A 57,671-nucleotide genomic window follows, 5' to 3' on the forward strand; every position below is an offset into this window, starting at 1 on the left:
GCGTCATCCTGAATCCATGAAAGTCATCCTGAATCCATGAAAGTCATCCTGAATCCATGAAAGTCATCCTAAATCCACTTACGTCATCCTGAATTTATTTCAGGATCTCAACCCGGATACTGAAACGAGTTCAGCATGACGGGGAAAACAACCTTACCTGTCGTCGCCCTCAATCCACGTAAGTCAGCTTGAATCCAAAAACATCAGCCTGAATCCACGAGCGTCATCCTGAATTTATTTCAGGATCTGTATTCCACCGTAATATATCATTTATAAACTTGGATTTATTGGTAAGTCTATTATAAAAACAGTGCCTTTATCTTCAATACTCTCGACTTTAATTATTCCGGCGATACCTTCAACAAATTGCTTGGCTTCAAAGACGCCAATGCCCATACCCGCATTACCTTTAGTGGTATCAAAAGGTTTGAATAGTCGATTATTAATAAAGTCTGCCGACATACCGCAGCCATTATCAGAAATTTTAATGCCTATATGGTTTTCTATCTGAGTAAGTTCTACTTTAACCCAGCCATCTTTGCTTGTCGCTTCCTGTGCATTCTGTATTAAGTGATTGAGCACTGAATGAAATGTTTCATTATCAATAGCCATTTCGCAATGGTTGATTTTATCAAAGGTCACCTTAGGTAACTCAATATTTCTCTGCTCTATTACACTGTTAATGATTGCTGAGATATCAACCAACTCACTTTTAGATTGAGCTGCTTGCTTATTACGTAATTGCGAAAGCACTTTAGATAAGCGTTCTGTCGCCGACTCTACCGTTTCAAAAACATCAGCAATAAACTCTGGGTTATCTCGGTGTTTTTCTGCATTAGAGGTAATAAGTGCTAACTGAGCTTGAACATTTTTCAAATCATGCACTAAAAAAGCGGACATTCGGTTAAAGGCATCAAACTGTTTTGATTCTGCTAATTTATCATTAGCTTCATGTAAAGAAACGAAATTTCCTAACTGTTTTGATATGGCGAAAAGTAAGTCTCTGTCTTCCCAATTTAATTGCTTAACTTGGTTTTTTCCCGCTAAAATAAACATCCCATAGAATGCTTTACCAATAAAAATAGGGACTATAATTCTGATACTTTTGGTATCGAACAATGATAAGTCCAGAGATAAGCCAGGATAAACAGTTGGCGTTTTGCGATATTCATCAACATCAATGATCCAACCTTGGCGCTGACAAAAAAGACTGCACTCGACCAGTTGCTGATTAAAGGTATCATCTAGAAGCAATTTTTCAGAATATTGAACACTGAAACGTTGACCTGTTACTTTTTTCAAAATAGCGCCAGCATAAGCATCTACTTTTGACATCATTATTTGAGTTGCCATTTGATAATAGCTTTCAGCATTGGTGGTTTCTATTTTTCCGATCAGGTTTAACCATTCATCGCGGTATTCGTATTTATTAGCAAAAAAGTTTTTTGCTATAAACACTTTTAATTTCCGGCGCAACGACTCGGTAATAAATAAAGCGACTAATACCAAAGCACTTAACATTAGGAAACCGATACTAACAACGCTGCCCCACTCTCCACCTATGTAGTTAATAACATAGCCAGCAAAGGCCATAACCAATAAATAGATACCGGCAATCATCAACATTGAGCTATAAAAAACAACATGTCGAGAAACAAAAATTCTTACCGCACCATTACGAATCCGTCGAGTACTGATCAGTAATAAAGGCACAACAATAAGAGAGATAAAACCACGACTAAACCAAAAATCAAAATCAATACCGTCAACCATAGTGGCTTGTGCATATAAAACAAAGTCAAAAATCGCAACGCTGGCTAATGCAATAACCATCGGCCAAATAGCCCAGCGCACTTGTGAATCAGCACTTCGGTATAACTGTTCTAGTAGCACTAAACTCCATAAATTAAGCACAATAAAAAGTAGGAATAAATACTCATAAGAATAATTCAATAAGACACTCGCCAACCAGCAAGCAACCATGAGTATGGTCCAAATTTTGATATATTGACGAATATGTGAATTGGCAATAATCGCCCGAAAAGAGCGTTGTTCTGTGTTACAAAGCAAGATTAACAACGACCAGCAAGCTACTTTAAAGCCATCTGCAAGCATTGCCCACTGCAAGCTAAAGCCTAACTTTATTTGTAAGGCCGCAACCCCATTAGCAATAACCGTGACTAATACAGAAACTAATACCCAGCGAGCTAGCGTTGTCTTATTTCGTGCAGCAAAAATCAGTAGCGCAAAAACTAAATATGCAATGCCAGCTAATGAATAACCAAATAGACCTAATGAATCCATAATATAAACTTCTTGTTGAGTTTTTGTTTAGTCATTGTTTTGTTTTTTATCTTCAGTAAATACGTCAGTTAATACCGGTACTAATAAAAAGCTCGCGATAGCCGATACACATAAGCCTGAAATAATAACAGTGCCTAAAGGCTGCCATAACGCACCACCAAAAATAGTTAAGGGCAATAGTCCACCAATAGTTGTTAGTGTTGTTAATAATATTGGGGTAAAACGGCTTGCGCTAGCCGTTATAATGGCTTCTTTTAAGTTAGCTGACTCTGCAAGGTTTCGATTGGTGGTATCAATTAATATAATGGCATTGTTGACCACTATTCCAAACAGACTAATTAAACCAATAAATGCCATCATTGAAAATGATTGTCCGGTTAAATATAAACCTATTACCGAGCCTGCCATAGCAAAGGGAATTGAAGTGAAAATTACGATGGGTTGTAAAAATGACTTAAACTGTAAGACCAGCACCGCGAAAATACCAATAGCAGTAACGAGCATGATTTGAGTGAGCCCAGAGAAATTTTCTTGACGAGATTCTTCTTCTCCTCCCAAATTATAACTAACGCCACTTGGCATTTTATACTCATCTAAGTACGCAATAACGTTAGCCGTAAGTTCACTTACCGTATAATTTTTATCTGCATCTGCAGACACTTTTGCCATACGTAATTTTTGATAATGGTAAAACTCAGTGCGACCTTTTTGCAGTTTAGTACTAATAAATTGATTAAGCGGAATAGCTTCACCTAATCGATTAGTAACATTAATATCAGCTAAACCATCAATATCTGGATTTTTACGACGCACAATAATAGGATAATTTTCACCGTTATCATCATTAAATTGTCCTACGGATGTTCCAGAAAGTATCGTCTGTAAAGTAGTATCAAGGGTATTGATATCTATATTGCTTAAACCTGCTTTTTCATAATTGATATCCAGCAGAAGCTCTGTATTAGCAACACCAATTGGGTTATCAATATTTATGATGCCTTTTGTATTTGCCATCATATTGGCAAGATCATTAGCAACCTGCTCTAAGTCAGACAGTGACTCACCCATCAACCTAACGCTTATGGGTAAGTCAGTAACCGGACCTTGGGTAAACTCACTAACCGTAATTTTAGCTTCCTGCCACTGACCAAACTCTTCACGCAGTTCACTAACAAAATTAGAAACTCTTACCGCGTCATATTCAGCCAATACAACAATAACCTGACCATAAGTTGCCACACCACGTTTAGGAATTTGATTGTAATAAATACGTGGGTTGGCACTACCAACATTTAAAGCAACTTTTTCTACTAAATCATTTTTCTCGATGATTTTAGTCATTTTTTGCATGACTTTATCAGTATAAGCTAACGATGAATTAGGCGGTGTTTCAACATCAAGCATGATCATTGGTTTTTCCGCTTTAGGGAAAAGACTCACGCCCACCTTGCCAAATAATGACAACATGCCCACTAAACATAAAACTGCAATAACAATAACAATCCAGCGTAAATTGATAAACCGACTTAACCATTTTGCATAAGTCTGCTCAGCAAATATATTCACATAATGCTGTAAAGTCTTTACTTTAGAGGTGTTTTTCTGAGTATTGGTTGCAAAAAATCGGCTCGCTAACAGTGGCGTTAACGTTAGTGCAATTAACAAAGAGGCGAGTAACACTAATACCACAGTAACAGGCATTGAGCGAACAAAGTCACCGGTACTGCTCGCTAACATTAGCATAGGTAAAAACGCTAACATCGTGGTAACAGTGCCACTGGTTATTGCCCAGCCAACTTTGCTTGTACCAGATGCTGCCGCGTCACTAAGAGGCGTGACTTTTTTCTTTTCGCGATGAATACTCTCGGTAACAACAATGGCATTATCAACTAGCAAACCTAATGCGATGATCAATCCAACAATCGACATTTGTTGTAAGCCGAAGCCAATAAAGTCTAACCAACCTATTGCCACTAAAAACGACAACGGAATCACCGCAATCACCACTAAAGATTCACGTAACCCTAAGAATATTAGTGACATAATGCCAACTAAGACTAGTCCTTGCCAAAGGTTATCAAAAAAACCATTTACTCTTGATTCAACACTATCCGCTTGTTTAAACAACACATCAACATTCATGTTGTCAGGTAAACTTTCGGTGAAACTTGCTATTTCATTATCGATATTTTCAGTTAGCGCAAAAATATTTGTATCGGGTCGTTGCTCTACGGTTAGAAAAATAACCGGTTTATTGTCATAATATGCTAAATAATTAGGCTCTAATCCAGAAAATTCAATTGTCGCAACATCTTTTAAACGCAGTATAAAACTGTCATCAGAGCGAATAACCGTTTCACCTAACTCGGCCAATTGCACAAAATTCCCACTGGCTTTTACATTAAAGCGCCTTGAACTTGCATCAACATAACCCGGGGTAATATTTACCGCACGGCCTTGCAAAATTGCGTTGATATCGGTAACAGATAAACCGTAATGCTTTAACAAGGCTAAATTAACGTCAATAGCAACAATTTGCTGAGGGTATCCCCAAATATTCGCTTTTCGAACGTCGTTAATCGCTTCTAAACGTTTTTCTAACTGTTTGGCGTAAAACTCCATAACTTTATAATCAATCGGCTCACTCCACAGTGCCAGTTGCATAATAGCGACACCAGAGGGTGTTGCTTTTAAAACAAGTAAGTCATGAACACCTTGAGGTAAACTCGGTTTAACCGATGAAACCGCTTGCTTTACTTTGTTAAAAGCAGCTTCGGAGTCTGTGCCATATAAAAAGGTAATTTCAATACGAGCCCCACCATTTTTGACCTGAGATTCAATTTTTTTGATGTTTTCTATATCAGAAAATTCTTCCTCAAGTGGATTTATCACTAAAGTTTCAATATCTGCGGGTGAGGCACCAGGATAAATCACTTCAATTAAAGTGATGGGCATATCAAATTGCGGGTCTTCTGAACGTGGCATTTGAAAGTATGAAACAATACCAACCAGTACTAATAGCACCACTATCGTTAGGGTAAACTGAGCGTTTTTTATGGCGAGTTTAGGTAGTAGCATAAAATTACTTACCTATTGAAATATGTTGCCAACCACTCGTCACTATTTGTAAGGGTTGGTCATCAACCGAAGCAAACAGATAAACAAACTGATTATCTAAACGGTAAATATCATAAGATTGATACTTAAGGTCTTGCTCATTCCTTACAATAACAACGGCCTGACCATTATTATTAACAGTTACCAATGCCGATATCGGTAAGCGATAAACAAAGTTATCACTGGTAAAGTCGATAGTGATTTCAGCAATTTGCCCAGCAACAATACCATTGTTCAAATTAATGTTTGGCAGTAACACTTCTATAATAAACATATTGCCATCGGTATTAGCAATAGCAGGTATTTTACTTACCTCGCCAATAACACCGCCAAGTGCTTGTATAGAAACATTCACTTTTTGACCTAAACGCACTTGGCTGACTTCGTTACCTGTTAAGGCAACTTTTACCACCCAATTTTGTTCTAAAGCGGCTATTTTTAGTACACTACTGCCTGGTGATTGTAGTTCACCTAGTTCAGTATAACGATTTAATACCACACCTGAAAATGGTGCAAAAATTTCTGCTTTTTCAAAATGATAAAAGGCAACTTGATAGTTAGCTCTGCTTGTTTCAACACGAGTTAAGGCCACATCAAGATCTTGTTCTGAGCTTAATTTATTTTCGAGTAGTTTTTTTTGGCGGTTAACTTCGCGCTTTGCTTGTAATAATTGCGCATAAGTAGCATTTTTATTTTGCAGTAATTCACGAGTGTCTAAAGAAGCAATGAGCTGATCTTTTTCAAAGTACTGCCCTTCATCAACGTCTAACTTAGCTAAATATCCACTACTTTTAAATGACAAATTTAACGTTCTTTTAAAATCAAGTTTCCCTGTCCGTTTTATCGTGTCTGCGTAGGGTTCAACAATGATCTGTTCAAAATCGTAACTCTGTGACAATGTAAAAAATGATACGGAAAGTGTTATCCCAATCATCAAAAACTTAATAAAACTATTCCATGATTTCATATTCAATTCTATAACGCGTTAAATTAACTGATTTTATTATAGCCAATACTTTAGGGTTGTTGCGGAATAAAGTACATCTTTTTCCATTATTTATCCTTAGCTTGACTAAGAACGATAAAATTCCCTGCTGTACAGAAAATAAAGACGACAAAGCTAGACAATTTTCACGATTAATTATAGTATTTGCCGCGCTTAACACAGCAAACCACCCGTAGCTCAGCTGGATAGAGTTCACGCCTCCGAAGCGTGAGGTCACAGGTTCAAGTCCTGTCGGGTGGACCACTTTTTTCCTAAAAAAAATTCACGTTAAATAAACAGTTTCATTTTTACAATGACCGCTTATCTATTTTACCTCGTCACTCATTCGCTATAGTAAGCTGCTACTGCGGCTAAAAACGCTTCAATTTTATCTTTAGGAAGCGCATTGATACCAGCGGCAGCCGCACGTCCTCCACCTGTAGCAAACTGACTACAAATATCACCAGCACCTTGTTTATTCGCTAATGGCGCTCTTAAAGAAACCGTATAGGTGTTATCAGTATTTATTGTAAAAATAGCGTGTGCTTTCTTTGGGTTTATATTGGCTAATTCATTGCCAAAAACACCACTTATTCTTCTGGCCCATGTTTCATCAGGTAATTCAAATGCTGTTAATAACGCTGTGTCATAAAATGCTTTGGTGTTAACGGCTTTTAAATGGTCTTGGTTATATAGTTTTTGCAAAATATAATAAGGAGAGTCTAGATCTTTAATCGCATCAAAAGGGCTTGAGTAAGCTAACAGTAATTCATATAACCTTGCCGGATGAAAATGCAAATCGTCAATATGTGAACCATAACCATTGTAGTTAATTAAGGTACCTAACGTTTCTAACTGCTCGCATTCGTTATCGTTTAAACCCGCTAATTTGGCTAACTTAGTCGCTTTAGCAATAAGATTATCCCCAAAAGCGGCACAAATTGCCCAATGATGAAACTTTCCAGCTAAAATCTTATCAACGATTAAAGCCGTACAAGTATTTGCATCTAAATCAATATGCGTTTGTAAATTTACATGTTCCGGAATGTCACCCGCACGGTGATGATCGATATAAGTTACGTTGCCGCCTTCAGCTAATAAGGTATTCAATGCCTCTTTATTTTTTTCCATTGAAATGTCTAAAACACGAATAACACTATCGTCTCTACTATTGCCTTGAGCATTTGTTATTTCAACGACCTGTCGCAGTAAAGCAATATCACGTTTAACGCCGGTAATTTTGACACTTACTGTCGGATTGGCTAATTGCAATTGCAGCAAGGCGATAATACCGTCGGCATCACCATTAAATACGTCATAATTCACAGATAAATCCTTTATTTTTAGTCTTTACAATTATTTTTTTTCGATAAAGCCATTGGTAAAGACTATGATTTTATAATTTGTTTTTTTATTAAAGCGTCTATCACTAAATCTGCACATTGCTCAATAGACAAATGCGCTGTTTCGATATGTATTTCAGCAGTTTCAGGGGCTTCATAAGCCGAACTTATACCAGTAAAATTAGCGATTTCACCCGCTCTGGCTTTTTTATATAAACCTTTAGGATCACGGCTTTCACAAACATCTAAAGGCGTATCAATAAATACCTCTAAAAATAACGCGTCTTTAAGTAAGGCTCTGGCTTGGTCTCTGTCTTTTTGAAAAGGAGAAATAAAGGCCGTTGAAACAAGCAAACCTGCGTCTACAAATAACTTAGCCACTTCACCTATCCTGCGTATATTTTCAATACGGTCTTCGTCAGTGAACCCTAAATCGTTATTTAAGCCGTGGCGAACATTGTCACCATCAAGTAAATAACTGTGGCAGCCACGTTCCAGTAATTTTTGTTCAACTGCGTTGGCAACGGTAGATTTACCCGAACCACTTAAGCCGGTATACCATAGCAACACCGCTTTATGGCCTTTTAATTGAGACTTTTGTTCAGCAGTGACACTCTGTTGATGCCAAACCACATCTGACGATTTTTCTGTGTTATTTTTTTCTATATAAGGGCTTGCTGGGTTACTTTTTTTCATAATTCACATTTATCATTGGACGCTATTAATAGCTAAAAAGGGAAGAAATATAAAATACTACAAATCGCAGTAGTGCAATATATAACGCTAATGGGCACACCTATTTTTATAAAATCTATCAACTGGTATTGCCCGGCACTAAAGACCATTAAATTGGTTTGATACCCGTATGGGCTAATAAAACTAGCACTGGCACCAAAGGCTACTGCCATAATAAAGGGAGTAATATTTACACCATAGCTCAACGCTATACTATAAGCTATTGGGAATATTAGCGCGGCTGCGGCATTATTAGTGACCAACTCGGTTAATAATACCGTTAATAAAAATATAATAATTAAGGCGACGGTCGGCGTTATACTGCCCGACAAAGAAGTAATCGTTTCAAGAGACGTTAGTAATCCACTATTTATTAACGCACTGGCAAGCATTAGCGCCGTAGAAATAATCAGCCAAATTTGTATTGGAAAACGTCTAATCACTTCATCTTTAGACAAGCAATTCGACAATAAGAAAAAAGAAAATAGCACTAACATTCCTTTGAATAAAGAAATAATCCCTAGTGCACTTAATGCTACGGTTAAGAAAAAACTTATAATAACAAAAGGTTCTTTTTTACCGGTAAGTTTTGATTCTGGCTCAACGCCATTGACAACAATAAAGTTTTTATCAACATTATTTCTGGCTTTAAAATCTTGGCCAGTTGCTAACACTAAGTAATCACCCGGACGAATGCTAACATCGCCAAGCTTACCTGTAACAGCTTGCCCGTCTCTTTTCATTGCTACCACAGCAGCATCAAACTTAGCTCTAAAGCCAACGCCTTTTAATGTTTTATTAATGAGTACACTTTCAGAACGAACAAAGACTTCCGTTAAGTTGTCATCAGACAAGCCTTGTTTGTGTGCAAAAACAGTTAAACCATCAAACTGCTTAAGTTGGTTTACTTTAGTAACGTCACCATTAAAAATAAGCTTATCGTTGGCACTAATAACTTGGTCGGGAGAAACAGGCGTAATCGTTTGCCCAGCGCGAATTATTTCAATTAAAAATAAAGAGTCTAAATGCCTTAAAGCGTTTTCTTCTACGGTTTTGCCAATCAATGCCGAGTTAAGTTCTACTTTAGCATCTAATAAATATGAACTTTCTAGCGTTGAATTAATATCTGTTTCGGGGAGATATTTAGATAAAAACCACAGCGCACAGCCACAAGTAATGACGATAAAAACACCTACTGGGAAAAAATCAAAAAATCCTAAGGCAGGTAGATCAGCATTTAAGACTAAACTGTTAACAATTAAGTTAGTAGACGTGCCAATTAAGGTTAGCGTACCGCCAAAAATAGCCGCATAAGACAAGGGTAATAATAATCGACTGGCAGAATGATAAGGGTTATTGCGAATCGGCGCCAGCATGGTAGAGACAACGGCGGTATTATTTAACAAGGCTGAAGAAACAACCGTTAAACTAAAAAGCCTGATCCAGGTTTTGCCATAACTTGAGAATAAAACTTTGCTGGCGAGTATACGCAGTAAGCGGGTTTTTTCTAACGCTAAAGAACACAGTATCAACAAAATAAGCGTTATTAAGCCTTTATTAGACATACTGGCTAACACAGCTTCATTTGAAACTTGTCCGCTAATAATAAGGGCAATAAAAGTAAAGCCAAAAACCTTTCCAGGTTGCTTTTGAAACTTTAATAAACCTATAATTGTACTAATAAAAATTAATAGTACGAACGCTGCATCTATATTCAAATATATAAACCCTGTTAACTTTTAACAGCTAATCTTAAGAAAAATTAGAGACAAATAATAACTAAGAGCAAAGCGGCTGAGTAAAAAACTGAGATATTGCTAGCTGTTTTTTACACGACCTCATTGCCCTTAGTTTACATCTTTTAGTCTCGTTACTTTTTAGCTAAGTTTTTAGCTCCCCAATGAGGAAAGTGCTTACAAACAAACGCATTAAGCTCAAGTTCGTAATCACTGTACTTTTTAGGCTGTCCTTTTTCCAATTGCGTCAGTTGTGAAGCTATCATGCCCGCGCCAACTGTTGCATTGGTCAAACGGTCAATAATAATAAAAGCACCTGTTTGACGGTTCTCTTGATAAGCATCAAACTGCACAGGTTCGTTTAACGTAAAGTTACAACGCCCTATTTCATTCAACGCTAAATGCTGTACGTCTTGCTTTTCCATGGTATTAACATTAACGCTATACTCTATTTTATCAACAGAGCCAAACGTAGCATGAGTGCCTACTTTAATAATGTATTCACGGTCTATTTGTAGTGCCGCTTCATCCATCCACACTACATCTGCACTAAACGTATTAGAAGAAGCGGGTTGCTCATGCGGTCGCACGATCATATCACCACGACTAACATCTATCTCATCTTCAAGCGTCAGCGTTACAGCCATATCGGCATAAGCCGTTTCAAGTTCACCATCAAAAGTTACTATCGACTTAATTTTACTTTGCTTACCTGAAGGTAGTGCAACAATAGTATCACCAACACGAATTTCACCTGAAGCGATCGTACCGGCAAATCCTCTAAAGTCTAAATTAGGACGATTAACGTATTGAACAGGAAAACGAAAAGCACTATTTTTTTCACCGCTAATTTGAACGGTATTCAATAACTTAAGCAAAGGTGAACCCGGGTACCAAGGCATATGCTCACTTTCGTTGACTACGTTATCGCCGCGTAAAGCTGAAATAGGCACAAAGCGAACATCTTCAATGTTTAATGATTTAGCAAATTCACGGTAATCACTTTTAATTTTTTGGTATGTCTTTTGATCATAATCTACTGCATCCATTTTATTAATAGCAATAACCACATGCTTAATACCTAATAATGAACAGATATATGAATGACGTCTTGTTTGTACTTGCACACCGTGACGCGCATCAATTAATATAATGGCTAAGTCACATGTAGAAGCACCCGTTGCCATGTTACGTGTGTACTGCTCATGGCCTGGAGTATCGGCAATAATAAATTTACGTTGCTCGGTAGCAAAGTAACGATACGCAACATCTATCGTAATACCCTGTTCGCGTTCAGACTGTAAACCGTCAACGAGTAACGCTAAATCAAAATCACCATCTGTGGTATTAAACTTTTTAGAATCTTTTTCAATAGCAGCCATCTGATCTTCAAAAATCATTTTGCTATCAAAAAGTAAGCGGCCTATTAATGTCGACTTTCCGTCATCTACACTGCCACAGGTGATGAAACGCAGCATATCTTTGTTTTCATGCTGCTTTAAGTAACCTTCAATATCTGTTGCCAATAATGTTTGTTCAGTGTTCATTAAAAGTACCCTTCCATTTTTTTCTTTTCCATTGAACCGGCTGAATCATTATCAATGACTCGACCTTGTCGCTCAGAAGTGGTTGTTAAAAGCATTTCTTGAATAATTTCAGGCAATGTTGTTGCAGTCGATTCAATAGCGCCGGTAAGTGGGTAACAACCTAGCGTTCTAAAACGTACTGATTTCATTTCAGGCACTTCGCCCTCATTTAGAGGCATGCGTTCATCATCTACCATGATTAACGAGCCATCACGCTTAACAACAGGTCTTTTGGCTGCAAAATAAAGTGGAACCATTTCAATATCTTCTTGATAAATATACTGCCAAATATCAAGCTCGGTCCAATTAGACAATGGGAACACACGAATACTTTCGCCTTGATCAACTTTAGAGTTATAAATATTCCAAAGCTCTGGACGTTGGTTTTTAGGATCCCAACGATGATTTTTATCACGAAATGAATAAACACGTTCTTTAGCACGAGACTTTTCTTCATCACGACGAGCACCACCAAAAGCGGCGTCAAAACCATGCATGTCTAATGCTTGCTTCAAACCTTGTGTTTTCATGATGTCGGTATGTTTTGCACTACCGTGAGTAAACGGACCTACACCCATAGCAAGCCCTTCTGGGTTTTTATGGACGATTAAATCGAAGTCATACTTTTCTGCTAGATTATTACGAAATTCAATCATTTCTTTGAATTTCCAATCCGTATCAACGTGCATTAATGGGAAGGGAATTTTACCCGGATAAAAAGCTTTACGCGCTAAATGCAAAAGAACAGAAGAATCTTTCCCTATTGAATACAACATAACAGGATTATCAAATTCAGCAGCAACTTCACGCATTATTTGAATTGATTCAGCTTCCAGTGCTTTTAAATGTGTTAATTTATTCTTATTCATATATGCCCTATTTTACATTTTTGATGTCAAAATCTTACAAAAAATTATATCAAACCAAAATGAAATAGCGAAATAACTAAATAACTTAGGTTATAACTAGCTTGCAATAAACTAACTATAGATAAACTAAAGCTAACTTAGACAATTAAATTAAAACGACTAAACAAGAGTGAAAGCACGACTATTACAAACGCTATGCTGGTATTATTAAATATGGCTATCTTGCAATGATTATGGCGGTGACGGGGTTATTCGGCAATTAAATATTTAGCTGATTATTCTGATCTATTTCTCTATATTTAGCATTATTATTGAGCATTTCTGGCAAAAAAAAACCGATAGATAAGTCTATCGGTTTTTATTCAGATAATAGTTACTGGGATTAGTTACCGCCAGTACCACCTGTACCGCCAGTACCACCTGTACCGCCAGTAATGTCGTCATCTAGATCAACAGAAGCTGCGATATCATCAGGATTGATTACGTCAGGAATATTTACAATACCGACAGTATTACCTGTATCGCCTGAAATAACTGATGCTAAACCTATAATTGCTTGTGAAATTTTAGCTTGAACAGCATTAATTCTTGCCATTGCCGCTACTGAGTCAGCATCTAATGCTGCACCAGGGTTATTAATAATCGCTTTAGTAACTAGTTTAACAGCAGCGATATAAGTTTTAATTGCATCAGCAAGAGTTTCATCAGTGCCTGGCTCTAAACCTGAAAGCGAACCGTTAATAAGCGTTAACGTTGCTGCTATCATATCATCTGTTGATACATTTGCAGATACAGAAGCATCAACAATTACAACATCAAAAATGTTAGTTTCAGATAAATCTAAACCTAAAGTAGCACCAATCACTCGAGAAGCATCTACTTGAAACGCTTCAAAAACTTCTGGGTCAGAAAGGTCAATATCTGCATCGTCTTCAATTACAGCTAAAATAGTTTCAGTTGCAAGTGTTGTTAATGCATTAACTTCAGCAGAGATTGTACCGCTACCGTCAGAATTGCTCATTGTTGAAAGTTCTAAGCCCACTAATTGTGATGCTGGAACAACTCCACCTCTAACTACGTCACCACAAGCTTCAGCATCACAAATCATTGTAGTATCTTCGTCAGCACTTACGCGTACGAAAAAAGTACCTGTGATTGCTTCACCAGAAGCATCAGTTAATGAAAGTGTGTAATCACCATTTTCATCTGTTTGAGTGTTAGCTAGAGCAGTTTCTACATCTGAGCTATCAAAAACTTCAACTAAAGCGTTAGCTAATACACCTTTGATACCAGAACCTGATACATCTAATGTAGAAGGTGTTGGTGGAACCGGTGGCGCTTGGTTTGGCGCAAGAACAGTACCATCATCTTGGTAACATGCCGATAAAGTCAAAGAAATTGCCGCAGCAACTGTTGTAAGCATAATTTTATTCATTGTTAATCCCTGATTTGAAAGTAAAAAACCTAACATTCCTTGTTATATAGATAAACAACAGAATGATCTTTGTAGTAAATATTAGCATCGACATCACGCCTGATCAACAAAAAGAATAACAATAAAATAAATATTTAACGGCTGATTTGCATTATTAAAATCTTAAGCCTTTATTGCATTTTTATTACGCTGCCAGATGTTCAATAACTTAAATAAATCACCGTGATACAAAAGTAACGTCGCGATATAAGTTGATATAAACTACTAAATAGCCAGTAACTAAATTCAATAGAGCTACTTTATAAATAGTAGCTATTACTGAGTAAATTACTGAGGATAATAAAGATAGTACAGATTAAAATAATAATGTTATTTTTTCTGTTAACAAGCCTAATTGATCAAAAAGTACAAACTGCTGGTGTGCCTTAGCCATTAATTTTTGCGCTTGCTTGTGTTGATAGCCGGCCTCGAAGTACCACAAGCCATTAATGAGATAACAACAAGCGAAATATGCACACACTTTTTCTTTATCAATCGTGGCATTAGTAAATTGCTGATAGTCTTGTATTAGAGCATCTATATCGTTAACACTGAATTCGTTAATCGCAATAAACATGGCGAGATCATATTCGGCTTCAGCTAAACAGCTGCATTCGAAATCGACTAACCAAGTATGCTTTTGCGGATTTTCATTAGTAAACAAAGCGCTTACACGAATGTTTTCATAATTAACATCACCATGACAAAGTACTAAGTGATTATGCTTGGCTTGCGGAGGTGTTATTTCGCTGATTATTTTCTTTAGCGCGACATGCTGAGACTGCGAGAGTTTACTATTGGAAGCTTGGTGGTAAAGCAGTTCTTCAATAGCTAACACCGGATGATTTTCTGGCGGTGTTAACTGATGGGTTTTTACCATTAAGTACATCGCCACCGTAACTTTGTTATTAGCTACACTAACAGTTTGTTGCTTATAAAAACCGCTTAATGAATCACCGGTAATAAACTCGGTAACAAGCCATGCTGCTGAATGATAAATGATAGCCGGTGCTACACCCATGTTTGCTGCTAATAAGTGACTGGCAATCTCGGCTTGTGCTGTTTGTTGATGGCCCGCGAAAGACTTTACAAAAAAATTTTGCTCAATAGTATTTTTGTTAACCGTCACTTTAAAACATTGATGACTTTCACCCCCTGTTAATCGCTCAATTTTACAATCGCGATGAATAAAACAAGGTAAGGCTTTAATCTCTTCAGAGCTGCTGTTACTTTTTTGATTGATTAAAGCCGCCACTCAACTACTCAGTAGCCGAGGCTATATTGCCTGCTGCTTGTTGATGACTCTTTTGATATTTACTATACCAAATTGCATAACCGACCATAGCCATTACTACATATAAGCCAAATAACACAGCGGTAGGTTGTAAGCCTTTTTCTAAATAGAGATAAATGGAAACAAAATCGATGACTATCCAGTACAACCAATTCTCTAAAACCTTTTTAGTGACTAAATAGGTCGCAAACACCGCAAATACCGTAGTTGCAGAATCTAAATAAGGGAAGTGTGTTGGCGTGTAATTGTCCATTAGCCAGCCAACAGCCAAAGAGCAAGCAGTTAGTAAGACCACTACTTTGGTATGAAAGAGTAGCGACCAGCTTTGAATAGCCAATGCTGTGCCTGTATGACTATTATTTGTTGCGTTATTTTGCGACGAAGAAACATGACGCCAGCAATACCAGCCAAAGATGGCCATCGCTAAATAATAAACCTGCAGTAAGGCGTCCATCCATAAATAAACATCATAAAAAATAACGCTATAAATAATGGTACTCACGAGCGCTGCTGGCCAACACCAAATATTTTCTTTTGCCGCTAACACCACATAAAATAATGCTGAAATTACCGCTAATAATTCCCAGAGAGGCAAATGCGCAAAATAATTGACTGTTGCTGATAAAGATTCAACCATTAGCTTTCAGCTTCGACTTCTGAGCGATCACCACCAATAAACTTACACACAAAAACAGCAGCATTTAAGGTTTGATGGACATGTTTTATTTCTGCCATGACATGACGGGTAGCTAAGTCGTAATCACCAAATACTTGTGTACTCATGCCATTAGTCACTACATTTAAGCCCGCTACATTTCGAAGGCGCTTAATGAATGCCCAAATTTCAGTTTTAAACTTTTCTTCAGCTAGAGGATACAAACTAATTTCTATAGATATTTTCATATTATTTCCTAATGGTATGCCACTTTTTCCAGTGAACAAAAAAAACCGTAATCCTGAACACCCCCCGTCATCCTGAACTTGTTTCAGGATCTCATTACTTGAAGCCACGAATACAGATACTGAAATAAATTCAGCATGACGACGTGTTAGTTCAACATGACGGCAAGGCGGCTTTTAACAACGGCTCTGCCAAGCTAAAAAACCCGTAATCCTGAACACCCTCCGTCATCCTGAACTTGTTTCAGGATCTCATTACTTTAAGTCACGAATACAGATACTGAAATAAATTCAGCATGACGACGTGTTAGTTCATCATAACGACATGTTACTTCAACATAACGGCATGGCGGTTTTTAACAACTGCTCTGCCAAGCTAAAAAAACCGTCATCCTGAACTTGTTTCAGGACCTCATTACTTTAAGCCACGAATACAGATACTGAAATAAATTCAGCATGACGACGTGTTAGTTCAGCATAACGGCAAGGCGGCTTTTAACAACGGCTCTGCCAAGCTAAAAAACGTCATCCTGAACTTGTTTCAGGATCTCATTACTTTTAGCAACGAATACAGATACTGAAATAAATTCAGCATGACGACATGTTAGTTCAACATAACGGCGTGTTACTTCAGTATTACGGCATGTTACTTCAACATGGCGGCATATCAATTCAGGATGACCGCGTGTTAGCTGAAGAGCGCTTAGCTTTAAAAGTTATAATCAAACGTTACACCAATTTGTCTTGGTGCGCCAAAGCGTTGATATTTTTTAGCTACCCAATCTAAATCAGGTTCGTTGCCGAAGAAGAAGCCGCGTGTTGCGATTTTTTCATCGGTAATATTTCTAGCCCAAAGTGAAATAGACCAATCAGCGAGTTCATAAGCAACTTTCGCATTCAATAAGTTTGAACTTGACGCTTTTTCGTCATGGCTATCAGAGAAGAAAAATTCATCTTTTCCTGACCAGTTCACATTGAAGACAACGCCATTGTCGCTGCGATACGTAGAGCCAAGGCTGAAGGTATAGCTTGGTGCGTGTGCTAAATCGCGTCCTGAAATGTCAATGTTTGTACCGTACTTGTCAGAATAACCATAAACATCATATGTTGCGTTTAGGTAGCCCACTGTCGAGTCGATCGTTAAATTATTATTAACTTGGTATGTTAACTCAAGTTCCAAACCGTAACTGCTTGAACTGGTGGCATTTGCCGTGTAAATGGTAAATTGCTGTGGCTTATCAGGGTTCTGTTGAGAAGCATTAACTTGTTGATCTTGTCTGTCCATATAGAATAAGGCTAGTCGACTGACTAAGGTATTATTTAGCATATTCGATTGCAGACCTAATTCATAATTGACTAAGACTTCGGTATCAAATTCTTTAAATTGGATTAATTGCTCGGGTAAGTCCATATTAAAACCACCCGCTTTGTAGCCACGCGCGACACGAACATAAGCAGAATGCTCATTGTTAATGATCTTACTTAAGGCGATGTGTCCGCCCCACATGGTTTCAGACGGGTCAAACTCATCGCCAGCACTATCGCTATAATCGGTTGAACGTTTTTCAACGCGCAAACCTACTGATAACTCATGGCCATAGCTAAGAACACTGTCTAACTGGGTAAAAATTGCATAATTATTAGCTGAGTATGTAGAGTCGAGTATTTCGTCTTCCCAACCATTATAAAAAGAGTCAAGGTCGTTATCTTCATTCATTTTGCTAATGTAAGTACCCACTAGCCAAGCAGTTGTATTGTCAAAAATTCTTGAGGCGTCATTTGATGATAATCGAAACTCTTGTGACCAAACATCTCTATCGGCGCGTTTGTCCCACAGGTAACTGTATTCACATGGCGCACCATCACAACTTTTACTTGCCCAATAATCTGCGTTTGCCCAATCACCATCATAAGCGTGCTGATGCTCTGTCGTGGTATAGCTGCTTATCGCTTCGAATTTTGCGAATGACAAACCTTCAAAACTAAATTTTAGTGCCCCGCCATGCGATTTTTGATTATCAACACCTGGGTTGTCCGTGATCGTATTAAAGCCGTTGTTATCTAATGTCCATGGGTCGAAACTATTATCGTTATCCGCAAATATATAAGTAAAATCAACACTTAAATCTTCTGTTGCCGTATATTGCAATTTGAACTTTCCAGAAAACTCGTCAATGCCATTAGTATCATCTCTATTTAGATAAAGATTGTCGCGATAACCGTTTTGTTGATGTTGCTCTAATGATATGCGGTAATTTAAGTCTTCGGTGACAGCACCAGAGCTATAACCGGCAACATTAATTAAGTCGTCATTGCCTAACGTTACTTTAAAACCATGCTCAGGTAATTCTGTTGCGTCTTTTGATTTTATGTAAATTAAACCCGCAAGCGCATTGGCACCAAAACGTGTACCTTGTGGACCTCTTAAGACTTCAACTTGTTGAACATCGTACATAGAAGCTGCCATGCCCAAGCCTGACAAATCGATATCGTCAACAATGAAACCCACTGATGAGTTTGGCGCACCGCGGTATTCAGAGCGTTCACCGACGCCTCTAATTTGTAAATATTTCGGACGAGATGTTCCACCAGAGAAATTTAAGTTGGCGACACCATTAATAACTTCTTCAAAATGTTGAATGCCCTGCTCAGCTATTTTTTGTTGGTCGATGATTGCAATACTAGTAGGAGCTTGCGCTAAAGATTGCTTATTAAAACTGGAAGTGACGGTTATACGCTCAATATCAGTTGATTCATTTGCTTGTGTGACGCTAGCAAAAGTCAATAAAGTCGTTGTTACCGCAATTGAAATAGGAGATTTTATAAAATTCATACTGGGCTCTTTTTGTGGCATGCAAGCAAAAAAGAGCAATAAGGCAAATACACCATAAGTAAGCACTTACACAAAGTGTTTACGATAAATATTCAACATATTAACCATTCCTACGCCGGCATTATCCGTTTCAGGTATTAAGGGTAAAAATTCTCAGCAATACAAAAGCCTATTAACAACAGCTTTTTATTGCACCCCTTGGTTTGTTCGGCATACTAACAATTTTATCATCAAAGTACAGAAAAATTATGGTTATTTAATGTCATGTATTTGCTTAATCTGATGATTTTCAGTAAATTAGCACTATAGTTTTTTTTATTAAATTGCCATGACAAATCATCTAAGCCAAAATCATTTATGTTCAGTAACCTTATTAGGAAATTTAGTTGCTAAGCCTGATATTCGTTATCAAGCAAACCCGGTCGTTGCTGTAGCTGAGTTAGTATTAGCGACCCATAGCCGATGGTTTGACAAAACGAGCCAACAGTTTAAAGAATGGACGAGTTATCATACGGTTAAAGTTATTGGTGATATTGTTGATCGTTCACTTATTCACTCGCAAAAGGGTGATGTTATTTTAGTGCAAGGCTATTTACTTAATAGTAAAAAAGCTAACCGTGAAATATTACACGCCACTTATGCACAAACATTTGCAAAGGGTTACGCCCAATCAATAAACCAAGTGCATATGAGTGGTGAAATAAGCAGCGATATTAATTTAGTACTAACCGAGAATAATAAAGAATTAGTCGCGCTTAACTTAACCGTTAATAATTTAGTGTATTCGCCTATAACACAGCAAACCCAAAATATTTCTATCGAACGTTCGGTACATATCTGGGGAAAACAAGCACATTATATTAAAGATAAGGCCGAGCTAGGCGACCAATTAGTTGTCGACGGAAGATTAAGCTATCTCAATGATAGTAAAAAATCACAATTTATTGATTCACACCAAGTCATTTTATTGAAACATTAAAACGGATTATCTATAATTTTATAAAATTAGGATTGTTGGCAAAATATGGACGTTTTTCATTATATAAAAAAAATAACTACGCAAACACTTCCAGTGTTGCTGGCTTTTTGCTGCCTATTAACGCCCTTAACAACGATTGCTGAAGAAGTTCAACTCGAAGTTTTAGCGCAGCTACCTAGCCTAAGTTCAACCAATAAAATAACCGTTATTGCATTACCTGTTAATAATGAGAATAAGCAACAATACTTAATTGCAGACGCTGCTGGCGAATTGTCTTTACTTAATAATGCCAAGCTCACTTTTTTAGCAAGCTTACCTTTAAATAATCATACTACCGATAAACAAGTTAAATTAACCGCGCTAACGTTACACCCCAGTTTTTCGTTAGCAGATAAAACTGGCTTCCAAAACTTTTTTACTGCACATATTGAGCCCGCTAAAACAAATAATAATGTTGCGCGATTAACGCTGTTAGCCGATCCCGTTGCATTGCCATTTGACGCTGTGATAACACAGTGGCAATACGACAACACAGCGGCAATTAAAATTGATGTGCAGCAACGCAGAGAAGTGCTGAGAATTGCGGTGCCAACTGCCACACATCAAATACAGAAAATTGCCTTTAATCCATATAATAAAGTATGGCACGATGATTATGGCTTAATGCTTGTTGCTTTATCTGACAGTAACGCTAGCTCAGCCAACGCTAGCGAAGGTGCTTTATATTCTGGCGTTGTGTTACGCATTAACCCTGAGAAATTTGGCTTAAGAAATTATAGGGTGCCCAGTAGTAACCCTTTTATGAAAACAAACGACGTTAACAATGAGATCTTTATTTTAGGCGCTCAAAGCATTAGTTCTTTTTCGTGGTCAAAAAAACATTATGGCGCATTACTCGTAGAACATGACTACGATGGCGGTCACCAAGTTGTTGTTGCTGATAAAGGTGCTGACTGGCGAGACTCTTACCAAAATAACCTTGTTTTTCCGCTGAAATCTACTCAAGGAACTGATGGAAATATTTTCCCTTATTATGGGCGAAACCTAGAAGCGTCAGTGGGAAGTGTCTTATATCTTATTAACGATGCAAAAAATTGGCAACTTGCCCAATTGAATACCACGATGGTAAATAGTGAGGCTCAAAGTCGCGCTGCATTACCTATTTTGTCGTTTAGTCGTGATGAGCTTTCTCCAAAAAATAAAGTGTCATTACTCTTTGATCACAACGGCGAACCCTTACTGTTAGATTTAACCAATAAACAATTATTATCGGTAAAGGCTATCCCGTTAAAAAGTGACAATAGTAAGAGTATTCAGTTAGAGAATAAAAGTGATGAACAATTGTTGCCACTCAACAATAGCGCTTATGGCAAACTACTGCTTACCCTGTTTATATTAGTGGTTGCGGTGGTGCTTTATCGAGTACGGCTAAAAACGGTCAATCAAAAAGCAAAATTAAGAGGTATGTTTGCACGCTTTGAACTCGATACTAGCCAAACAACCGTATCGTTTTACAAGCGCCATCAGTCAGAAATAGACAGTCAATTGGCTACTGCCGATATAGTTAAAAGTGAAATTTGGGTAAACGATAACAACGTCAGTATTATTAATGAAGATATTGACCATGGTTACAATGAGCAATGCGAGAACAAACTGCGCTTGTCATTTGATCAAGCGCATCGCCATAAGCTTATTGATGATGAAACTCGACAAGTCCTGCTTTATTTAACCGATAAAAACGCTAAAACATATGTTGTATGCTTATATTTTAGAAAAGGTAACCAGCGTCTAACCAAAGCTAAATATTTTGATATTTTAGAGTCATTAATTGATTGGAGTTGGTTTATTGCCAGCCAGCTGAATCCAGAAGCAACAACGGTACGACCGCTGAAAGTAACCATCGCTAAGAGCGCGATAAAAAAAGTTTTTAAGAAAAAAAAGGCCGAGCCTGAAAGCATTGATGCATCCGTAATAGAAGAACCGCTACCTAGTAAGCAAACCGCAGCGGTATTGCACGACATTGTTGTTCATGACTCCGAATTAATAAGTTCGCTAGACAAGCTTGTTGATTTAAAGCAACAGGGTTTTTTAACCGATGAAGAGTTTAGTTTAGCTAAAGCGAAAATTTTATCAGATATGATTGTTTAATATGGATAGAGATGCTGAGCAAACAAACTAAAACACTTTTTTTAATGACCACATTAATTAGTATTGCCATTCTTTTTAGCGTGTTATTTTCTTTAGATGTATTGAAAAACAACAACCTACAGCCACTACTTGACCAGTTTATTCCTCAAGGGTATCTGGGGGTGTTAATGGTGTTAAGCCTATTGGCATTACTGACCAGTATCGGTTTACCCAGGCAAGTCGCTGCTTTTTCTTGTGGTTACATCTTTGGCATTGTTTATGGGACGTTGCTGGCCACTTTAGCGGCAACACTCGGTTGCATGCTAACGTTATTTATCGCAAAAACCTTTTTTAGACAAAGGGTGCTTGACGCTTACCCCGACAAAGTAATGGTGCTGTCTGCTTTTTTCTCAACGGACACCTTCAGCAAAGCCCTAGTCATTCGTTTGTTACCTGCGGGCTCAAACTTTTTAACCAACATATTGGCAGGCATGGCTAAGGTAAAGTTTATCCCATATGTTACAGGCACTTGTGTTGGCTTTATTCCACAGATGTTGATATTTTCATTACTGGGCGCAGGTATTAAAGTTGGTGAGGAACAGCAAATATTACTGAGTTTATCTTTACTGGTTGTTGCGTTAATTTTTGGCTATTTATTGTATAAAAAAGAAAAAAAACGCAATAAAAAAGGAGCTGTTTAGCTCCTTTTTTATTGTCTTGCTAACGGTCATTTAGTTGAGTGTTAACAAGTACTTCACTAAGTTATTATAGTCAGCTTCAAAGTTGTTTTTGTCTAAACCTGCATTTTCAATTTTGTAGCGGCCATTAACAATAACGGCTGGCACACCTGTTAAACCACCACTTTTTGCGTAGTAGGTTTGCTTTTTCTTCATTTGTTTTACTTGGCTATTTACACCAAAGCTTTTCATTAATTTGTCAAACTTTTCGCCATCAGCGCCATTCAAAACAAAAACATTACGAATATCTTTTTCAGAAGTAAAGACTGCGCGCTGCACATGAATATAATTAAAAAGTGCGCCCATTAGCTTACTTTCCATGTCCATTTGCTCGGCAACAACTACCGCTTTACTTAACGTTTCCTGCATAACTTGAGAAGCGCCGCGTAAAAAATCAACGTGATTGAATTCAAATTTAACTCCTGCTGGTAACTGCTTTTTAACGCTAGTCATGAAAGGTGAAAACTTGAAACAATGTGGACAGTAAAATGAAAAGAATTCACGTACTTCAGGCTTTTTGGTCGCCTGTTCGCTCACGATCGTGTAATGCGTACCTTCTTGATAATTTGCTGCTGATGCCATTAATGGCAATAATAACATCACAAATAAACTCAATAATTTTTTCATTTAACGTTTTTCCTCAAACAATAGCCCTGCGCTATTAATAATTATGCAGGTAATAAACTTAATGGTGGCTGTTGAAGGGCAGACACTTGCTCTTTCAACATTAAAATTTGCTGTTCCCAATACTTATCGGTATTAAACCATGGGAAGTTATGCGGGAACGCTGGGTCTTGCCAGCGCTTACATAACCAAGCCATATAATTAACAACACGCATGGTACGTAATGATTCTATCAAAATAAGTTGCTTGGGTTCAAATGAATAAAACTCTTCGTATCCCGAAAGCATAGTATCAAGTTGTAATAACCGTTGTTGGCGATCACCTGAAAGCATCATCCATAGGTCTTGAATAGCAGGTCCCATGCGACAATCATCTAAATCGACGAAATGTGGACCTTTGTCTGTCCATAAAATATTACCGGCATGACAATCACCGTGTAAACGTATTTCATGGCTGGGTTGATATTGTTGCGCAGCAATATCAACCACTTGTTCTAAAATAGTAAAAAAAGCTTTGCTTAGGTAATGTGGCACAAAACCAGAGTCTTTTATAATATCGGTGGCCTGAAAAAGCATTTCTTGCTTGTTATAGGTCGGGCGATGTTTAAAAGGTTTTGTCGCCGCAACGGCATGAATACGCCCTAAAAATCGTCCCATCCATTCAAGCTGATCTAAATTGTCTACTTCGAAAATACGTCCGCCCCGACAAGGGTAGATAGCAAAATGAAAACCTTGATGAGAAAAAAGCGATTCACCACCAATTTTTAACGGCGCAACTAAAGGTAATTCATGTTTTGCTAACTCAAAAGAAAAGCTATGCTCTTCTCTAAGTTCAGCTTCGGTCCAGCGTTGTGGTCGATAAAACTTGGTGACGTATTTTTTCTTATCTTCGTCGTGAAATTGATAAACACGGTTTTCATAACTATTTAAAGCCAGCAAGCCACTGTCAACAAAGAGGCCAGTACTTTCTAGGCCATCTAAGATCAAGTCGGGTGATAGGGTAGTAAAATCAAATACAGACATTAGCGTTTATTAAAAAACCTGCTTTCATGTTCAAGAGAAACATCATCTTCCTCTGAAACCAACTCAATAACAAATGAAATATCGGTCATGTAACCTTTTAATTCATAGGGGTCTACGGACAGACTCATTGGTAACGTATACACAGCGGCGGCTTTTACCATGACTTCTTGTTCGCCATGCCACTTAGTGTTTTCAATACCCTTAACAGACAAGCGATAAACGTTATCAGTTTGCGATTTATTTAAGATTTTTAAGGTGTACACATTTTCTATATCACCGTTAAATTTTTCTTTGGCCAGTTCATTTCTGTCGCGAATAATGTCCATAGTGACCGGAGCTCGATTAACAATTTCTAAAACTAACAAGCTACACATTACTACCAGAACGATGGCATAACCCACTAATTTTGAACGAATAAAATGAACTTTTTTACCTTGTAACTCATGTTCGGTGGTGTAACGTATTAGCCCTTTCGGGTAATTCATTTTGTCCATAACCCCGTCACATGCGTCAACACATGCACCACAGTTTATACATTCATATTGTAAGCCGTTACGAATATCTATACCGGTTGGACAGACCTGCACACAAAGGTTGCAGTCAATACAGTCACCTAATTCTAATGATTCATGTGCTACTTTACGAGAGCGTGCACCACGGCTTTCACCGCGATTAAAGTCATATGAAACCGTTAAGGTATCTTTATCAAACATCGCTGATTGGAAGCGTGCATAAGGACACATATGTAGACACATAATTTCACGCATCCAGCCAGCATTACCATAAGTACAAAAAGCAAAGAACCAAACAGTCGCTGCTAAAGCAAACGAGGCCTGAAAAGTAAAAAAGTCAATAAACACTTCATCAACCGGTGCAAAATAACCGACAAACGTTAGTGCCGTTAGTATTGAGAAAAATAACCAACAAGTATGTTTTAAGGCTTTACGCCAGAATTTGTCAAAATCAAGTTCGCGGCTGTCCAGTTTTTTACGCTGATTAGCGGTACCTTCAATTTTTTCTTCAAACCAGATAAAAATAAAGGTCCAGACAGTTTGTGGGCATAAATATCCACACCAAACACGCCCTAAAAAGGTGGTAACAAAAAACAGTAAAAAAGCACTAAGAATACAGAGCCAAGCGAGTAAGGTTAAATCTTGTGGCCACAAGGTTAGTCCAAAGAGCGTGAAGCGTTGTTCGGCAATATCAAATAAAATGGCTTGATGATCGTTATATCGCAACCAAGGCAGTACCGCAAAAAGTGCTAAGAAAAAAAAGTTCATCCGCTGCCTAAGTAATTGGAAAATACCACTTACTTTGCGCACATAAATTTGATCACGAGGCTGGTAGGTTTCTACCTGATTGGGTTGATGTATTTTAATGTTTTTAACGGGAATTTGTATCTGCGCTTTTTTGATCTTGTCTTCTGATTTCACGATAAATCCTTGATATACGAGAGCCTCAAGATTATAACGATATTTATCTAAGAATACGTTATAAAACAATTAATATTAGTGAATAAGCCCAAAATTGATTATTCTTATATAATCATTCAATTATATAAAGAATTATGAAAAATTTATTGATCTTAATCGTCGCCGCGGCATTATTTTTACACTTTTATCCACAACCAGAAGTAGACGAGTGGTTTTCAGAACAGAAAAACGTCATTTCTAATGCCTTTTCAGAAGCTACAGATACCAAAGTAAGGTTGAAGGCCGATAAAATTTATACTGACTTAAAGAGTCAGCTTGTCAATTTTAGTCTTGAAGAACAACAATTTTTAAAAGAAATAACCAGCGATAGAAAGTCGGTAAAAGCTTTTTTTACTGATTTTTGTAATGCCAAACAACAATCCCCACATTTGCACCGAGACAACCAAGCGAAAGTTTGTAAAACAATTGCTCAGTATAGTTCTTTATTATAGGTAAATTAAAAAATTAATAACCTATAAAAGATATAAAGCTGTTATCGAGCAGTTCTAAAACTTAGATGCGCGATAACCGTTTAATGCTAAGCAGAAAGACTGGCCAATAGCTTAGAGAATGCTTGTTCAGACTCTTGCTCTAGGTGATGAACACCGCCGTTAATCACCCAGTGGCCATTGACCATAACGTCGTTAATCATATTATGCTGACTTGCAAAAATCATACTGTCTAATAAGTGTTGGTCGTGGTGAGCAAACAAAGCCACTTTTTTGGCATTAAGTACCAGTAAATCCGCTTGTTTACCTATCGCTAACTCACCGGTATTGCTATTTGTACTTTGAGCGCCGCCTAAGGCTGCTTGTTGCCACAAATTACGACCCACTGAAGGTTGATTTTCTGTTGCTAAAATAGCACGTTGTTGCTTAATTAAGCGTTGTGCGTATTCTAACCAGCGTAACTCTTCGATAGGATTCACTGAAATATGGCTGTCAGAGCCAATCGCTAAGGTACCATTTTCTGCTAAAAATTCACTGGTGGGGAAAATACCGTCACCTAGATTTGCTTCAGTGGTTGGGCAAATTCCTGCAATCGCTTTACTGGCAATAATTCCTTGGCGTTCTTGTTCGTTGATATGTGTTGCATGAATCAAACACCATTGCGGGTCTAATGTGACATTATTTAATAACCATTCCACCGGACGTTGACCATAATGCGCTAAACAATCATTGACTTCTTTTTGCTGCTCAGCGATATGAATATGCACTGGCGCTTTATGATCTAAACTACGAACATGTTTTACTGCTTGCTCTAGCGACGTTTTGTCAACCGCTCTTAATGAGTGAGGCGCAATGCCAACATTGGTATTTTGATAATCAGCACTTAAGGCAAAGCAGTCACTGACCAGTTGATTGAATTGTTCTACTGAATTAATAAAGCGCTTTTGGCCGTCATTTGCCGGTAAAGGACCAAAGCCTCTGAAACGATAAAGTACCGGTAATAATGTTAAACCAATTCCCGATTGCTGACTGGCCTTAAAAATGGCTTTTGCCATGGCAGCAAGTTCATCATGGTTTTCACCATTAATTTCATGATGTAAATAATGAAATTCTGCAACACGGGTATAACCCATTTTAAGCATTTCAATATAAAGCTGTCGGGCAATTATTTCGGCATCGTTTACCGTCAGTTGATCGATAAATTTGTACATGATGCTTCGCCATGTCCAAAAACTGTCTTGCCCTTCACTACCTTGTTCACTGAAACCCGCAAAGGCACGTTGAAAAGCATGGGAGTGGCAATTAACCATACCAGGAATAACAACCCCTACTTGCTCAGCGCCGTCAATATGGCCTGATGTTATTGCGGTGATCACTCCATTTTCTATGGTTAATGTTTGCTGCGTGTGCCAACCGCTGCTTAATAAAATACGTTCTGCAAATAACTTCATCGAAAATACCTTTGCTAATTTTTGTTGTAAAACCCAATCTACATTTACTACATTTACTGCGTTTACCTATTCACCACTGACTAATGATTAAGGCTTAATAAAATAGTTATCGCGACTCATTCATACGAGCACACCTACACTAGGCTTTTTGTTGTGAAAACTTAATCAAGGTTTCTACTAACTGTTTAAGCTTAGGAATAACCTCACTTGCCAACGCTTCATTGTATTCTGGACTGGGCTCACTCATGTAAGTACGTTGTGAAAGCTCTAACTGTACCGCATGAATATTTTTTTGCGGTTGACCATACTCTCGAGTAATAAAGCCGCCTTTAAACCGCCCGTTAGTGATCATGCTATAAGGTGAGTAATCAAGTTTTTGTAGTGCAGTGATTAATTCAGGCGCGCAGCTTTTACCATCAGCGGTACCAAAATTAAAATCGGGTAATTGGCCTTCAAAAAATCTCGGCACGGTCGACAAAATAGAATGAGCCTCTAGTAAAACGGCTTTACCAAATTCATTCTGCATGTCAGCTAGAGTGCTTTTTAATGCTTTATGATAAGGCTGCCAATACGTGGTTACTCGATGTAATATTTCATCTTTGTCTGGTGCTTGTCCTTCAAGGTAAAGTGGCGCAAGGTCAAATGAAGTCGTCGGACACAATTCAGTACTGTTGGCACCAGGGTATAAATCAACACCTGCTGGATCTCGATTTAGGTCAATGACATAGCGGCTATATTTGGGCATGATAATATACGCACCAAGCGCTTGAGCAAACGCGTAAAGCTTGTCTTTATGCCAATCAGTATCAGCCACTCTCCTGCCTTGTTCAGTCATTTTATTGGCAATATATTCAGGTAAAGCCTCACCGTTATGCGGCATGCTGATAAGCAATGGAATTCGACCTTTTATTAACGTGTAAGTGTTAGACATCTTCAACCTTTTAATTGTATATACAACTTTAGGGGTAATTTATCATGCTGTTACTGTAGCAAGCAAATTTATTGCGTTGTGATGCTGATCTTTTTAGTTGCTTTACTTGTTGGCCACTAAGGTTTATTTAATAAGCCCCCGGGTAGCAGTAAGTCGTATTACCTAAAAAACATCTGATTTTCATTATATTAAATCAATCACTTATTTATTAAAATTTGCTGGTTTGCAACTTATAGCATAGAGTGTATTTATTAATACTTCACTTCTGCCTTCATAGATAAACTTAAATAAAAATCTAAGTTTTAAACCATGGATGATGACATTATAAGCGATATAAAGAGTATGTTATGGCCCTTGTCTACTTGGCTTAAGCGCACATTATTGTGCAGTATTTTGTTAGTCACTTTTAGTGTCTATGCAGAGCAACTATCCCACAATAAAGCGCCCCTTCGAATAGCTTTACCTGATAGGTCGTCAATCAATGCAGCTTCTGGAGAGAAGTTTCAACTGCTGGTTAACTTTCTTAAAGAGTATTGGCAGATTTGGGCAATAGATAATCAACGTGAAGTATCGTTTAGCTACATGCCAACAGAAAAGGCTTATCAATCGCTTGCTAATAAGAGTATTGATGTGGTCGCCGTTACTCGTTACCAGCAAGATCAAACAGACTTAGTTTTTAGTATTCCCTATGCTAAATTCAAACAAAAAGTGTTTCGTCGCATTCAAAGTAATAAAAGTAATGGTCTGCAAATAGGTATCTACTCTGACGATCAGTCAACTTTAAATTTTCTTAGTCGCCATATTGAACGTTATTATTATCAAGATATTGATAAGCTGCTTGGCGATTATCAAAAATATGATGCCTTATATGCAACAAAACCCTGGTTACTTAATGAAAAGTTAAACGAATATAAGCTCAGTGGTGATTTTCATATTACTGAAGATGAAGCACCAGAAGTTTACTTTCGTTTTGCCGTGAATAAAAACAATAGAAGCTTGATGCATAAAATTAACGATGGCATTCGCTCAGTGAGTCGACAACAAGCCGAGTTATGGAATAGCAAATACATTACCTTAAATGAAGGAAATATCTCGTTAACTTTTGGCGCCTATTTTACAAATTTATCTGTTGCTGAAAAAGATTTTATTATTGACCATAATCAACTTTCCTTTCCTGTGGTGTCTGGAGGTTTTCCGCCCTACATTATTACTAAAAACTTTAATCACATTACCGAGCGCGGCTTCACCATTGATTTATTTACGCTTTCAACTGAGCGAACCGGTATTATCTATAAACCTGTTTATGTAAAAAATATTGAGCAAATTTTTTCGTCTTTAGCACAGCAAAAAATTAATGTACTGCCGTTGGTTGAGCGCAATAAAGACCGAGAGAAAAAGCTTATTTTTTCTGAGCCTTATTTGCAAGCCAGTTATAGTATGGTTTATCGCTATAATGACACGATAATAGATGGTTTAAGTGGCATAGGTGACAAAAAAGTTGCTGTGGTTAATAATTTTAATGCCACCCAATTATTAATAGAAAAACTTCCTTTTGCACACCTTAATTACTTTGACTCGATGAATGCGGCCATTACTTCAGTATCTTTGGGTGAATCTGATGTCTTTATTGGTGGCTCTCTGATTTCTTCTTATTTGGTTAAAGAAAATCAACTCTCAAATCTCACTAGCCAACCATTAATAAACTTTAATGATAATGCTCAGTTTTTTTTCGCGAGTAACCCCGGTAACGATATTATTATTAGCTTACTTAATCGCACCATTAAAAGTCTTTCTGCCACAGATTACGAAAGACTTTATGCAAAATGGAGTCAAACGGCTTTCCATGAAAATAATGCCGATAAACAAATTGCTAATGCTTATCGAAATGTTAGTTATTTGTTTGTCGCTATTATGCTTTTTGGGCTGATTATTTTTTGGATTTATTATCGACAGCTTAGGGTCAGAAAGCTTGCCCAACTAAAAATTGAACATGCATTATCAATTGCTGAGTCTGCAAAAATAGAAGCTGAAAAATCAGCTCAAGCGAAAATAACTTTTCTTGCGCGGATGAGTCATGAAATTAGAACGCCGATGAACGGTGTATTAGGTATGGCAGAAGCCCTTGCTTTCACACCTTTAAATAAAGAGCAGAATGATTTACTTGAAACATTACAAGGCTCGGCAACCAACTTACTCGCTTTGCTCAATGATGTGCTCGACTTTTCAAAGATGGACGCCGGCAAACTGACTTTAGAGTCGGTGCCAGTGAATTTTAATTTACTTTGTAAAAATATTATTAGTGGCTTCAATCACATTGAACACCACAAACCATTAGAAATTAACTTACACATAGACAATAAAATAAGCCACTGCTATTTAACCGACCCAACACGCTTCACACAAGTGCTTAATAATTTGCTTAGTAACGCGATTAAGTTCACCGATAAAGGGCAAATCGATTTAATTGTTACGGTGGCTAGCAGTGAGGTTATCAATAAAAATACCTACGACACACTTTATTTTGAAGTAAAAGACACCGGCATGGGCATAGCGGCGGAAAAACAAACGTTCTTATTTACTCCCTTCATTCAAGCCGATGACGACATTACGCGAAAATATGGTGGTACGGGTTTAGGGTTAAGTATTTGCCAAGAAATAATATCAGCGATGGGTAGCGAAATTAAGATTGATTCAACGCTAAACCAAGGGAGTTCTTTCCATTTTAGCTTAAAGCTAAAACAGTCAACTTTAGAAAGTTCCACCGATAACCGTCGCAGTAATACGCGTTTAATTAATGCCGCTGACGATAACCGTTTTCAAGATCTACGTATTCTTATTGCCGAAGATAACCTAGTAAACGTTAAAGTGCTCTGTGCGCAACTTGCGCGTCTAAATATTAAAGCCGATATTGCTTACGACGGCCAAGAAGCTTTAGATTTACATGAAAAACAGGCTTATGACATTATTATATCTGATTGTCATATGCCAAATGTTGATGGTTTTGAACTCGCTCAAACGTTAACAGCAAGCGAGCAAAGCCGACCGCTTTGGTTAATTGCTGTAACCGCCGATGCTTTGAGTGGCGCGGCAGAAAGGTGTATTACTGCAGGTTTCAATGACTATATGGCTAAACCTTGCCCACAGGAAGAAATAACCAACAAGCTCAACAATGCTTATCGACAGTTATTAAAGAAGCAGCAGAAAAACGACTTAACTAAACAAAATTTCAGCCTTTTTGATTTAGACATGCTGCTGAAAAATAATGAGCACGACATCGAACTGAGTAAAAATGTTGGTCGACTTTTTATCGCTTCATGGCAAAAAGAAAAAAAGCAGTGGCTCAGCGCCACCGAGAATTTTGATCATAAATATATACAAGCACTTGCTCACAAGCTAAAAGGCAGTACACGGTATTTTTCCCACCCTGAAATAGCTAAAACGCTCAATGAGGTTAGCCAGCAAGCCAGGGCTGAAAATAGTAAAGATATAAAAGCATCTGCTAGCCACCTTTATTTACAACTAGATATAATGACCGAAGAAATTAAACGTTGGCTATTGTTATAAGTCATGTGATTCTTTCATCATCAATCTAGATTAATTTTTTTATTATCAATCGCTTTAATCAATCATTGTGAATTGTTTTTATCACTTTATTAAATCAAGTTATTCACCCATACTAGTACCACTTAATCGATTCAAATCAATCAAAGCGAGTGACTATGTTTACCAATAAAGAAACACAGCAAGTTCCAAACACTACTTTTCCTATTATTACTGCCGATGGTTGGGCAAGTCGAAACAGTGATGAAATTTTTGCTAATAAAACCGTCATTGTATTTTCATTACCAGGCGCATTTACACCGACTTGTTCATCTTCACATTTACCAAGATACAATGAACTAGCGAAAAAATTTAACGCTAATGGTGTTGATGAAATTGTTTGTATTTCTGTTAACGATACCTTTGTAATGAATGCTTGGGCACAAGACAAAGACGCAGCCAACATTAGTTTCATTCCTGATGGCAATGGTGACTTTACTCAAGCGATGGGTTTATTAGTTGATAAAAAAGAAATTGGTTTTGGTAAGCGTAGCTGGCGCTATTCAATGCTAGTAAAAAATGGCGTTATAGAAAAAATGTTCATTGAACCTGATTTACCTGGCGACCCATTTGAAGTATCTGACGCCGATACCATGCTCAATTACATTAATCCTGAAGCGGTGCAGTCTCAAGAAATTACAATTTTTAGTAAGCCGGATTGTCCATTTTGTAAAAAGGCTAAAGCATTATTAACAAGCCAAGGTTTAAAGTTTGAAGAATTGATCGTTGGTAGCGACGTAAATACTTCAATGTTCCGTGCTATTACTAACTCAGATACCGTACCACAAGTATTTATTGATGGTAAAAACATTGGTGGTAGTGAAGATTTAGCTGCTTACTTTGGTTAAACTTTATTATTAGCCAGCACTCAACACTTATTGTTGGCGATACAATAAAAAAAGCTAGATAACTCACGTTATCTAGCTTTTTTTTACACTTGCTCGTTAGACTTTAAACTTACCCACTATATCATTTAAGCCGGTGAATTCTTGTTGTAAACTGTCACAAGCTTGCTGCGTTTGCTGTAAATTTTGTACGCCTTGCTGATTTAAATCCATCAAATTTAATATATCTTCATCAATTGATCTGATCACATTAACTTGTTGTTGAGTAGCTTCAGTTACTGCATGATTTTCATTATCAACCTGTTGTAACATATGAATAATTAATTGCATTTTTTCGTCGGCTACTTTGGCTTTTTGCACACTACTGGTACTATTTTTTTGACTTTCGTCCATAGAAATAACCACCGCGTCAGTGCCTGTTTCTAAGTTATCAATCATGGTTTCGATTTCCAGTGCCGCTTCTTGAGTGCGTTGTGCTAACTGTCTAACTTCATCAGCTACCACAGCAAAACCTCGACCCTGTTCCCCTGCTCGTGCCGCTTCAATAGCCGCATTTAACGCGAGTAAATTAGTTTGTGAACTAACCCCTTTAATAACATCTAAAATGCTGACTATATTTTTAGTTTCACTGCTTAATTTTTCGATTTCGCCGCTTGACTGCGTCATTATTTTCGACAAATGTTCAATTGACTGAATATTTTCATTGAGTGCCACCAGCCCTTCATTTGACTGTGCTTGCATGCCTGATGTTAAGTTAGAAGCCGTTAGTGCGTTAGTCGAAATTTCTTGTGAAGAGTTATTTAACTCGGTTACCGCTGTCGATACACTTTCACCACGATTAAGCTGTTGATCGGCCATATCAATACCGACTTGTGAACTTTGTCGAACTTGGCCAATCTGCTGTTGTAAATTCGCCGCTGACTCTTTAACTCGTCGCATCGAATGATGCATAGTTTCTATAAAATCATTAAAGTTTTCTGATAGTTCACCAAACTCATCGTGGCTCTCAACCGATAAACGTTGGGTTAAATCACCGTCGCCACGAGAAATACCTTTTATGGCAAGGTTTAAGGTATGAATAGGTTTCATTAAATAGCTAAACAATAAATGCATAAGAATAATTGTTGCAAGTAAGCTAGCTATAACCACAATAATGGCAATGTTTCTCGAGTTCACCATGGGTTGGTAAGCTTTTTCGCTGTCAAGTACGACACCTACATACCAATTAACCGAGTCTATGCCTTTAATGGGGATAAATGAAACTATGGTGTTATTATTAATCTCATTTAAGTCACTCGAAAATGGCGGTGTTTGACCTAATAATTCACTCACATCTTTATCGACATATTTCACATCAGGATGACTGAGAATCTTCCCTTTTGAAGTCATTAAATAGGCATAGCCTAAATCAAGAAAATCAATTTCATTCAGAATCGATGAAATCTCATCTAGAAAAATATCACCTCCAGCTGCACCAACAAATTGTCCATTTTTCAAAATAGGCGCTACAGCAGTCAATACTTTTTGATCCGTCGTGGCATCTATATAAGTTTCAGTAAAAGAAGACTTACGTCCTTCTTTTGCAAGTAAATACCAAGGGCGCTGACGAATATCAAAACCTTCTGGGAGTTGTATCGTTAAATCATCAAGAATAAATTCGCCGGTACTGGCTAGTCCAACAAAGGTATTTTTCATCTTCCCGGCTTTTACTGCTTGCTGAACCGCATGAAAAATTTCTTCATGACTATTAATGTCAGTAATATTAAGCGCCACTGCATCGATTATTTGTAGACGATTCGTTAACCAGTTCGCAATATTTCCAGAAACCGAACGGCCTATTTCATCGATGGCATTGTTAAGATTTTTTTGGGTGTGATCTTTTAAGAATATATAATTAATTGATGTAGATACCGACAAGGCTATTAGTAATAATACCGTAGTCACCATAATAATTTTATGGGAAAATTTTAATTTAATCACTGATGATCTCTCTTACTTTATTAGCTAACTTCATGGCATTACCATAGCACTGGAAATATCTAGATCCAACTTCCCGTTGCATTTAATCTTTTGAAAGCAACTTCAAAATTAATCTGATAAAATAACGCTATATTTTTATTGATAGTATCGCTAATTACTCTTATGGACAATCAACCTTTCAACCCATTACACGGCATTACCTTAAAAGCACTTGTTACAGAACTTGTTGAATATTTTGGTTACCCTGCGCTTAGTCAAAAAATAAAAATTAAATGCTTCACTGAGGATCCTAGTATCAATTCAACCTTAAAATTTTTACGTAAAACGCCATGGGCACGTGAAAAAGTTGAAGCACTTTTTATCAAGAATTATCATAAAGTGCATCAAGCAAATGATGAAAAAAAATAGCGGTCAATAATCTCGCAAGCCACTCATACTCAATAAAAATTTTAGCTTATAGCGCAATAAACTAATTGCTTGATTAAAAACCTGTCACACTGACTCCATATTCATTATTTTTTGGAGTCAGGTATGAAACCCATTAATCACTATATTTTAACTTGGCAATGCCCTGATACTTCAGGAGTATTAGCAAAAGTTTCTCAGAGCCTTTATCAACACGGCGCTTTTATTACTGAAACCTCACAGTACAGCGACCCGTATACCTCTATTTTTTTCTCGCGTATCGCATTTGATGACAGAAACTTAACCGTTTCAATTGCACAATTCCGTCAAGCCATAGCCGAATTAGCCCAACCGCTTGCGATGAACTTTCAATTAAGAGAACGTGATGATTTTCCAAATGTCGTTATCGCGGTATCTAAAGATGACCATTGCTTGGTGTCGTTATTAACTAAAGTTAAAGCCGGTGTTTTACCTATTAATGTTGCTGCTGTGGTTTCAAACCATCTGGACTGCCAAGCTTTAGTTGATTGGCATAAAATTCCTTTTCATCACTTACCTATTTCTTCTTCGACAAAAGCGCAACAAGAAAGTGAACTACAAGCCTTATTAATAAATTACAAAACAGACTTATTAGTGCTTGCGCGTTATATGCAAATTTTGTCTGATGATTTTTGTCAACAATGGCAAGGTCGAGCGATTAATATTCATCATTCTTTTTTACCCAGCTTTAAAGGCGCAAAACCTTACCATCAAGCCCACCAACGTGGTGTGAAAGTGATTGGCGCAACCGCCCACTATATTACTAGTGACTTAGATGAAGGACCTATTATTGTGCAAGAAGTAAAAGCCATTAACCATAGCCTGACGATAGAGCAGATGGTTCATAGTGGTCACGACATTGAAGCAACAGCATTGTCTCATGCGGTTAGAATGCATGCCGAGCAACGTGTCTGTTTGAATCAGGGCAAAACAGTTATTTTACTTTAGCGGTTAATTTATAAGGTAAACGTAACGAGTAAAGCACCCAATACGCTGGGTGCTTTACTGTTTTCATTCACTATTTCTGCTACATTAAGCCATAACCTTTTGTCTTAATTAGTTGTCTTTTCCGATGATCCACTACCAAATAACGCCTCAAAATCTAAACAGTCATTTATTTTTGGTTACGCTTTCTTTTGCCACACAAGTGGATAAGACTTACCATTTATCGCTACCCGCTTGGTTACCGGGTAGCTATATGATCCGTGACTTCGCAAAAAATATTACGGAAATTAGCGCTTATAACAGCGATCAAAAAGCAGCTCAAAATACTGAGACAATTGCGCTGAATAAAACCGATAAACAAACTTGGCAATTTACCGCAACAAGTGTCACTACCTCAATATGTTATCAAGTATTCGCTTTTGATTTATCGGTACGCACCGCTTACTTAGACAGTGAACGTGGCTTTTTTAATGGCAGTTCAACTTTTTTACAAGTGCAAGAATTGCCAGATGAACGCTGTCAGTTAACTATTGCATTACCACAAGAATTAACGACTAAATCGTCGCCACAGTTAAATAGTTGGCGAGTTGCCACGGGTTTAACACGCGCTACAGGCACTGATAAATATCAATTAGGTCATTATATTGCTAAAAACTATCAAGAACTTATCGATTGTCCTGTTGCCATTGGTCACTTTGATGCTTTTGAATTTGTTGTCGAAGGTGTTACCCATCACTTAGTCTTTACTAGCCAACATTTTGGTGATCGGGAGCGCCTAAAAAGAGATATAGCTAAGCTTTGCCAGCATCATATTAACTTATTTGGTGAGGTCCCTTTTAAAGAGTACTGGTTTATTACCCATTTGTTAGGCAGCGGTTTTGGTGGGCTTGAACATAAAAACTCGACAATTTTACAAGCCAGTCGCTTTGATTTACCCAACCCTAATAGACCTGATGAAACGTCTGAAAATTATCAAACTTTTCTCAGCTTATGTTCACATGAATACTTTCACGCTTGGAATGTATGCCGCATTAAACCGAAAGAATTTATTCCCTACAATTTACAGCACGAAGTTCACACGAGACAATTGTGGGCCTATGAAGGCATCACGTCTTATTATGATGATTTTTCATTGTTTCGCAGTGGATTGATCAGTTTTGAAGACTATTTACTGCAATTATCTAAGACAGCTACCCGAGTATACCGGGGTAAAGGGGAATTAAAACAAAGTGTCAGCGACTCCAGCTTTGATACTTGGACCAAGTTTTATCAACAAGGACCAGATGGCGTAAATAATATTGTTAGTTATTATACTAAGGGCGCTTTAATTGCACTCTGGCTAGATTTAACGATTAGAGAAAAGTCAGCAGGTGTCTACAGCTTAGACACATTAATGCGTGAATTATGGATACATTTTGGTAGAACAAATATTGGTACCTGTGAGGAAGACTTTATAAACATTGCCAATATTCTCTGTAATGACGATATTACAGTGGCTTTTCAAGCCTTACTTAACAATGCTCAACGTATTGAATTAGCCCCGTTACTTAAGCAAGTAGGTATTGCCTTTACTGCTCAAAAGTTCAAGAAGTTTAATAGCTTAGAGACTACTGACAATAACGCTTATTCTCCTTATATCGGTGCACAATATAGCGCGCTACCTTCAGGCGTGAAGATTACTCAGGTTATTGAAAACTCTCCTGCAGCTGAAGCCGGCTTGGCAGTTAACGATATTTTACTTGCCGTAAATAATATCAAAGTGACTGAAATATCGTTGCAGCAACTGGCTGATCATTTACCAGAAAATACTGAGCTAACCTGCCACTATTTTCGTGATGATCAGTTAATGACCGGTCACATTGTTTTTATTGATTCACCACTGGCGGCCATCGCTATTACAGAAGTGGACAGCACGCTTAGCAAAAAATGGCGCTGTAAAAATTAACTGTAAATTTTTTGCCACAAAAAAGTAAAACGCTAGTGTAATTAAAAACCCACAAACTAGTAACAAAAGTTACTTTGTGCAAAAATAACCTTATTGCTTTCAAAACTAGAATATTAAGGGTTTAAAATGATCAAAATGAAACGAATTCACCACGTCGCTTATCGTTGTACTGATGCAAAAGTTACTGTTGATTGGTACAAAGAACATTTGAACATGGAGCTAACGGTAGCCATTGCTGAAAATGAGGTACCGTCGACTAAGGCACCAGACCCTTATATGCACATATTTTTAGACGCGGGCATGGGTAATGTTTTAGCCTTTTTTGAAATTCCTAATTCTCCAACCATGGGCCGAGATGAAAACACACCAACATGGGTACAGCACATCGCATTAGAAGTTGAAGATGTTGATGCACTTGTCGCCGCAAAAGAAGAGTTACAAAGTAAAGGTGTTGATGTATTAGGCCCAGTTCATCATGGTGTATTTAAATCAATTTATTTCTTTGACCCGAGTGGTCATCGCTTAGAATTAGCAGCGAATACCGGTACAGTTGAACAAATGAAAGAATTAAAAAGGGTTGCTCCTTTAATGATTGAAGAGTGGGCTGTTACTAAAGTTGCACCAAAACACGCGGCTTGGTTACACGAATAAAACTATTTTGCCCCTCGTTAATGGTCAAACAATATCCAATAAATAAAACTAAGCTATTATTTCTATTTAGCTTAGTTTATTGCGCACATGGTATAACCTAAAAATCACAACAAATTTCTATCATTAACTGAACGAAATAGGACATTAGTACATAAAACGAAGAGTTTCGTATATAAAGCGAGCGTAACAATGTACTCTATTTGTGATTATTTATGTAAGACATTAACCATAGAGAAAACATATTTTTACCATTCATTAACTTTTGAACAAATAAATAGACTTTAAAAACAATAAGTTAACCTTTCACACTCAATGAATTGTAAATAAATGTATATTTATAACTTGCGACATTTATAAACTAAGGTAAAGTATTGTCCAGCTACTTTGTAGCCAAATAACAAAATGGATTGAATTGCACGGAAAGCCTTAACCTTCTCTTATGAGAGGTTACTTTTAAAGAATACGGATGATTAAGTTAATATCAGGATGATTGTTAATATTTAGGTCAATAGACCGATAAGGACAACCCAATAAAGTGTCAGGATGACCGATAAAAAATGAACCGAGTATTTAACGCAACATAAAAAATAATAATACGTTAAAGCTTATAAACGGAATTGCTAATAGGTTAGGATAACCACTTAAAGTTTGATGAAAACGATGACTTGTTCATCGTTTTTTTATGTCTGAAAATTAATCATGAAAAACACTATCGCTGTTTCCTACAATATAACGTAAAATAGAACCATTGAATTTAAAAACGAAATTATTTTATGTCTCGTACCAAAAAATCTAGAAAACAAGGCAATGGTCCTATCGGCGCAGTAAAAGATGATAAGAAAAAAGCCCTAGTTCCTGTTGATAGAAAACCAAAGAAGAAAACAGGAAAGCAAGCCGGCAACCGACAAAAAGAAGCTTTTGATGCAGGTAAAGAATCTCACTTACCTACAGAAAAGAAAGATCCGCGCATTGGTAGTAAAAAACCAATAGATCTTGGCGGACCGGTAACAGCGGCGGTGCAACCTTTTAAAGCCAAAAACAAAGTAAAAGCAGATAACTCTCCAATTGCTGCTATTCGTGTTGTTGAAGCTGATACCTCATTGCAACAAGAACTCTTCGCTATTGAAGAAGATAGCCGCTTGCAAAGTATCCTTGCCCAGCAAGATGAAGATATTTCGCTAAGTAACGAAGATGTTGATTATTTCAATGAAAAAATGGAACGTCATCAACAGCTACGTGAGATACTCGGCATAGAAGATGAAGATGACGACGACGAATCACCTGAAACGGCTAGCAAAGCAAAATCAGGTGATGATCTTTGGGATAAATTTGACAACAGCGACCTGTCAAAATTCGAATAAGGCTTTATCATGTTTTCAACTCCTTGGATTTATATAGTAGTTGGCGGAGTAATTATTATTGCTGCGCTTGCTTTTTATGCGGTGAATTTATTAAGCCAGCTAAAAGCGCAAACAGCTAAAATAAAACAGGCAGAGCAAGATAAAAAAATTGCCTTAGCAAAGCACGATAGTAAGATCCTTAGTAGTGTTGTGATTATTGCCCACGCAATGAAAGAAGAGCAATGTGATATCGCTGAGGGTTGTTGGCGATTGAGTGTATTGCTCGATTCTTTAAAGTTGAGCAGTGGTTTGTCAGCAGAGTTTCCTGCAGTCTTTGAACTTTATGATAAAATTAAACATATGCCTATTCTTGATGCAAGAAAGAAACTTGCCAAAAATGAGCGTATGAAACTTGATTTTGAACGTATGAAAGCGGAGAGCGATTTATCCGCACAGATAAATATTGACGTTATCTCTTTGCATCAATATGCCCAAGAACGTATGAGTGCCCTAGCAAGTTAATTTTTTACCAAGTTAACTTTTTACTAAGTTAATAACGCTTTGTTGCGCTCGATCAATATTGTTAATGTTTGCATTGTTAAACTGTTGCTTAGCATATACCCGTTACCATTCAATCTATATTTTGATTGATAACGCGTATATAAGTAATGGCTAACTCGGTAACCAACCATGCAAGCAAATCAATTTTTTGACCCTAAATTACTGTCTAAATATAATACCAGTGGACCTAGATATACCTCTTATCCAACGGCTTTAGAATTTCATGATGAATTTTCTGAACAAGATTTCATCCAAGCAGTGAAAGATTCACCCAACCGTGAATTGTCCTTGTATGTACATATTCCCTTTTGCCATAGCCTTTGCTACTACTGTGGCTGTAATAAAGTAATTACCCGCCACCGTGACAAGGCCGATACCTACTTAGAGTTTTTAGCGGAAGAAATTAGTTCACGAGCTGAATTTTTTACTGACTACACCGTTAAACAACTCCATTGGGGTGGCGGCACACCCAGCTTTTTAACCCATATCCAAATCACAAAATTAGTCTCTTTATTAAAAGAAAAATTCACTTTTGCTGAACATGTAGAAATGAGTATAGAAATTGATCCGCGTGAAATTGAAATGAACCTTGCCGAACACCTCTTTGATTTAGGTTTTAATCGTCTAAGTATTGGCGTACAAGACATTGACAAAAAAGTACAAGAAACAATTAATCGTGTGCAATCAACCGAATTTATTAGCGACTTTATTGCCCATGCAAAGGCAGTGGGCTTCAAATCAATTAATATCGACTTGATCTATGGTTTGCCTCACCAAACTATAGAAACCTTTACAAAAACGCTTAACAAAGCTCATGAGATGGATGTCGACCGTATTTCATTGTTTAGCTATGCACATATTCCAAACCGATTTGCTGCCCAACGTAAATTACGTGACGAATGGTTACCCAGCGTGCAAGAAAAATTTGCCTTAATGAAACTTGCCATCGAAAAGCTTTGTGGATTTGGCTACGATTTCATTGGTATGGATCACTTTGCTAAACCTAATGACGAACTTTCTATTGCACAAAAAGAGGGTTCCCTGCACCGTAATTTCCAAGGATATACTACAAAGGGTGGTTGTGACTTGTTAGGATTAGGTGTTTCTTCTATTAGTAATATCGGTACTTCTTTCAGTCAAAATATTAAAGAATTGCAAGCCTATTATAAAGCGATAGATACTAGAAAAAATGCACAAGTGAAAGGGGTTAGCTTATCAACAGATGACGTGATCCGTGGCGAAGTTATTCGTGAATTAATGTGTAATTTATATATTGATAAACATCAGATCAGTAAAAAGTACGATATCGATTTTGCAGAATATTTTGCTGAAGATTTACCGCTACTGAAAACATTTATCAGTGATGGTTTGGTTGAAAATACTGCTGATTTTATTAAAGTAGATCAGAAGGCACGCTTGTTGATTCGTAATATTTGTATGAGTTTTGATGCTTACATGAAACAACACGTTAACCAACAGCGCTTCTCGCGGGTAATTTAAGCGGAACTCTCACCTTTATAAATAATAAATAACTATAAAGGTGAGAAATTTAATCAATTTTTCCTAAACTAAACTTGTGGTCAGCACTTGAAAAAATTAATTCAACGCCTTTTTCTGTAACCTCTTCTTGTGCTAAATCGGCCCATTGGTAATAAACATTACGGTGAACTTTTGCCAATAAATTACGACGCACTAATACATATAATTCGCCGTTAGCATTCATCGTTAACGGATGAGTTTCATCAAGCACGAACTCGTCATCTACATTGGTACTAACCGTCATTATTGATTTGTTATCATCTTGCCAAGCCCATTGCGTTAATACAAAAGGGGCGTCTTCAACGATAATCTTAACTTTTTCAGCGGGTGTCACTAAAAAGTACTCGTCGCGATCACCAGCGACTTCTCTTAATAAAACCGAAGCAAAAAGTTTAACTAACGATAACCGTTTAAATATTGTGCCGCCATAAAACCAGTCGCCATTACCTTTGACCTGTAGATCAATTTCGCCACAATACGGTGGGTTCCATGATTCTATCGGTGGTAATTTTTTAGTGTTACCTGGTGTTAGCTTATTTAATTGTTCAGAAATTTTGTCTAGTGACATTTATACCGCCAAATTATCCGCTGGATAGTAATTTTAAGACCTAAGGTAAAAATACAGTATGAGGAGACATTAGTAAAACAGCATCTAAAATTAAGTTAATAATCAGCAAAAAGTACAGTTAAGCTGAATGTTGCCCATAAAACGCTTAAAAGCAAAAATTTTCCTTGTCAATCTGCTTAAAAATACAATATACTCTCCGCGCCTTATCACTGGGCGCTTCAAGTAATATCAGTGGTGGCTATAGCTCAGTTGGTAGAGCCCCGGATTGTGATTCCGGTTGTCGAGGGTTCAAGTCCCTTTAGCCACCCCATTCTTTATAAAGACACCTATAACACATTAAATAAAACCATCAGTGATTCCATTTTCGCTTACCGTGGGTTCAAGTCCCTTTAGCCTACCCCATTCTTTATAAGTTTATCTCAAAGAAAACACACATCCATCAGTGATTCCATTTTCGCTTACTGTGGGTTCAAGTCCCTTTAGTTATAGGGTTTTTCTAAATTTCTCTTTAAAACCATCTAATAACGCCTATTTAGGTAATTTGTCTAGGTGTTGCTGTTTTTTTTGATTAAACTAATAGTAATTAAAGTAAGAAGCACACTGTAATGGAAAAACATCAACAATTATTAATTGCCTTAAGGAAAGTCATCAGGGCAATCGATTTACATTCAAAACACCTTAATAAAACTTCGGGTTTAACCAGTCCACAATTATTAATTATGCTAGAAATAGATAAAGTTTCTGGTATAAATTCAAGCCAAGTAGCCAAAAATGTTAATTTAAGTGCTGCTACCGTGACCAATATTTTGGACAGGCTAGAGAATAAAGGCTTAGTTTCAAGAATACGTAGTACCCAAGATAAACGTAGAGTGAGCTTATATTTAACCGAGGATGGTAAAGCACTTTTACTCAATGCCCCCCAAGCATTGCAAGAGCATTTTATTGATAAATTTTCGAATTTAGCGCAGTGGGAGCAATCACAGTTGCTTTCATCTATGGAACGATTGGCTGGAATGATGGATGCAAATGAAATAGATGCGGCTCCGTTATTAGAGCTTGATGCGATGAGCGCCAGCAGCAGCAGTAGTAAAGCTGACGCATCTAATAAGTAAATACAGCTCGGTTTAACCCGAGCTGTTGTCTATTAACGTAACAAATGTAAGAAATGCAAATGCTTGTGGTATTGATCAATAATATTATTGATCACTGCCGTTTTCGACCAGCCCATAATGTCATAGTCTTGACCACCTTCGCCCAAGTGAACTTCAGCACGATAATAACTTTGCTCATCTTCCGCTTCATTGGCTTCAATAACATAATCAGGTTGAGAGTACTTACGAGCTAACACCCGATAAACAAACTCTTGTGCTTCACCATGGTCAACAATTAACGTCAGCCCATCGTCGTGTGAGATTTCAACATTGATTTGATTAGCTTGTAGCTCTTTAGCGACGGAATCAAATGCTGGAACGACTGTCTGCGTAACAAACTTACTGACATTAGCTTTGTTGGGGAAATCGACAACATTCTTCAAGCGCATTTGCCAACTATCACTATTCTCATTACCTGAGTGAGGTATTGCTGTGATTAGCTGACTATCCTGCTTAAAAGCTTCAACTCTTAACGATTTAATCAAGCCTGCAATGGCTAGTAATAATACGATAGTAAAAGGTAGAGCACTGGCAATAGTCATGGTTTGGAGGGCATTAAGACCACCAGCCAATAATAATATTGCCGCAACGATACCAATACCTACCGCCCAATAAACACGTTGCCATAGCGGCGTATCATTTTTGCCATGCGAGCAAAGCATATCAACGACCATAGCGCCTGAATCACAGGAGGTGACAAAAAATATCACAATCATTAAGACACTAAAGAATGACAACACCGAAGATAATGGAAAGTTTTCAAGAAAGACAAACAAGGCAACGGATGAGTCTTTACTGACCATCTCTCCTAATTCGACAATGCCTTGATTATAAACCAAATCAATCGCACTATTACCAAAAATAGTCATCCAAAATAAAGTGAAGACCGTGGGTATTAGCATAACGCCGATAATGAATTCTCTGATAGTACGGCCACGTGAAATTCTGGCAATAAACAAACCCACAAAAGGTGCCCACGCCAACCACCAGCCCCAATAGAAGATTGTCCAGCCACCTATCCAGTCAGTCTTTTTGTAAGCGAATAAATTAAAGGTGTTATGAACAATATCCGCTAAATAATCACCAATATTTTGTAAATAGGCTTGTAATAAAAAGACTGTTGGGCCGAGCACAAAAATCAAAAATAACAAGATCACCGCTAAAACCATGTTGGTTTCAGAAAGTATTTTAATGCCCTTATCTAGCCCTGTGGCAACTGATATAACCGCAAGTGACGTGATACCAAACATAATAATTATTTGATTAGTGACTGAGACTTCAATACCGAATAAATAACCAAAACCCGCATTAACTTGTGAGGCACCTAAGCCCAGCGAAGTAGCAACACCAAAGACCGTACTCACCACAGCAAAAATGTCGACCAAATGTCCTGGCCATTTATATATTCTGTCTCCAATCAAAGGATATAGCGCAGAGCGTAACGTTAATGGTAAATTATGACGATAACTAAAATAGGCTAATACTAAGGCAACAATGGCATAGATAGCCCAGGCATGAAGTCCCCAATGAAAAAATGTCATTTTCATTGCTTCTTGCACGGCTTCAACCGTACCTGTTTCTGCTGTTGGTGGTGACAAATAGTGCATTAAGGGTTCTGCGACACCAAAAAACATTAAGCCAATGCCCATTCCAGCAGCAAAGAGCATCGACAGCCAAGAGACTAAGGTGTAGTCAGGTGTTGAATGATCTGGACCTAAGCGAATATCGCCATAACGAGAAACGCCTAAAAAGATAACAAAAAAGAAGATGAATGCGACAGTCAGTACATAGAACCAACTACCATTTTCAATAATACTCGTTTGAATAAGTGTGAATAAACTTTGCGCCTGTTGAGGTAGTGCAGCGGTATAAACTAACAAGGCAATAATAATAGCGGAGGCACTGCCAAATACCTTCTTGTTTAATTGACTCTTAACGGTTGTAGGCAAATTCTTCCCCTGATTTTAATTAGTATTGATATTATATCGACTTAAGCCATGCTGTAAACAATTCTGTATACAACACAAGAAAATTTAAAGAGGAACAAATGCTCTATTAGAAACACAAATACACCAACTAATATATAAAGATTTGTAAAAATTATCTATAAGTCCTATTTTTTGTTAAGCTATACGCGAATAAATATAGTTAGAACTCTAATAATATCAACTCAAAACATAATTAAACACCAAGGGATACTTAATATGAAATTCACTAAGTTGCATTATGCTGTGCTTACAGCACTAGCTGCATCGAGCGCTCTCTCTGCTGAAGAAGTCACAAAGCAACAAAAAGCAACGATAGAAGTTATTGAAGTTACTGCAACTAAACGCACAGAGTCTATTCAAGATGTTCCTGTTACCGTTACCGCCTTAACGGGTGCTAGTTTAGAAAAACTTGGGGTGTCAAATTTTGACGAATATGTAGAATTTTTACCTAATGTTGTTTTTCAGGGCACTGGCCCTGGACAAAATGAAATATATATCCGTGGTGCAGCTACCGCACAAACAAACATATCTGTCTCGTCAGTACAGGCATTGCAACCGTCAGTTGCTTTTTACTTAGACGAACAACCCGTTTCTATGCAAGGACGTAACTTAGATGTATACGCGACTGATGTTGAACGTATAGAAGTTTTACCTGGGCCACAAGGCACACTTTTTGGTGCTAGCTCGCAATCGGGCACAGTTCGCTTGATTACCAAAAAACCAAACCATGATGGTTTTTCTGCCGGTTTTGATACCAGCACAAGTACCACAAAAGGTGGGGACTTAAGTAATTCTGTTGAAGCTTATTTCAATATGTCTTTAACAGATTCACTTGCTGTTCGTGTTGCTACTTACAATGATCACCAAGGCGGTTGGATAGATAATATTCGCAATGTCCCTGGTCAAGGTGGTTACAACGGTAGTGCAGTAGTTATTGATAGAATTTCAGCTAATTTTGCTAAACTAGCTGATCCAGAAAATACTCCAACTACCGCACCACAAAACGATGCTTTAGTAGAAGACGACTTTAACACTGCTAATTATGCTGGTGCACGTTTTGGTGCCTCATACTTGATCAATGACGAATGGAACCTTTTAGTTCAACACACTCAACAGTCTCTCGATACTGAAGGTGTGTTTTCTTATGATCCAAATCTTGAAGGTCAAACATCAACAAACCGTTTTGTACCAGAAAATAATAATGATGATTTTGGTTTAACCACCTGGACACTAGAAGGTCGCCTTGAGCAACTTGATATCGTTTATACTGGTGGTTACTTAGACAGAGATATTAATTCAACGATTGATTACACCGGCTATACCAATGGTGGTCAATTTTCAGCTTATTATGTTTGTAACTATGCAAGTGCACCTGAAGCACAAGAGTGTCTTGACCCAACTAAGTATTACAAAGAAGAAACTAGTACCTCTCGTATGACTCATGAGCTACGTTTCAATACGCCTGCTGATAAAGACTGGCGTGTTACGGCTGGTGTTTTTTATGACACGCAAGAAGTATCATCAGTGGGTCAATTTAAAATAGCCAATACTGAACTTTTTCCTGATTTACAAAGAACTCTTGTTGGTAGTGAAGGTATTAACAGTAATGGTGGGCCTTTCCCTGCTGAAGTCAGCTTTGTTAATGATGTTACCCACACGATAGATCAAGTCGCGGTATTTGGTCAGTTTGCTTATGACATAACCGACACAGTTACCGCAAGTTTTGGTGCCCGTTGGTATCAAATTGATGACATTTATAAAGGGTCGACAACAACCGCTGATGTTAGTGGTCGATTACGTGCCTTTGGTGACGGAAGTGACGCTGCCTTAAACGAATTTTTTGGTGAAGAAGAAGCAACGGCCATTAAAGAAGCTATTGCTAGCGGTCAGTTAGACACAAGTTTACTTGATAATAGTGGTAAATTAACCGTAGATGATACGATTATCAAAGCCTCTGTTGATTGGAAAGTAACGGACGATGTGATGGTCTTTGCCTCATATTCAGAAGGTTTTAGACCGCCGGTTACTAACCGTGTAGGTGGTGGTTCTGCTGCAAACCAAGAAGGCGCTTTTGAAGGCTTCCGTATACCCGTATACTCAACTACCGATAGCTTAGATAACATTGAAGTTGGTTTTAAATCAACCTTATTTGACCAATCACTACGCTTTAATGCCACAGCTTATTATTCAAAAATATCTGATCTACAGACCTCACGCTATGACCCAACCAATATCAGTTTCTTAGTATTTACTGATAACGTAGGTGATGCAGAGATCAAAGGTATTGATGGTGATTTTAGCTGGGTAGTGACTGACAACTTAGTTATCTCGGGCGCGTTCAGCTTAATTGATACTGAATTAACATCAGTTAATGACGTACTTGATGGCATTGCACCAAGTGTTGGTAGTAGATTACCTTATTCAGCTAAATTTTCAGGCAACCTACAAGCAGAATATTACTATAATATCTCTGGCGATTTAACCGGTTATATTAACGGTTCAATCAGTTATACCGGCGAAAGACTTGCGGGTATGGCGATGGATGCTTACATGGTCGAAGATGCGACTAATTTAGTTTATGGCACAGGTTCAGGTTTAAGTATTCAAAAAGAAGCTGATGTCTATAAAGGTGTTAACTATCAAAGTAGTAACGGAGAAACCTTTGCCGGTGGCCGTTACATTCAAGATAGTTACATTTTGGCCAACTTAAGCTTTGGTGTGACTAACGACGAATGGAAAGCAGAATTTTTTATCGATAACTTAACTGATAAAAGTGCCATTCTATACGTAGATACACAACAATATACGCCAAAAGTTGTTTCTAACAGACCTCGTACTGTAGGTTTTAGATTCTCGTATGATTTTTATTAAGCGTTAATGTTAATTAACTTTTAACTAAAAACTAAATAAAGCCGCTTGAACTTTGTATCAAGCGGCTTTTTATTGATAGAGTATCTCATCAGAGCAAGACCACTTGTTAAACTGCCTTGGAGCAAAATCGTTGAACAACACAACTGTCCCCCCGATTGAAACACACTTAAAATCGATTCAAACCTTAATCCAAACGGCAAAATTTAGCGAAGCGATTGCACAAAGTAAAGCACTGCAACAACAAGTCACCGAACAGCAAGACCACATTGAATTATGGTATTTAATGGCTATTGCCCAGCGCTATAGCAAAGAGTTTACCCAAGCACTCACCAGTATTAACGCGTTACTTAAACTTGATGCCCTGCACAGCCGAGCAAATCAAGAACAAGGTTATACGCATTTAGCCTTAAACAAGGTTAAGCAAGCTAAATTATCCTTTGAAAAGGCCGTACAACTTAATCCAAGTTTAGTGGGTAGTTGGCATGAGCTAATTCAACTTTATCGACAAGACAGTCAACAAGAACAAGTGCAAAAGGCAGCTAACCATCTCGAAAAATTGAAAAAATTACCGCCGGCATTACTGGCAGTTACCGAATTAATGTATGAAGGGAAATTATTAAAGGCAGAGCAAATTTGTCGACATTTTTTACAGAACAACAAGCGTCATGTCGATGGCATGTGCCTACTTGCTGAAATAGGTATGGAGCTAAAAGTTTATGACGATGCTGAATTTTTGCTGGCTAGCGCCCTTGAATTAGCCCCTGATCATATTCATGCACGCTCTCAATATCTAAACCTTCTTATCCGTTTAGGAAAATATAAAGCCGCAGAGCAGCAGGTTGAAACATTACTACTGACACAACCAGACAATCTTAGCTATAAGATCGCCAAAGCCAATACGTTGACCGGCTTAGGTAAAATAGAACAAGCTATAACTTTGTTTGAGCAAGCCATCAGACAAGATAGCAAGATCCCCGGTTTCTATTTACAACTTGGTCATGCGCTAAAAGCTCAAGGCGATATCAAAAAAGCGGTTACTGCTTACCAAAAAGCTTATCAATTAAACCCCAGCTACGGTGATGCATTTTGGAGTTTAGCCAATACGAAAACCTACCGCTTTAGTGATGAAGAAATCACCAAAATGCAACACCAGCGTACGGATGAGAATTTGGCGATAACCGACAAAGTGCAATTACATTTTGCTACTGGTAAAGCCTTTGAAGACAGAGAAGACTATCAGCAAGCCTTTGAAGCTTATCAGCAAGGTAATGAATTACAGCATGCTAGCAATGGCTTTGACATTAATAAAATAGAACAACAAGTCGCTGAACAAATAAAATACTGTACCCACGAGTTATTTGAAGTTCGTCGCAATTTAGGCCTTAACTCACCTGATCCTATTTTTATTGTTGGTTTACCCCGTGCAGGTTCAACCCTGCTTGAACAAATACTGGCTTCACACAGTCAAGTTGATGGCACGATGGAACTGCACAACATTTTAGGCTTAGCGTCGAGGTTACGCGGGCGCGAGAATAATAAAAATGAGCAGGAAAGCCATAAAGAAAGCCAATACCCCAAAAATTTAGCTGAAATTAATCCGACATATTTTAAACGCTTCGGTCAACAATTTATTGATGAAACACGAGTCTATCGTGAACAGGCCCCTCTTTTTATTGATAAAATGCCTAACAATTTTTTACACATAGGTTTGATTAAATTAATACTGCCAAACGCTAAAATTATTGACGCAAGACGCCAACCAATGGCTTGTTGCTTTAGTGGTTTTAAGCAATTATTTGCCGAAGGACAAGATTTTAGTTACCGCCTTGAAGACATTGGCCGTTACTACCAGGCTTATCTGAAATTAATGGCTCATTGGCAGCAAGTACTGCCGGGATTTGTTTTAACGGTTAATCACGAAGATGTTGTTGATGACTTAGAAAAGCAGGTCAGAAGAATACTTGATTTTTGTGGCTTAAGCTTTGAACAATCTTGTGTTGATTTTCATAAAACCAAACGCACCATTAAAACGCCAAGCTCTGAGCAAGTCCGTCAGCCGATTTATAAAAGTGCTACCGAGCAATGGCGTCACTTTGAACCTTACTTAGCACCATTAAAAAAAGTATTAAACATCGAATAAACGGTTGTTATTAAGAGATTAGTAAATATTTAAAACCATTATACAAACTGTTATAGTGAACAAATAAACAGCGAAATAACACCTTCGCTAAAAAGGATTTTGTGAGAATAAGCTAAAATGAACCACTTTGATAACGAAAAATTTCATCAACCTCATGTCATTTCATTATTTGCATTAGTAGGTATGTCGATAACGGCTGTTATGGGAATTGTTGGTCTTTTTAACAAAAACTTTGTTTTAGCGATATCGTTATTCATCGCCAGCTTGATTTATTTCATCGGTTATTATGCCCACAAAAAATTTAACAACATTAAATTAAGTTCTGCAATTATTCTGTATTCTTTATATATATTAATGTTTTACCTTATATATACTGGTGGCGTTGAGAATACAGGTCCATTATGGGTATTTATTGTTGCTCCTGTCTCAGTATTTGTTCATGGCCTAAAACGTGGTCTGATAGAGATTATGTTCTTTGTCATAATATCTATTGCAATCATGAGTATACCTACGGAAATCATTCCTCATACTGCCTACAGTACTGAATTTAAATTACGCTTATTATACTCTTTTTTAACCGTGACTTTTCTTTCTGCTCTATATGAATATTCAAGAGATCAATCTTATCAGCACACCTTAAAACTAAGTGAAAAATATCAACGCTTGGCGCATTTAGATCCCCTAACCCAATTATCTAATCGCCGTGCTGCGCTTACTCTGTTAAAACGAGAACAAGCACGTGTCATTCGAAGTAAAGAATCTTTATCTATTATTTTATGTGACATTGACCACTTTAAAAAAATTAATGATAAGTACGGTCATAATGCGGGTGATGCAGTATTAATTGAGTTGGCAAAAATATTTACCAATGGTATGAGGGAGCAAGATTGTATTGCTCGTTGGGGTGGAGAAGAGTTTTTATTTATTTTACCGCAAACCCAAGCCAAAAGTGCCCATGTTTTAGCAGAAAAAATCCAAGAAAAACTCCAACACCATATTGTTCATTATGAAGGCCATGAGATTAATGTCAGGATGAGTATGGGCATTGAGCAATTCAAAGACAACCAAACCATTGATGAAATGATCAACTGTGCCGATAAGCAGCTTTACCAAGCGAAAAATGCTGGCAGAAATCAAATTTTTCCAAAGTTTTAAATTTGCTGTTTTATCACAAGATAATCAAGGGATTATAGCGCCTGCTCAGCATAGCTTAAAATCGAAATATGCCCATCATACAATGTATTTAGTACAAGCCTCGTAAAGCTCTTGTAGTTGTACAGGTTTACTTAGCACGCGATCAAAGCCTATCTCTTTGTATAACTCAACATCTTCACTCATAACATTTGCCGTTATCGCAACGATCGGAATATTAGAGCTTGCTCTAATAATTTTACAGGCTTCAACACCATCCATTACCGGCATTTGAATATCCATAAAGATAACCTTAGGATGATGAGTTTTAAACAGCTCGATACATTCAGCGCCGTTTTTCGCCATTAATATATTGGCACTGGTTGGCGCCATTAACTTATTAAATATGGTGCGATTAATGGCAGTATCCTCGGCAAGTAAAATAGTGATATTTTTTAATTGCGGTGTCGCCAAAAGTGCTTTTTCTTTCAATATTTTCTGTTTATTTGTTCGAGTCAAAGGTAAAGAAATAACGAAACAACTCCCTTCACCTAGCTTGCTTTGTACCTCTATATTACCCCCCATCATTTTAGCTAAATTCAAAGCGATATTAACACCTAAACCGGTGCCACCGTATTTTCTGGTCGTCGACTTATCCGCTTGTTCAAAACGGTCAAAAATACTGTTCAATGCATATTCAGACATGCCTATGCCCGTGTCGATCACCTTAATAACGACTTCTTGTGAGCCACTAATATTAATATTTACGCTACCTTGATGAGTAAACTTAAGTGCATTAGAGATAATATTAATCAAGACCTGCTTTACTCTCGTTACATCACCTAGCCAATATTGATGAAAATGATCATCAAAATTCAATGCTAATGTGATTGAGTTTTCGACCGCTATCGGTTTAAATTCATTATAAAGATTGTTGAGCAGTTCCTTTAAGTCAAAAGAATTGGCCTCAAACTCTACTTTGCCTGCCTCAATTTTAGAAAAATCCAAAATATCATTCAAAATGGTTAACAAGCTTTTACAAGATGACAATCCGGTTAAAATAATCTCATGTGATTCTTCATTGTCGACAGAGTTTTGTAAAATCTGCAGCGAGCCAAAGATACCATTCATTGGAGTACGTATTTCGTGACTCATGTTTGCTAGAAACTGTGATTTATAATTACTTACCCTTTCTAATTCTGACGCTTTTTGTTCAATTTCTTGATATGAACGTTCAAGTTCCAAGGTACGTTTTTTTACTTGAAATTCCAAATATTGTTGATTATCAAGCTGAGTAAAAATTAGCACCAAAAGTTGAGTCAAGGTTTCTATATATGAGTGATCAGCCAAAGATAGTGGGGTTTCTTTTAATAAGCCTAGTGTGACGACACCCAATAGCTGGTTTTTTGACATTAAGGGAACAACAAGCTCAGACGACATCTCATTTCTCACCATAAAGGCCTTTGCTGCTAACGCTTGATATTTTACAGGCAGTTGATCAGTGGTCTCTTCACTACATTTAATAAAATGAAGTAATGAATGGCCTTTTATCACTTCAGCGCTTAATTGATAATTTACATGAGTAAATTCATTGGCACTTTTAGTGATCCGATTCAAATAAGTAATCGTTAACTGACTAGATTGCAAGGTGTCGACACCTTTGTGTAAAAACTGTACATACTGCTTAAATAACGCTTCTTTGTCATTTACCTGCATCATTTCTTGGGCACTTAACAGTAATTGTTCTAGGTAATTATTTGCATGATTAAGTGCAAAGGCACTTGCTTTTATCTCTTGAAGTGAACCGTTAAGGCGAAAAGCCATTTGATTAAAACTATCGGCAAGTACATGTAATTCATTTCGTTTAGGAGAGTCTATTTTCAACTTAAAGTCGTCTAAATCATCAACATTTAATTTTTCTACAGCATGGCTAAATTCTTCAAGGGGTTTAATTAACATGGGTCTTACTAACCAAAGAAATATCCCCCAAAGCGCCAGCGTTTTGATAATTGAGTTAATAATGATTAGCGTAAAGCCAGTACTTAACTTGCTCAGTATGACATCTCTATCTGAATAGAATACGCCAACACCCACCAATGAATTTTCGTCTTCACGACGATATTCAATATCAAAATAATGATCGATTAAAAAATCAACCGCAATGATTTCGTTAGAAGCAAGATGAACGTCACTTGTTCGTTGAGCAATAATATTATTGTTTGTATCAAATATCTGCACCGATGTTATCGAAGGCAGTTTAATAACGCCATCGATGATGGTGTTTATGCGGTCTTCGTCAAGATCCCACAGAGCATCAGATAAAGGCTGCTCGTAAGTGGATTGATAAAGCACGAGATCATTTTTAATCATTTGTTTTACATTGAAATATTCTATTGTCATATGTGTCAAAGTGACAACAATCGCGACAATAATATAAATAGAAAAAACACCACGTAGTAGAGTAAAACCAATGGAATGATTAATTGAAATTTTATTTTTTTTCACTCGAATTAACCTGTTATTTTATTTGTTATTTGGCACGATGGTGAAATCCAAGACTGCCAAAGCTGTTGATTGTCTGCCAGCCATTGTGTTGCGGCTTCTTGATAGGTCAATTTGTTTACATCTACTTCGTACGCCAACTTAGCTAACATTGCGTTACTAAAGTTAATTTTAGTGAGTGTTTCGAATGCGCACGGCCATTTTATTGGCATTTCATGCCAAGCGACTTTTTTTAACCAACCATCGGTAGGATTTCCGCAATCGTGCAAAAAATTCTTATTTTCGCCCCATTCAGGTTTTGTTTCACAGTCAGAGTGGTAGCGTGGAAACTCAACAAATTGACCTTTATATTTTGCTTCAATCCAATTAGGTGTCCAATTAAATAACACTATGGGTTGCTTATTACGTATCGCTTTATCGAGTATTTCCCAAAGCTCATCACTATTGTTAGCAGTAACTACTTTAAATTTAAGGTCTAGTGCTCTTATTTTCGCCCCATCGGGTTTCTCCCAAGGTCCTCCAAGATAGCGTCCCCTCGGTGAGGTTTCTTTAGTTTCAAATAAGTGCGCACAACTATTTAACGCTCGCCAAGAGGGTAAGCCCGGACAGAGGTCTAGCACATAGTCAGGGAACCACCATTCTTCACGCGTTTTCGCATCATGAGAACCTGCATCGATAATGCCACCTTCATCTATCATGCGGGTATACATTTTCTCCATGGTGCCTTGCCACACTTCCATTTGTACATGTGCTAAGCCACGTTGCAGTGCCCCCCATTGAGCACCTGTGGTTTTTTTTGAAAAAATAACAGAGTAGCCCATGCCCTCGAATAATTCGGCTGTAATATGAGATAAAACCAACTGACTTGTCCAATCGTTTAAGACAATTTTTATCGGTTCGTCATTACGAAGGGTCTGCGCTTGTGAGGAAGTAAACGTCAGTAGGTTAAAAATAATGAATAACAACAGTATTAGTTTTTTCTTGCTACACATGTGAGCCTTAGAGTTTTGTTTTAATATTGCACTAACTATAGACAGGTTTTCAATAAATTATAGACAATAATTATGTGAAAACCTGACTTTTAGCGCTGATAACAGCACAATCTGTCTTTGGTCGTAGATATTTGATTGTTTGCCGATTTTACTTTTGTGTAATGGGCCATATCAAGCTAATCTAGGATCACACAAAAATAGGATAGTACTTATGAAACAGTCGATGATAATCAACGGAAAAGCCCATGAAATTACGGTAGATGGTGATATGCCACTTTTATGGTTTCTTCGAGACAACTTGGAGTTCACTGGCACCAAATTCGGCTGTGGTAGTGGTTTGTGTGGTGCTTGTACCGTTCACGTTGATGGCCAAGCCATACGTTCATGTATTACTCCAGTAAGTACCTTGGTTGATAAAAAAATCACCACCATTGAAGGACTATCCGAAAAGGGTGACCACCCGTTACAAAAAGCTTGGTTAAATAATAATGTTCCCCAATGTGGATATTGTCAGGCCGGACAAATTATGAATGCGGCGAGCTTGTTAGCGGTTAATGCTTCCCCCACTGAAGCTGAAATTGATACGGCAATGCAAGGTAATATTTGTCGTTGCGGTACCTACCAACGCATTAAAAAAGCCATCGTTGAAGCTGCTGACACGTTAAGTAAGGAGGTTTAGTATGACCATTTCAAACGTAAGCCGTCGTAATTTTTTAAAAACAGCCGGTCTAGCCACCGGTGGTTTAATGATAAGTGTTGCTTTACCGATGAATGCCTTAGCAGAAAAGGGCATTATCAAAGACAGTGGTGATGGACTTAACGCTTTTATTCACCTGGCTGAAAATGGCGATACTATTATCTATTGTGGCCGCTGCGAAATGGGCCAAGGTATTAGTACTGCCCTGCCTTCTGCTGTCGCTGATGAAATGGAAGCTGATTGGCAGCGTGTTACGGTAAAGCAAGGTGACGCCGACGAAAAATATGGTCCGCAAGCAACAGGTGGCTCAGCGAGTATCCGCGTAATGTACCAGCCTATGCGTGAAGCTGGAGCGACAGCAAAAGCGATGTTAATTGCCGCAGCAGCAAAAGTGTGGAAAACCTCTCCTGAAAACTGCTTTGCTCAAGCACATTTTGTTATTAATAAAACTAATCAACAAAAACTCGCTTATGGTGAATTAGCAAGTATTGCTGCCAATATGCCGATACCTGAAAAACCTGTGCTTAAAAAGAAAAGTGATTTTAATTACATAGGTAAAGAATTACCTCGTCATGATCAGGCAGCAGTGGTGGTCGGTAAACGTATTTATGGTGTCGATACTAAACTACCCGGCTTAAAATATGCGGCCATGATCCATTGTCCTGTTTTAGGCGGCGCCTTAAAAAGCCTTGATAAAACCGAGGTTTTGAAAATGAAAGGTGTTATTGACGTTATCGAAATTCCACGTTTTAACATCCCGTTTGGTTCTATTGGCGGTGTTGCCGTAGTGGCTGACAATAGCTGGACGGCACA

At 37.6% G+C, this 57,671-nt stretch carries 42 protein-coding genes, 2 tRNA genes and 1 riboswitch (1 of these 45 running past the window's edge); of the genes, 21 read left to right on the plus strand and 23 right to left on the minus strand.

The features are described from left to right. Positions 1 to 270 precede the first annotated feature (270 nt). The 3 genes from prsK to H4J76_RS10720 are packed head-to-tail and all read right to left on the minus strand — an operon-like array spanning position 271 to position 6,388. The gene (gene prsK, locus H4J76_RS10710; protein ID WP_182230569.1) at positions 271 to 2,304 is read right to left on the minus strand and encodes an XrtA/PEP-CTERM system histidine kinase PrsK; all 2,034 of its coding nucleotides are present in this window, start codon (positions 2,302 to 2,304) and stop codon (positions 271 to 273) included. A gap of 27 nt (positions 2,305 to 2,331) precedes the next feature. Beyond that, entirely contained in the window at positions 2,332 to 5,382 is a 3,051-nt protein-coding gene (locus H4J76_RS10715) for an efflux RND transporter permease subunit (protein WP_182230570.1), read from the minus strand. A 4-nt stretch (positions 5,383 to 5,386) separates the two neighbouring features. Beyond that, positions 5,387 to 6,388, minus strand: a complete 1,002-nt coding sequence (locus tag H4J76_RS10720) for an efflux RND transporter periplasmic adaptor subunit (protein ID WP_182230571.1) — start codon at positions 6,386 to 6,388, stop codon at positions 5,387 to 5,389. Positions 6,389 to 6,593: 205 nt separating this feature from the next. Here H4J76_RS10720 and H4J76_RS10725 point away from each other — a divergent pair. Further along, positions 6,594 to 6,670 (plus strand) — tRNA-Arg (locus H4J76_RS10725). Positions 6,671 to 6,748: 78 nt separating this feature from the next. Here H4J76_RS10725 and H4J76_RS10730 read toward each other — a convergent pair. The 10 genes from H4J76_RS10730 to H4J76_RS10775 all read right to left on the minus strand — a co-directional run bounded on the left by H4J76_RS10730 (position 6,749) and on the right by H4J76_RS10775 (position 19,176). Further along, a complete protein-coding gene (locus H4J76_RS10730; protein WP_182230572.1) occupies positions 6,749 to 7,732 on the minus strand; it encodes a DHHA1 domain-containing protein in 984 nt (327 codons plus the stop codon). A 62-nt stretch (positions 7,733 to 7,794) separates the two neighbouring features. Beyond that, the gene (gene cysC / locus H4J76_RS10735; RefSeq protein ID WP_182217917.1) at positions 7,795 to 8,445 is read right to left on the minus strand and encodes an adenylyl-sulfate kinase; all 651 of its coding nucleotides are present in this window, start codon (positions 8,443 to 8,445) and stop codon (positions 7,795 to 7,797) included. 32 nt (positions 8,446 to 8,477) lie between these two features. Beyond that, positions 8,478 to 10,202, minus strand: coding sequence for an SLC13 family permease (locus tag H4J76_RS10740; protein ID WP_182230573.1), 1,725 nt, complete (start codon positions 10,200 to 10,202; stop codon positions 8,478 to 8,480). 152 nt (positions 10,203 to 10,354) lie between these two features. After that, positions 10,355 to 11,767 (minus strand): sulfate adenylyltransferase subunit CysN, encoded by a 1,413-nt coding sequence (gene cysN / locus H4J76_RS10745; protein ID WP_182221469.1) that lies wholly within the window; start codon positions 11,765 to 11,767, stop codon positions 10,355 to 10,357. After that, on the minus strand, positions 11,767 to 12,675 hold the full coding sequence (gene cysD, locus H4J76_RS10750; protein WP_070375155.1) for a sulfate adenylyltransferase subunit CysD: 909 nt from the start codon (positions 12,673 to 12,675) through the stop codon (positions 11,767 to 11,769). Before cysD ends, cysN begins: the two co-directional genes overlap by 1 nt. A gap of 382 nt (positions 12,676 to 13,057) precedes the next feature. After that, entirely contained in the window at positions 13,058 to 14,110 is a 1,053-nt protein-coding gene (locus H4J76_RS10755) for a hypothetical protein (RefSeq protein WP_182230574.1), read from the minus strand. Positions 14,111 to 14,465: 355 nt separating this feature from the next. Next, on the minus strand, positions 14,466 to 15,404 hold the full coding sequence (locus H4J76_RS10760) for a phosphotransferase (RefSeq protein WP_182230575.1): 939 nt from the start codon (positions 15,402 to 15,404) through the stop codon (positions 14,466 to 14,468). A gap of 4 nt (positions 15,405 to 15,408) precedes the next feature. Beyond that, a complete protein-coding gene (gene pnuC, locus H4J76_RS10765; RefSeq protein WP_182230576.1) occupies positions 15,409 to 16,080 on the minus strand; it encodes a nicotinamide riboside transporter PnuC in 672 nt (223 codons plus the stop codon). Continuing rightward, positions 16,080 to 16,346 (minus strand): hypothetical protein, encoded by a 267-nt coding sequence (locus tag H4J76_RS10770; RefSeq protein ID WP_182221465.1) that lies wholly within the window; start codon positions 16,344 to 16,346, stop codon positions 16,080 to 16,082. The genes pnuC and H4J76_RS10770 overlap by 1 nt, the downstream gene beginning before the upstream one ends. Positions 16,347 to 17,052: 706 nt before the next feature. Continuing rightward, the gene (locus tag H4J76_RS10775) at positions 17,053 to 19,176 is read right to left on the minus strand and encodes a TonB-dependent receptor (protein ID WP_182230577.1); all 2,124 of its coding nucleotides are present in this window, start codon (positions 19,174 to 19,176) and stop codon (positions 17,053 to 17,055) included. 90 nt (positions 19,177 to 19,266) lie between these two features. Then, positions 19,267 to 19,385, minus strand: a riboswitch (TPP riboswitch). Between the two features lie 119 nt (positions 19,386 to 19,504). On the opposite strand from H4J76_RS10775, the gene H4J76_RS10780 reads away from it, so the two are divergent. The 3 genes from H4J76_RS10780 to H4J76_RS10790 are packed head-to-tail and all read left to right on the plus strand — an operon-like array spanning position 19,505 to position 22,983. Then, positions 19,505 to 20,155, plus strand: coding sequence for a single-stranded DNA-binding protein (locus H4J76_RS10780; RefSeq protein ID WP_182230578.1), 651 nt, complete (start codon positions 19,505 to 19,507; stop codon positions 20,153 to 20,155). A gap of 45 nt (positions 20,156 to 20,200) precedes the next feature. Next, a complete protein-coding gene (locus tag H4J76_RS10785; RefSeq protein ID WP_182230579.1) occupies positions 20,201 to 22,303 on the plus strand; it encodes an SHOCT domain-containing protein in 2,103 nt (700 codons plus the stop codon). 11 nt (positions 22,304 to 22,314) lie between these two features. Continuing rightward, on the plus strand, positions 22,315 to 22,983 hold the full coding sequence (locus H4J76_RS10790; RefSeq protein ID WP_182230580.1) for a TVP38/TMEM64 family protein: 669 nt from the start codon (positions 22,315 to 22,317) through the stop codon (positions 22,981 to 22,983). Between the two features lie 30 nt (positions 22,984 to 23,013). Here the strand turns inward: H4J76_RS10790 and H4J76_RS10795 are convergent, their stop codons facing one another. From H4J76_RS10795 to ccoG, 3 genes are read right to left on the minus strand one after another with little or no spacing between them, the layout of a single operon-like run. After that, positions 23,014 to 23,646 carry a thiol:disulfide interchange protein DsbA/DsbL gene (locus H4J76_RS10795; RefSeq protein ID WP_182218184.1) on the minus strand — a complete coding sequence of 211 codons (633 nt, stop codon included), beginning with the start codon at positions 23,644 to 23,646 and terminating at the stop codon, positions 23,014 to 23,016. Positions 23,647 to 23,687: 41 nt separating this feature from the next. Next, entirely contained in the window at positions 23,688 to 24,665 is a 978-nt protein-coding gene (locus tag H4J76_RS10800; protein ID WP_070375165.1) for a serine/threonine protein kinase, read from the minus strand. Then, positions 24,665 to 26,098 carry a cytochrome c oxidase accessory protein CcoG gene (ccoG, locus tag H4J76_RS10805; protein WP_182221460.1) on the minus strand — a complete coding sequence of 478 codons (1,434 nt, stop codon included), beginning with the start codon at positions 26,096 to 26,098 and terminating at the stop codon, positions 24,665 to 24,667. Before ccoG ends, H4J76_RS10800 begins: the two co-directional genes overlap by 1 nt. Positions 26,099 to 26,232: 134 nt before the next feature. Here ccoG and H4J76_RS10810 point away from each other — a divergent pair, with 134 nt between their 5' ends. Then, positions 26,233 to 26,589 carry a hypothetical protein gene (locus H4J76_RS10810; protein WP_182218171.1) on the plus strand — a complete coding sequence of 119 codons (357 nt, stop codon included), beginning with the start codon at positions 26,233 to 26,235 and terminating at the stop codon, positions 26,587 to 26,589. Between the two features lie 86 nt (positions 26,590 to 26,675). On the opposite strand, the gene H4J76_RS10815 is transcribed toward H4J76_RS10810, so the two are convergent. After that, positions 26,676 to 28,037 (minus strand): formimidoylglutamate deiminase, encoded by a 1,362-nt coding sequence (locus H4J76_RS10815; protein ID WP_182230581.1) that lies wholly within the window; start codon positions 28,035 to 28,037, stop codon positions 26,676 to 26,678. Positions 28,038 to 28,176: 139 nt separating this feature from the next. After that, a complete protein-coding gene (gene hutG / locus H4J76_RS10820; RefSeq protein WP_182230582.1) occupies positions 28,177 to 28,968 on the minus strand; it encodes an N-formylglutamate deformylase in 792 nt (263 codons plus the stop codon). 309 nt (positions 28,969 to 29,277) lie between these two features. Between hutG and H4J76_RS10825 the strand changes: the two genes are divergently transcribed. Together H4J76_RS10825 and H4J76_RS10830 are read left to right on the plus strand one after the other, a co-directional pair. Continuing rightward, the gene (locus H4J76_RS10825; protein ID WP_182230583.1) at positions 29,278 to 32,532 is read left to right on the plus strand and encodes an ATP-binding protein; all 3,255 of its coding nucleotides are present in this window, start codon (positions 29,278 to 29,280) and stop codon (positions 32,530 to 32,532) included. Between the two features lie 155 nt (positions 32,533 to 32,687). After that, on the plus strand, positions 32,688 to 33,416 hold the full coding sequence (locus H4J76_RS10830) for a glutathione peroxidase (protein ID WP_070375171.1): 729 nt from the start codon (positions 32,688 to 32,690) through the stop codon (positions 33,414 to 33,416). Positions 33,417 to 33,512: 96 nt separating this feature from the next. Here the strand turns inward: H4J76_RS10830 and H4J76_RS10835 are convergent, their stop codons facing one another. Beyond that, on the minus strand, positions 33,513 to 35,393 hold the full coding sequence (locus H4J76_RS10835; RefSeq protein ID WP_182221455.1) for a methyl-accepting chemotaxis protein: 1,881 nt from the start codon (positions 35,391 to 35,393) through the stop codon (positions 33,513 to 33,515). 162 nt (positions 35,394 to 35,555) lie between these two features. Here H4J76_RS10835 and H4J76_RS10840 point away from each other — a divergent pair, with 162 nt between their 5' ends. The 7 genes from H4J76_RS10840 (at position 35,556) to hemN (ending at position 42,779) form a co-directional block, all read left to right on the plus strand. Continuing rightward, a complete protein-coding gene (locus H4J76_RS10840) occupies positions 35,556 to 35,801 on the plus strand; it encodes a VF530 family DNA-binding protein (protein WP_182230584.1) in 246 nt (81 codons plus the stop codon). Between the two features lie 123 nt (positions 35,802 to 35,924). After that, positions 35,925 to 36,785: a formyltetrahydrofolate deformylase gene (purU, locus tag H4J76_RS10845; RefSeq protein ID WP_182230585.1), complete on the plus strand. Its 861-nt coding sequence runs from the start codon at positions 35,925 to 35,927 to the stop codon at positions 36,783 to 36,785. A 124-nt stretch (positions 36,786 to 36,909) separates the two neighbouring features. Beyond that, positions 36,910 to 38,727: a M61 family metallopeptidase gene (locus H4J76_RS10850; RefSeq protein ID WP_182230586.1), complete on the plus strand. Its 1,818-nt coding sequence runs from the start codon at positions 36,910 to 36,912 to the stop codon at positions 38,725 to 38,727. A 126-nt stretch (positions 38,728 to 38,853) separates the two neighbouring features. Then, the gene (locus H4J76_RS10855) at positions 38,854 to 39,378 is read left to right on the plus strand and encodes a VOC family protein (RefSeq protein WP_070375174.1); all 525 of its coding nucleotides are present in this window, start codon (positions 38,854 to 38,856) and stop codon (positions 39,376 to 39,378) included. A 773-nt stretch (positions 39,379 to 40,151) separates the two neighbouring features. Then, positions 40,152 to 40,739, plus strand: coding sequence for a Der GTPase-activating protein YihI (yihI, locus tag H4J76_RS10860; protein ID WP_182221452.1), 588 nt, complete (start codon positions 40,152 to 40,154; stop codon positions 40,737 to 40,739). 9 nt (positions 40,740 to 40,748) lie between these two features. Then, on the plus strand, positions 40,749 to 41,240 hold the full coding sequence (locus H4J76_RS10865; protein ID WP_182221451.1) for a DUF2489 domain-containing protein: 492 nt from the start codon (positions 40,749 to 40,751) through the stop codon (positions 41,238 to 41,240). 168 nt (positions 41,241 to 41,408) lie between these two features. Beyond that, positions 41,409 to 42,779, plus strand: coding sequence for an oxygen-independent coproporphyrinogen III oxidase (hemN, locus tag H4J76_RS10870; RefSeq protein WP_182215385.1), 1,371 nt, complete (start codon positions 41,409 to 41,411; stop codon positions 42,777 to 42,779). A gap of 49 nt (positions 42,780 to 42,828) precedes the next feature. Here hemN and H4J76_RS10875 read toward each other — a convergent pair whose 3' ends face one another. Beyond that, positions 42,829 to 43,386: a DUF1285 domain-containing protein gene (locus tag H4J76_RS10875; RefSeq protein ID WP_182180442.1), complete on the minus strand. Its 558-nt coding sequence runs from the start codon at positions 43,384 to 43,386 to the stop codon at positions 42,829 to 42,831. A 234-nt stretch (positions 43,387 to 43,620) separates the two neighbouring features. Here H4J76_RS10875 and H4J76_RS10880 point away from each other — a divergent pair. Both H4J76_RS10880 and H4J76_RS10885 read left to right on the plus strand, forming a co-directional pair. After that, positions 43,621 to 43,696, plus strand: a tRNA-His gene (locus H4J76_RS10880). Between the two features lie 295 nt (positions 43,697 to 43,991). Next, on the plus strand, positions 43,992 to 44,498 hold the full coding sequence (locus H4J76_RS10885; RefSeq protein WP_182230587.1) for a MarR family winged helix-turn-helix transcriptional regulator: 507 nt from the start codon (positions 43,992 to 43,994) through the stop codon (positions 44,496 to 44,498). 32 nt (positions 44,499 to 44,530) lie between these two features. Here H4J76_RS10885 and H4J76_RS10890 read toward each other — a convergent pair whose 3' ends face one another. Further along, positions 44,531 to 46,486: a choline BCCT transporter BetT gene (locus H4J76_RS10890; protein WP_182215383.1), complete on the minus strand. Its 1,956-nt coding sequence runs from the start codon at positions 46,484 to 46,486 to the stop codon at positions 44,531 to 44,533. Positions 46,487 to 46,741: 255 nt separating this feature from the next. On the opposite strand from H4J76_RS10890, the gene H4J76_RS10895 reads away from it, so the two are divergent. From H4J76_RS10895 to H4J76_RS10905, 3 genes are all read left to right on the plus strand, one after another. Further along, positions 46,742 to 49,396: a TonB-dependent receptor gene (locus tag H4J76_RS10895; RefSeq protein ID WP_182230588.1), complete on the plus strand. Its 2,655-nt coding sequence runs from the start codon at positions 46,742 to 46,744 to the stop codon at positions 49,394 to 49,396. Between the two features lie 130 nt (positions 49,397 to 49,526). Further along, entirely contained in the window at positions 49,527 to 51,536 is a 2,010-nt protein-coding gene (locus H4J76_RS10900) for a tetratricopeptide repeat-containing sulfotransferase family protein (RefSeq protein ID WP_182215380.1), read from the plus strand. A gap of 117 nt (positions 51,537 to 51,653) precedes the next feature. Continuing rightward, on the plus strand, positions 51,654 to 52,691 hold the full coding sequence (locus tag H4J76_RS10905; protein ID WP_259377138.1) for a GGDEF domain-containing protein: 1,038 nt from the start codon (positions 51,654 to 51,656) through the stop codon (positions 52,689 to 52,691). Positions 52,692 to 52,766: 75 nt separating this feature from the next. On the opposite strand, the gene H4J76_RS10910 is transcribed toward H4J76_RS10905, so the two are convergent. Then, positions 52,767 to 55,172, minus strand: a complete 2,406-nt coding sequence (locus H4J76_RS10910; protein ID WP_182221447.1) for an ATP-binding protein — start codon at positions 55,170 to 55,172, stop codon at positions 52,767 to 52,769. Between the two features lie 5 nt (positions 55,173 to 55,177). Continuing rightward, on the minus strand, positions 55,178 to 56,161 hold the full coding sequence (locus tag H4J76_RS10915) for an ABC transporter substrate-binding protein (RefSeq protein ID WP_182215377.1): 984 nt from the start codon (positions 56,159 to 56,161) through the stop codon (positions 55,178 to 55,180). Between the two features lie 211 nt (positions 56,162 to 56,372). On the opposite strand from H4J76_RS10915, the gene H4J76_RS10920 reads away from it, so the two are divergent. Next, positions 56,373 to 56,840, plus strand: coding sequence for a (2Fe-2S)-binding protein (locus H4J76_RS10920; RefSeq protein ID WP_259364808.1), 468 nt, complete (start codon positions 56,373 to 56,375; stop codon positions 56,838 to 56,840). Position 56,841: 1 nt separating this feature from the next. Continuing rightward, positions 56,842 to 57,671, plus strand: the beginning of a protein-coding gene (locus tag H4J76_RS10925) for a xanthine dehydrogenase family protein molybdopterin-binding subunit (RefSeq protein ID WP_182230589.1). Its footprint extends 1,348 nt past the window's final position; only the first 830 of its 2,178 coding nucleotides appear in the window; it begins with the start codon at positions 56,842 to 56,844; the stop codon falls past the right edge of the window.

It is taken from the genome of Colwellia sp. BRX9-1 (assembly GCF_014077195.1).
GTDB lineage: Bacteria > Pseudomonadota > Gammaproteobacteria > Enterobacterales > Alteromonadaceae > Colwellia_A.

What these genes read in the sequence shown, in the direction of transcription:
- H4J76_RS10920 (WP_259364808.1), top strand. Translation starts at nt 56,373, where the DNA reads ATGAAACAGTCGATGATAATCAACGGAAAAGCCCATGAAATTACGGTA.
- H4J76_RS10790 (WP_182230580.1), top strand. Translation starts at nt 22,315, where the DNA reads ATGCTGAGCAAACAAACTAAAACACTTTTTTTAATGACCACATTAATT.
- H4J76_RS10915 (WP_182215377.1), bottom strand. Translation starts at nt 56,161, where the DNA reads ATGTGTAGCAAGAAAAAACTAATACTGTTGTTATTCATTATTTTTAAC.
- H4J76_RS10795 (WP_182218184.1), bottom strand. Translation starts at nt 23,646, where the DNA reads ATGAAAAAATTATTGAGTTTATTTGTGATGTTATTATTGCCATTAATG.
- purU (WP_182230585.1), top strand. Translation starts at nt 35,925, where the DNA reads ATGAAACCCATTAATCACTATATTTTAACTTGGCAATGCCCTGATACT.
- hutG (WP_182230582.1), bottom strand. Translation starts at nt 28,968, where the DNA reads ATGTCTAACACTTACACGTTAATAAAAGGTCGAATTCCATTGCTTATC.
- H4J76_RS10850 (WP_182230586.1), top strand. Translation starts at nt 36,910, where the DNA reads ATGATCCACTACCAAATAACGCCTCAAAATCTAAACAGTCATTTATTT.
- H4J76_RS10830 (WP_070375171.1), top strand. Translation starts at nt 32,688, where the DNA reads ATGTTTACCAATAAAGAAACACAGCAAGTTCCAAACACTACTTTTCCT.
- H4J76_RS10875 (WP_182180442.1), bottom strand. Translation starts at nt 43,386, where the DNA reads ATGTCACTAGACAAAATTTCTGAACAATTAAATAAGCTAACACCAGGT.
- H4J76_RS10895 (WP_182230588.1), top strand. Translation starts at nt 46,742, where the DNA reads ATGAAATTCACTAAGTTGCATTATGCTGTGCTTACAGCACTAGCTGCA.
- H4J76_RS10840 (WP_182230584.1), top strand. Translation starts at nt 35,556, where the DNA reads ATGGACAATCAACCTTTCAACCCATTACACGGCATTACCTTAAAAGCA.
- cysN (WP_182221469.1), bottom strand. Translation starts at nt 11,767, where the DNA reads ATGAACACTGAACAAACATTATTGGCAACAGATATTGAAGGTTACTTA.
- H4J76_RS10785 (WP_182230579.1), top strand. Translation starts at nt 20,201, where the DNA reads ATGGACGTTTTTCATTATATAAAAAAAATAACTACGCAAACACTTCCA.
- cysC (WP_182217917.1), bottom strand. Translation starts at nt 8,445, where the DNA reads ATGAAAAAAAGTAACCCAGCAAGCCCTTATATAGAAAAAAATAACACA.
- hemN (WP_182215385.1), top strand. Translation starts at nt 41,409, where the DNA reads ATGCAAGCAAATCAATTTTTTGACCCTAAATTACTGTCTAAATATAAT.
- yihI (WP_182221452.1), top strand. Translation starts at nt 40,152, where the DNA reads ATGTCTCGTACCAAAAAATCTAGAAAACAAGGCAATGGTCCTATCGGC.
- H4J76_RS10815 (WP_182230581.1), bottom strand. Translation starts at nt 28,037, where the DNA reads ATGAAGTTATTTGCAGAACGTATTTTATTAAGCAGCGGTTGGCACACG.
- H4J76_RS10770 (WP_182221465.1), bottom strand. Translation starts at nt 16,346, where the DNA reads ATGAAAATATCTATAGAAATTAGTTTGTATCCTCTAGCTGAAGAAAAG.
- H4J76_RS10715 (WP_182230570.1), bottom strand. Translation starts at nt 5,382, where the DNA reads ATGCTACTACCTAAACTCGCCATAAAAAACGCTCAGTTTACCCTAACG.
- cysD (WP_070375155.1), bottom strand. Translation starts at nt 12,675, where the DNA reads ATGAATAAGAATAAATTAACACATTTAAAAGCACTGGAAGCTGAATCA.
- pnuC (WP_182230576.1), bottom strand. Translation starts at nt 16,080, where the DNA reads ATGGTTGAATCTTTATCAGCAACAGTCAATTATTTTGCGCATTTGCCT.
- H4J76_RS10885 (WP_182230587.1), top strand. Translation starts at nt 43,992, where the DNA reads ATGGAAAAACATCAACAATTATTAATTGCCTTAAGGAAAGTCATCAGG.
- H4J76_RS10780 (WP_182230578.1), top strand. Translation starts at nt 19,505, where the DNA reads ATGACAAATCATCTAAGCCAAAATCATTTATGTTCAGTAACCTTATTA.
- H4J76_RS10825 (WP_182230583.1), top strand. Translation starts at nt 29,278, where the DNA reads ATGGATGATGACATTATAAGCGATATAAAGAGTATGTTATGGCCCTTG.
- H4J76_RS10800 (WP_070375165.1), bottom strand. Translation starts at nt 24,665, where the DNA reads ATGTCTGTATTTGATTTTACTACCCTATCACCCGACTTGATCTTAGAT.
- H4J76_RS10810 (WP_182218171.1), top strand. Translation starts at nt 26,233, where the DNA reads ATGAAAAATTTATTGATCTTAATCGTCGCCGCGGCATTATTTTTACAC.
- H4J76_RS10720 (WP_182230571.1), bottom strand. Translation starts at nt 6,388, where the DNA reads ATGAAATCATGGAATAGTTTTATTAAGTTTTTGATGATTGGGATAACA.
- H4J76_RS10865 (WP_182221451.1), top strand. Translation starts at nt 40,749, where the DNA reads ATGTTTTCAACTCCTTGGATTTATATAGTAGTTGGCGGAGTAATTATT.
- H4J76_RS10855 (WP_070375174.1), top strand. Translation starts at nt 38,854, where the DNA reads ATGATCAAAATGAAACGAATTCACCACGTCGCTTATCGTTGTACTGAT.
- H4J76_RS10775 (WP_182230577.1), bottom strand. Translation starts at nt 19,176, where the DNA reads ATGAATTTTATAAAATCTCCTATTTCAATTGCGGTAACAACGACTTTA.
- H4J76_RS10905 (WP_259377138.1), top strand. Translation starts at nt 51,654, where the DNA reads ATGAACCACTTTGATAACGAAAAATTTCATCAACCTCATGTCATTTCA.
- H4J76_RS10755 (WP_182230574.1), bottom strand. Translation starts at nt 14,110, where the DNA reads ATGAATAAAATTATGCTTACAACAGTTGCTGCGGCAATTTCTTTGACT.
- prsK (WP_182230569.1), bottom strand. Translation starts at nt 2,304, where the DNA reads ATGGATTCATTAGGTCTATTTGGTTATTCATTAGCTGGCATTGCATAT.